Annotated in this window: 45 protein-coding genes and 3 tRNA genes (1 of these 48 cut by a window edge); 31 read left to right on the top strand and 17 right to left on the bottom strand. The window is 58.6% G+C overall.

What is annotated here, in order from left to right; all coding sequences use genetic code 11:
* A protein-coding gene (gene acnB / locus BW686_RS06890; RefSeq protein WP_084915593.1) for a bifunctional aconitate hydratase 2/2-methylisocitrate dehydratase crosses the window boundary here: on the bottom strand, window positions 1-1,246 show its beginning. The gene continues 1,355 nt to the left of window position 1, outside the view; the window shows 1,246 of its 2,601 coding nt (coding positions 1-1,246); it begins with the start codon at window positions 1,244-1,246; its stop codon lies off the left edge, out of view.
* Window positions 1,247-1,648: 402 nt separating this feature from the next.
* Between acnB and BW686_RS06885 the strand changes: the two genes are divergently transcribed.
* The 5 genes from BW686_RS06885 to BW686_RS06865 all read left to right on the top strand — a co-directional run bounded on the left by BW686_RS06885 (window position 1,649) and on the right by BW686_RS06865 (window position 6,353).
* Entirely contained in the window at window positions 1,649-2,119 is a 471-nt protein-coding gene (locus BW686_RS06885; RefSeq protein ID WP_084915592.1) for a DUF1289 domain-containing protein, read from the top strand.
* An 84-nt stretch (window positions 2,120-2,203) separates the two neighbouring features.
* Complete coding sequence (locus tag BW686_RS06880; RefSeq protein ID WP_003390687.1) at window positions 2,204-2,815, top strand: tRNA-(ms[2]io[6]A)-hydroxylase; 612 nt, start codon at window positions 2,204-2,206, stop codon at window positions 2,813-2,815.
* A gap of 148 nt (window positions 2,816-2,963) precedes the next feature.
* On the top strand, window positions 2,964-3,452 hold the full coding sequence (locus BW686_RS06875) for a MarR family winged helix-turn-helix transcriptional regulator (protein WP_084915591.1): 489 nt from the start codon (window positions 2,964-2,966) through the stop codon (window positions 3,450-3,452).
* Between the two features lie 90 nt (window positions 3,453-3,542).
* On the top strand, window positions 3,543-4,751 hold the full coding sequence (locus BW686_RS06870; protein ID WP_084915590.1) for an HlyD family efflux transporter periplasmic adaptor subunit: 1,209 nt from the start codon (window positions 3,543-3,545) through the stop codon (window positions 4,749-4,751).
* A 63-nt stretch (window positions 4,752-4,814) separates the two neighbouring features.
* Window positions 4,815-6,353, top strand: a complete 1,539-nt coding sequence (locus BW686_RS06865; protein WP_084915589.1) for a DHA2 family efflux MFS transporter permease subunit — start codon at window positions 4,815-4,817, stop codon at window positions 6,351-6,353.
* A gap of 614 nt (window positions 6,354-6,967) precedes the next feature.
* Here BW686_RS06865 and lpxH read toward each other — a convergent pair.
* A complete protein-coding gene (gene lpxH / locus BW686_RS06855) occupies window positions 6,968-7,714 on the bottom strand; it encodes a UDP-2,3-diacylglucosamine diphosphatase (protein WP_084915588.1) in 747 nt (248 codons plus the stop codon).
* The gene (locus BW686_RS06850) at window positions 7,711-8,214 is read right to left on the bottom strand and encodes a peptidylprolyl isomerase (protein ID WP_084915587.1); all 504 of its coding nucleotides are present in this window, start codon (window positions 8,212-8,214) and stop codon (window positions 7,711-7,713) included. The genes lpxH and BW686_RS06850 overlap by 4 nt, the downstream gene beginning before the upstream one ends.
* A gap of 207 nt (window positions 8,215-8,421) precedes the next feature.
* Between BW686_RS06850 and BW686_RS06845 the strand changes: the two genes are divergently transcribed.
* Together BW686_RS06845 and cysS are read left to right on the top strand one after the other, a co-directional pair.
* Window positions 8,422-10,116, top strand: a complete 1,695-nt coding sequence (locus tag BW686_RS06845; RefSeq protein WP_084915586.1) for a glutamine--tRNA ligase/YqeY domain fusion protein — start codon at window positions 8,422-8,424, stop codon at window positions 10,114-10,116.
* Window positions 10,117-10,140: 24 nt separating this feature from the next.
* Window positions 10,141-11,523 carry a cysteine--tRNA ligase gene (cysS, locus tag BW686_RS06840; protein WP_084915585.1) on the top strand — a complete coding sequence of 461 codons (1,383 nt, stop codon included), beginning with the start codon at window positions 10,141-10,143 and terminating at the stop codon, window positions 11,521-11,523.
* 179 nt (window positions 11,524-11,702) lie between these two features.
* Here the strand turns inward: cysS and BW686_RS06835 are convergent, their stop codons facing one another.
* Window positions 11,703-13,553 (bottom strand): sigma-54-dependent Fis family transcriptional regulator, encoded by a 1,851-nt coding sequence (locus tag BW686_RS06835; RefSeq protein WP_084915584.1) that lies wholly within the window; start codon window positions 13,551-13,553, stop codon window positions 11,703-11,705.
* 311 nt (window positions 13,554-13,864) lie between these two features.
* On the opposite strand from BW686_RS06835, the gene BW686_RS06830 reads away from it, so the two are divergent.
* From BW686_RS06830 to BW686_RS06805, 6 genes are all read left to right on the top strand, one after another.
* Window positions 13,865-14,959, top strand: coding sequence for an ABC transporter ATP-binding protein (locus tag BW686_RS06830; protein WP_084915583.1), 1,095 nt, complete (start codon window positions 13,865-13,867; stop codon window positions 14,957-14,959).
* Entirely contained in the window at window positions 14,959-16,074 is a 1,116-nt protein-coding gene (locus BW686_RS06825) for an ABC transporter ATP-binding protein (protein WP_084915582.1), read from the top strand. The genes BW686_RS06830 and BW686_RS06825 overlap by 1 nt, the downstream gene beginning before the upstream one ends.
* Entirely contained in the window at window positions 16,067-16,933 is an 867-nt protein-coding gene (locus BW686_RS06820; RefSeq protein ID WP_084915581.1) for a carbohydrate ABC transporter permease, read from the top strand. Before BW686_RS06825 ends, BW686_RS06820 begins: the two co-directional genes overlap by 8 nt.
* 10 nt (window positions 16,934-16,943) lie before the next feature.
* Entirely contained in the window at window positions 16,944-17,744 is an 801-nt protein-coding gene (locus BW686_RS06815; protein WP_003376266.1) for a carbohydrate ABC transporter permease, read from the top strand.
* Between the two features lie 12 nt (window positions 17,745-17,756).
* Window positions 17,757-18,029: a DUF2160 domain-containing protein gene (locus BW686_RS06810; protein WP_084915580.1), complete on the top strand. Its 273-nt coding sequence runs from the start codon at window positions 17,757-17,759 to the stop codon at window positions 18,027-18,029.
* Between the two features lie 85 nt (window positions 18,030-18,114).
* Window positions 18,115-19,887 carry an ABC transporter substrate-binding protein gene (locus tag BW686_RS06805; RefSeq protein ID WP_084915579.1) on the top strand — a complete coding sequence of 591 codons (1,773 nt, stop codon included), beginning with the start codon at window positions 18,115-18,117 and terminating at the stop codon, window positions 19,885-19,887.
* A 75-nt stretch (window positions 19,888-19,962) separates the two neighbouring features.
* Here the strand turns inward: BW686_RS06805 and folD are convergent, their stop codons facing one another.
* On the bottom strand, window positions 19,963-20,817 hold the full coding sequence (gene folD / locus BW686_RS06800; RefSeq protein ID WP_084915578.1) for a bifunctional methylenetetrahydrofolate dehydrogenase/methenyltetrahydrofolate cyclohydrolase FolD: 855 nt from the start codon (window positions 20,815-20,817) through the stop codon (window positions 19,963-19,965).
* A 293-nt stretch (window positions 20,818-21,110) separates the two neighbouring features.
* On the opposite strand from folD, the gene BW686_RS06795 reads away from it, so the two are divergent.
* The 3 genes from BW686_RS06795 to BW686_RS06785 all read left to right on the top strand — a co-directional run bounded on the left by BW686_RS06795 (window position 21,111) and on the right by BW686_RS06785 (window position 21,456).
* Window positions 21,111-21,187, top strand: a tRNA-Arg gene (locus BW686_RS06795).
* 51 nt (window positions 21,188-21,238) lie between these two features.
* Window positions 21,239-21,314: transfer RNA gene (locus tag BW686_RS06790), tRNA-His, on the top strand.
* A 57-nt stretch (window positions 21,315-21,371) separates the two neighbouring features.
* Window positions 21,372-21,456 (top strand) — tRNA-Leu (locus BW686_RS06785).
* Between the two features lie 190 nt (window positions 21,457-21,646).
* On the opposite strand, the gene BW686_RS06780 is transcribed toward BW686_RS06785, so the two are convergent.
* The gene (locus BW686_RS06780) at window positions 21,647-22,126 is read right to left on the bottom strand and encodes a hypothetical protein (RefSeq protein ID WP_084915577.1); all 480 of its coding nucleotides are present in this window, start codon (window positions 22,124-22,126) and stop codon (window positions 21,647-21,649) included.
* A gap of 1,222 nt (window positions 22,127-23,348) precedes the next feature.
* Here BW686_RS06780 and tig point away from each other — a divergent pair.
* The 6 genes from tig (at window position 23,349) to BW686_RS06750 (ending at window position 31,898) form a co-directional block, all read left to right on the top strand.
* Window positions 23,349-24,659, top strand: coding sequence for a trigger factor (tig, locus tag BW686_RS06775; RefSeq protein WP_084915576.1), 1,311 nt, complete (start codon window positions 23,349-23,351; stop codon window positions 24,657-24,659).
* Between the two features lie 91 nt (window positions 24,660-24,750).
* The gene (gene clpP, locus BW686_RS06770; protein WP_002552734.1) at window positions 24,751-25,392 is read left to right on the top strand and encodes an ATP-dependent Clp endopeptidase proteolytic subunit ClpP; all 642 of its coding nucleotides are present in this window, start codon (window positions 24,751-24,753) and stop codon (window positions 25,390-25,392) included.
* Window positions 25,393-25,498: 106 nt separating this feature from the next.
* Window positions 25,499-26,782, top strand: a complete 1,284-nt coding sequence (gene clpX, locus BW686_RS06765) for an ATP-dependent Clp protease ATP-binding subunit ClpX (protein WP_002552735.1) — start codon at window positions 25,499-25,501, stop codon at window positions 26,780-26,782.
* Window positions 26,783-26,992: 210 nt separating this feature from the next.
* Window positions 26,993-29,389, top strand: a complete 2,397-nt coding sequence (lon, locus tag BW686_RS06760) for an endopeptidase La (RefSeq protein ID WP_084915575.1) — start codon at window positions 26,993-26,995, stop codon at window positions 29,387-29,389.
* 147 nt (window positions 29,390-29,536) lie between these two features.
* Window positions 29,537-29,809 (top strand): HU family DNA-binding protein, encoded by a 273-nt coding sequence (locus tag BW686_RS06755; RefSeq protein WP_084915574.1) that lies wholly within the window; start codon window positions 29,537-29,539, stop codon window positions 29,807-29,809.
* Between the two features lie 205 nt (window positions 29,810-30,014).
* Window positions 30,015-31,898 carry a SurA N-terminal domain-containing protein gene (locus BW686_RS06750; RefSeq protein WP_084915573.1) on the top strand — a complete coding sequence of 628 codons (1,884 nt, stop codon included), beginning with the start codon at window positions 30,015-30,017 and terminating at the stop codon, window positions 31,896-31,898.
* Window positions 31,899-31,990: 92 nt separating this feature from the next.
* Here BW686_RS06750 and fabI read toward each other — a convergent pair whose 3' ends face one another.
* The 8 genes from fabI to gloB all read right to left on the bottom strand — a co-directional run bounded on the left by fabI (window position 31,991) and on the right by gloB (window position 42,815).
* Window positions 31,991-32,785 carry an enoyl-ACP reductase FabI gene (gene fabI / locus BW686_RS06745; protein WP_084915572.1) on the bottom strand — a complete coding sequence of 265 codons (795 nt, stop codon included), beginning with the start codon at window positions 32,783-32,785 and terminating at the stop codon, window positions 31,991-31,993.
* An 18-nt stretch (window positions 32,786-32,803) separates the two neighbouring features.
* Window positions 32,804-34,414 (bottom strand): ABC transporter ATP-binding protein, encoded by a 1,611-nt coding sequence (locus BW686_RS06740; protein ID WP_084915571.1) that lies wholly within the window; start codon window positions 34,412-34,414, stop codon window positions 32,804-32,806.
* A 1-nt stretch (window position 34,415) separates the two neighbouring features.
* Window positions 34,416-35,435, bottom strand: a complete 1,020-nt coding sequence (locus tag BW686_RS06735; protein WP_084915570.1) for an ABC transporter permease — start codon at window positions 35,433-35,435, stop codon at window positions 34,416-34,418.
* A 1-nt stretch (window position 35,436) separates the two neighbouring features.
* Window positions 35,437-36,510, bottom strand: a complete 1,074-nt coding sequence (locus BW686_RS06730) for a microcin C ABC transporter permease YejB (RefSeq protein ID WP_084915569.1) — start codon at window positions 36,508-36,510, stop codon at window positions 35,437-35,439.
* Window position 36,511: 1 nt separating this feature from the next.
* Window positions 36,512-38,368 carry an extracellular solute-binding protein gene (locus BW686_RS06725; RefSeq protein WP_084915568.1) on the bottom strand — a complete coding sequence of 619 codons (1,857 nt, stop codon included), beginning with the start codon at window positions 38,366-38,368 and terminating at the stop codon, window positions 36,512-36,514.
* Window positions 38,365-40,194: an extracellular solute-binding protein gene (locus BW686_RS06720; RefSeq protein WP_084915649.1), complete on the bottom strand. Its 1,830-nt coding sequence runs from the start codon at window positions 40,192-40,194 to the stop codon at window positions 38,365-38,367. The genes BW686_RS06725 and BW686_RS06720 overlap by 4 nt, the downstream gene beginning before the upstream one ends.
* Before the next feature lie 137 nt (window positions 40,195-40,331).
* On the bottom strand, window positions 40,332-41,936 hold the full coding sequence (locus tag BW686_RS06715) for a LysM peptidoglycan-binding domain-containing protein (protein ID WP_084915567.1): 1,605 nt from the start codon (window positions 41,934-41,936) through the stop codon (window positions 40,332-40,334).
* A gap of 99 nt (window positions 41,937-42,035) precedes the next feature.
* Window positions 42,036-42,815, bottom strand: coding sequence for a hydroxyacylglutathione hydrolase (gloB, locus tag BW686_RS06710; RefSeq protein WP_084915566.1), 780 nt, complete (start codon window positions 42,813-42,815; stop codon window positions 42,036-42,038).
* A gap of 81 nt (window positions 42,816-42,896) precedes the next feature.
* Between gloB and BW686_RS06705 the strand changes: the two genes are divergently transcribed.
* The 4 genes from BW686_RS06705 (at window position 42,897) to BW686_RS06690 (ending at window position 45,582) form a co-directional block, all read left to right on the top strand.
* Entirely contained in the window at window positions 42,897-43,655 is a 759-nt protein-coding gene (locus BW686_RS06705; protein WP_084915565.1) for a class I SAM-dependent methyltransferase, read from the top strand.
* A 46-nt stretch (window positions 43,656-43,701) separates the two neighbouring features.
* Window positions 43,702-44,154, top strand: a complete 453-nt coding sequence (rnhA, locus tag BW686_RS06700; RefSeq protein ID WP_084915564.1) for a ribonuclease HI — start codon at window positions 43,702-43,704, stop codon at window positions 44,152-44,154.
* Window positions 44,155-44,232: 78 nt separating this feature from the next.
* A complete protein-coding gene (dnaQ, locus tag BW686_RS06695; protein WP_084915563.1) occupies window positions 44,233-45,012 on the top strand; it encodes a DNA polymerase III subunit epsilon in 780 nt (259 codons plus the stop codon).
* A 21-nt stretch (window positions 45,013-45,033) separates the two neighbouring features.
* Window positions 45,034-45,582: a GNAT family N-acetyltransferase gene (locus BW686_RS06690; RefSeq protein ID WP_084915562.1), complete on the top strand. Its 549-nt coding sequence runs from the start codon at window positions 45,034-45,036 to the stop codon at window positions 45,580-45,582.
* A 52-nt stretch (window positions 45,583-45,634) separates the two neighbouring features.
* Here the strand turns inward: BW686_RS06690 and BW686_RS06685 are convergent, their stop codons facing one another.
* A complete protein-coding gene (locus tag BW686_RS06685; protein WP_084915561.1) occupies window positions 45,635-45,850 on the bottom strand; it encodes a hypothetical protein in 216 nt (71 codons plus the stop codon).
* Window positions 45,851-46,060: 210 nt separating this feature from the next.
* On the opposite strand from BW686_RS06685, the gene BW686_RS06680 reads away from it, so the two are divergent.
* Both BW686_RS06680 and BW686_RS06675 read left to right on the top strand, forming a co-directional pair.
* Window positions 46,061-46,627 carry an NADPH-dependent FMN reductase gene (locus tag BW686_RS06680; protein ID WP_084915560.1) on the top strand — a complete coding sequence of 189 codons (567 nt, stop codon included), beginning with the start codon at window positions 46,061-46,063 and terminating at the stop codon, window positions 46,625-46,627.
* A gap of 136 nt (window positions 46,628-46,763) precedes the next feature.
* Window positions 46,764-51,965, top strand: coding sequence for a dermonecrotic toxin domain-containing protein (locus BW686_RS06675; RefSeq protein ID WP_084915559.1), 5,202 nt, complete (start codon window positions 46,764-46,766; stop codon window positions 51,963-51,965).
* 45 nt (window positions 51,966-52,010) lie between these two features.
* On the opposite strand, the gene BW686_RS06670 is transcribed toward BW686_RS06675, so the two are convergent.
* Both BW686_RS06670 and BW686_RS06665 read right to left on the bottom strand, forming a co-directional pair.
* Window positions 52,011-53,162 carry an acyl-CoA dehydrogenase family protein gene (locus BW686_RS06670; protein ID WP_084915558.1) on the bottom strand — a complete coding sequence of 384 codons (1,152 nt, stop codon included), beginning with the start codon at window positions 53,160-53,162 and terminating at the stop codon, window positions 52,011-52,013.
* 3 nt (window positions 53,163-53,165) lie between these two features.
* Window positions 53,166-54,263 carry an enoyl-CoA hydratase/isomerase family protein gene (locus BW686_RS06665; RefSeq protein ID WP_084915557.1) on the bottom strand — a complete coding sequence of 366 codons (1,098 nt, stop codon included), beginning with the start codon at window positions 54,261-54,263 and terminating at the stop codon, window positions 53,166-53,168.
* Window positions 54,264-54,536: 273 nt separating this feature from the next.
* Here BW686_RS06665 and BW686_RS06655 point away from each other — a divergent pair, with 273 nt between their 5' ends.
* The 3 genes from BW686_RS06655 (at window position 54,537) to BW686_RS26770 (ending at window position 57,629) form a co-directional block, all read left to right on the top strand.
* Entirely contained in the window at window positions 54,537-56,216 is a 1,680-nt protein-coding gene (locus BW686_RS06655) for an MFS transporter (protein ID WP_084915556.1), read from the top strand.
* Window positions 56,213-57,376, top strand: a complete 1,164-nt coding sequence (locus tag BW686_RS06650; protein ID WP_084915555.1) for an HlyD family secretion protein — start codon at window positions 56,213-56,215, stop codon at window positions 57,374-57,376. Before BW686_RS06655 ends, BW686_RS06650 begins: the two co-directional genes overlap by 4 nt.
* 97 nt (window positions 57,377-57,473) lie before the next feature.
* Window positions 57,474-57,629 (top strand): hypothetical protein, encoded by a 156-nt coding sequence (locus BW686_RS26770; protein ID WP_179149190.1) that lies wholly within the window; start codon window positions 57,474-57,476, stop codon window positions 57,627-57,629.
* Window positions 57,630-57,671 lie beyond the last annotated feature (42 nt).

Below are 57,671 nucleotides of genomic sequence, written 5' to 3'. Positions count from 1 at the left end.
TGTCCTGGGAACCGACGGTGGTCATTTTCGGCTCGCAGTAGGTGCCCGGACGGATACCTGCTACGCCGCAGGCCTTGCCGACCATCTTCTGCGCCAGGGTGAAACCCTTGGTGCTTTCGGCTGGCTGGTCTGGCGTCTTGAACAGGTCAAAGGCAGGCAGGCCCAGCTCGGCGCGAGCCTTGCTGGTCAGGCCACGGCCGATGATCAACGGAATACGGCCGCCAGCGCGGACTTCGTCGAGCAGCACCGGAGTCTTCATTTCGAAGGTGGTGATGACTTCGTCGCTGTCGTGCTTGCAGACCTTGCCTTCGTACGGGTAGACGTCGATCACGTCGCCCATGTTGATGTTCGAGACATCGAATTCGATTGGCAGAGCGCCAGCATCTTCCATAGTGTTATAGAAGATCGGAGCGATCTTGGTGCCGAAGCAGAAACCACCGGCACGCTTGTTCGGCACGTAAGGAACGTCGTCGCCGAAGAACCACAATACCGAGTTGGTGGCCGATTTACGCGACGAACCTGTACCGACCACGTCACCGACGTAGGCGATAGGGAAGCCCTGGCCGCGCATTTCTTCGATCTGCTTCATTGGGCCGATGGAGCCCTGTACGTCCGGAACGATGCCGTCACGGGCCATTTTCAGCATGGCGAGGGCGTGCAGCGGGATGTCGGGACGCGACCAGGCATCAGGTGCCGGGGACAGGTCATCGGTGTTGGTTTCGCCAGTGACCTTGAAGACACGCAGGCTGATCTTGTCGGCCAGGGTCGGGCGCTTCTTGAACCACTCGCCGTCAGCCCAGGACTGAACGACAGCCTTGGCGTGAGCGTTGCCGTTTTTGGCTTTTTCGGCGACATCGTGGAATGCGTCGAACATCAGCAAGGTGTGCTTGAGTTGTTCGGCCGCGACCGGGGCCAGCGTAGCGTCATCCAGCAGCTCGACCAGCGTGACGATGTTGTAGCCGCCCTGCATGGTGCCCAACAGCTCGGTTGCACGCTTCTTGTCGATCAGGGGAGAAGTGGCTTCGCCCTTGGCCAGGGCAGACAGGAAACCGGCTTTGACGTAGGCCGCTTCGTCAACGCCCGGTGGAATGCGATTGGTGATCAGGTCGACAAGGAAAGCTTCTTCGCCCGCCGGGGGATTTTTCAGCAGCTCGACCAGGCCTGCGGTTTGCTCGGCGTTAAGCGGCTGGGGCACGATGCCCTGGGCGGCACGCTCTTCGATGTGTTTACGGTAGGCTTCAAGCACAGTATTAACCCTCATCAGTGGTCCCAAATGGGTGTCCGGGACGCTCATCCAGAAATCGTCCGCGCCCACGCAAGGCTTATTGAACCTTGTTGGCAGGGTGTCGGCGATTCCTAACAGAAGCTGTTTTCAAAGTTTTACGCCTGCAGGACGGGGGGATGAGCGGTCGACACGGCCATTCGTGATGAGGGAATTGCCTGTCGACGCCGCGCTGCGGGGTTAACCTGACTGTGCTCGTGACGCTTTGAAAACAGCTTCCAACGGACATTGGCGCCTTAAAAGGCTCGCTGATTCTACGCCAAAACTTCGTTAAAGGTAAGTTAACCCCTACATCTTCGAGGGTGAACTTGCTTAGACAAAGGGCTAACATACGCGTCTGTTTCGCCTTCCCCAGTCCTGCCTGCCATGCCCGATTACATCATCAAAACCCCCTGCGTCGGCCTTTGCTCCACTGTTTACGGGGATCTGGTGTGCCGTGGCTGCAAGCGGTTCCATCACGAGGTCATCCACTGGAACGGCTATAACGAAGACGAAAAAAGAGCCGTCTGGCTGCGCCTGGAGCAATTGCTGGTCCAGGTCATGACCGCCAAGCTTGAAGTCTTCGATGTCGACAAGCTGCGCATGCAGCTCACCCAGCGCAAGATCCGTTTCGTGCCGCATCAGTCCGAGTACTGCTGGGCCTACCAGTTGATCGCGCGCGGTGCGCGGGTCATCAGTCAGGTCGAGGCCTACGGCTTTGTGCTGTTGCCCGAGTTCCGCGACTGGACGTTGCCCGAGCTGCGCGACGCGATTGATCGCGAATTCTTCTTGCTGTCCGAGGCGCATTATCAGCGCTACATCGCGCCGGGTTTTCTAAAGGATGCTTTCGGCGCCTGACAGTGCGGCCCTGTATTTGTGTCGCGAGCCTTCGGTGCTGCTCGTATAATGCCGGGCCTTGTCTCTCCGTCACCTTGTGAGCTTATGTACCCGATCCCTGAAATCGAAGCCTTTCTGCTCTGCCGCACGCCCGACAGCTGGGTTCAGGCTGCGTTGCGCAACCTGGATATCCTGTTGATCGACCATGCGAACAACGAAAAGAAGGCGGCCGGTGCAGCGTTTCAGTTCATGTTCCAGTACAACGACAAATTCGACCTGCTGAGCAAGATGTCGCGTCTGGCCCGTGAAGAACTGCGCCATTTCGAACAGGTGATCAGCATCATCCGCAAGCGCCAGATTCCCATGGCCAACATCAGTTCGGCGCGCTATGCCGGAGCGCTGCGCAAGTTGGTGCGCAATCACAACCCGTACCGGTTGACCGACGCCTTGATTGTCGGTGCCATCGTCGAGGCCCGTTCCTGCGAACGCTTTGCCGCGCTGGTGCCGCACCTGGACGAAGAGCTGGCCAAATTCTACGGCGGCCTGTTGAAGTCAGAAGCACGGCATTTTCAGGATTACCTGAAGCTTGCTTACAGCTACGGTGACAAGGCCGATGTCGATGCCAAGATCGAGGAGATCCGTCTGGCCGAGCGCGAGCTGATCGAAAGCCCGGACGAGGAGTTCCGCTTTCACAGTGGCGTGCCTGCTGCCGCCTGAGGCTTTTAACGCTTCCAAAAAACGACCGCCTCACCAGCGGTCGTTTTTTTATGGGCTTTTAGTAAGCAAGCTAATAAATGCTTTGACAACGGCTGCCTAGGCAGTAATATTTTGTAATCACTGCCTAGGCAGCTATCTCGGTGAGCCCTTGAAACATTTTAGCCCCGAAAATATTGATTCCAGCCTGATCGGGCTGCTGGTCGGCCGCACCAATGCGCTGAAAGACCGCATGCTGGACAAGTACCTGCTGCCTTATGACGTGACATTTGCGCAGTTCAAGGTGCTGATCATCATTTCCCAGTTCTCCAGCGATACGCCGGTGGAGTTGTGTCGGCACCTGTCGCTGGACAGCGGTTCGATGACCCGCATGCTGGATCGTCTGGAGCAGAAGGGGCTGGTCGTGCGCGCGCGGTCGGCCACGGACCGTCGTCAGGTTCGTCTCGCGCTGACCGCGCAAGGGCAGAAGCTGTCCGACCTGTTGCCGCAGATCGGTGCCGATGCCATGAACGACACCTTCGCCGCACTGGATGCGGAGGAGGTTGCGACCCTGCAACGGATTCTCACCAAGGTGCTGGTGGCCGCTGATGATCACATCACGCTCACTCGTTTGAGTTTCAATCCCAAAGCCAACAGCTGAACGTTACGACAGGGTGAGCCTGCTCACCGCCTGCGGTCCTGAACAGGCCCTGGCAACTGCCCCGCCGTCGCTGACTACAAGGTAATCGTCATGGCCACTGCCGCCACCGAAAACACATCCGAACCGTCGCAAAAGAAAGACGCGAGCCCTGGCAAACGCAAGTTTCTGCTGATCGGGCTTGCGATCATTGTCGTGCTTTGCGGGCTTGGCATCTGGGCCTGGTACGAGATCTACGGCCAATGGAGCGAAGAGACCGACGACGCTTACGTCAACGGTAATGTGGTCGAGATCACGCCGCTGGTTACCGGGACCGTCATCAGTATTGGTGCCGATGATGGCGATCTGGTGCAGGAAGGGCAGGTGCTGCTCAAGTTCGACCCTAGCGACGCCGAGGTGTCGCTGCAGAGCGCCGAGGCCAATCTGGGCAAGGTCGTGCGTCAGGTGCGTGGTCTTTACAGCAACGTCGACGGGCTGAAAGCACAGATCGCCGCGCAACGCGCTGCTGTGCAAACCGCCCAGGACAACTACAACCGTCGCCGCGGCCTGGCAGCAGGGGGCGCGATTTCTCAGGAAGAGCTGTCCCATGCCAGAGACAGCCTGACCAGCGCGCAGAGTGCCTTGAACAACCTTCAGCAACAGCTGAGCACCAGCGTGGCACTGGTCGACGATACCGTTGTTTCCTCGCACCCGGACGTCAAGGCCGCTGCTGCCCAATTGCGTCAGGCCTTTCTGGCCAACGCGCGCTCCACGCTGGTGGCGCCGGTGACCGGTTACGTGGCCAAGCGCACCGTGCAATTGGGGCAGCGTATTCAGCCAGGCACTGCGACGATGGCGGTCATCCCGCTGGATCAGTTGTGGATCGATGCCAACTTCAAGGAAACCCAACTGGGCAAGATGCGCATCGGTCAGCCGGTGGAAATCAGCTCTGACCTGTACGGCAGCGATGTGAAGTACAGCGGCACCATCGACAGCCTGGGCGCCGGCACCGGCAGTGCCTTCGCGCTGTTGCCGGCTCAGAACGCAACCGGTAACTGGATCAAGATCGTCCAGCGTGTGCCGGTGCGGGTACACATCAACCCTGAAGAGCTGGCGCGGCATCCGTTGCGCATCGGTCTGTCGACCACGGTCGAGGTCAATCTGCACGATCAGAGCGGCCCGGTGCTGGCGCAGCAACCGCGCAAACAGGCCGCGTTCAGCACTCAGGTGTATGCCGAGCAACTGGCCGACGCCGACGCGCTGATCACTCGCCTGATTCACGAGAACAGTGCTTCCGGCGGCAAGACTGCCGCGCAGCGCTGAACCGCCAATCCGTGAACCCCGACCCGTTGGTCGGGGTGCCGCACTTGTTTTCAGGGATTTGCGATGAGCAACAATGCCCCCGCTTCTTTTACGCCGCCCAGCTTGCTGCTGTGTACCATCGGCCTGTCGCTGGCAACGTTCATGCAGGTGCTCGACACCACCATTGCCAACGTGGCGCTGCCGACCATCGCCGGCAACCTGGGGGTGAGTTCGGAGCAGAGTACCTGGGTCATTACCTCGTTCGCCGTCAGTAACGCGATTGCCTTGCCGCTGACCGGTTGGCTGAGCCGCCGCTTCGGTGAGGTCAAGCTGTTCCTGTGGGCCACCATTCTGTTCGTGATGGCGTCGTTTCTTTGCGGCATTTCCCAATCGATGCCGGAGCTCGTAGGTTTCCGGGCGTTGCAGGGCATGGTAGCCGGGCCGCTTTATCCGATGAGCCAGACCCTGCTGATCGCGGTTTATCCGCCTGCGAAGAGGGGGATGGCACTGGCATTGCTGGCGATGGTGACGGTGGTTGCGCCTATTGCCGGGCCGATTCTGGGCGGCTGGATCACTGACAGTTACAGTTGGCCGTGGATCTTCTTCATCAATATCCCCATCGGTCTGTTCGCGGTGCTGGTGGTGCGTACGCAGATGGCCAAGCGGCCGGTCAGCACGGCACGTCAGCCGCTGGACTACATCGGCCTGCTGGCGTTGATTGTGGGCGTAGGTGCGCTGCAGATCGTGCTCGACAAGGGCAATGACCTGGACTGGTTCGAGTCCAACTTCATCCTGTTCGGCTCAATGATTTCGCTGGTCGCGCTGACCATCTTCGTGATCTGGGAAATGACCGACAAGCATCCCATCGTCAACCTGAGGCTGTTTGCCTACCGTAACTTCCGTGTTGGTACGCTGGTCATGATCGGCGGCTATTCCGGTTTCTTCGGCATCAACCTGATATTGCCGCAATGGCTGCAGACCCAGATGGGCTACACCGCCACCTGGGCCGGCCTGGCGGTGGCGCCCATCGGCATCCTGCCGGTGCTGATGTCGCCCTTTGTCGGCAAATACGCGCACAAATTCGACCTGCGCCTGCTGGCGGGGCTGGCGTTTCTGGCCATGGGGCTGAGTTGCTTCATGCGTGCCGGCTTCAACACCGACGTGGATTTCGAGCATGTGGCGATGGTGCAACTGTTCATGGGCATCGGTGTGGCACTGTTCTTCATGCCGACCCTGACCATCCTGTTGTCGGACCTGCCACCTGACCAGATTGCCGACGGCTCGGGGCTGGCGACCTTCCTGCGGACCCTGGGCGGAAGCTTCGCGGCGTCGCTGACCACCTGGATCTGGATCCGCCGCGCCAACCAGCACCATGCCTACCTGAGTGAAAACATCAGCACCTTCGACCCGGCCACCCGCCACGCCCTCGACAGCCTGGGCGGTGCCAGCCCGCAGGCGTACGCGCAACTGGAACAGACCCTCAACGCCCAGGCTTACATGATGTCCACGGTGGATTACTTCTATCTGCTGGGCTGGGTGTTCGCAGGCCTGATCCTGCTGGTCTGGCTGGCCAAACCCCCGTTCGCCGCCAAGGCTGGGCCAGCGGCGGGGGGAGGGCATTGATGTGTGTCTTTCGTATCACTGCGCTGGCATGCAGTTTGTGACTGCTCTAACTGCTCTAACTGCTTTAGATGTGTTTTTTCGCGATAGCACTGACGACACAGATTGCGACGTCAGTGACGGCTGAGTCCTGGCGCTGATCCGGGGGGAACTCGGTAGGACGCCGAGTTAGCTGCACCGGGCCATGGATGGCCCGTTGCAGCGACCCCCGGATCAGTGTCAGGACGAAGGAACCCGACGAAGTCGGGCCGGAAACGGAGCCAGGGGCTTTGCTCACTTTGGCCCCTTCAAAGTGAGTCGCCGAGGGGCGAAAAGGTGCCTTGAGCCGTAAACAACCATCACTGTCATCGCAGAACCGCTGTGCGACGCTGAGCGCCACAAAAGAGGACGCAGAGCGTCCAGAACGGCATGCCGACGCGGAGCATCGGCACGATAGTCAAACCGTAAACAACCATCACTGCCATCGCAGAACCGCTGTGCGACGCGCAGCGCCACAAAAGAAGACGCAGAGCGTCCAGAACGGCATGCCGACGCGGAGCATCGGCACGATAGTCAGTCAGATTTGTGTCTAACGCGGAGCGAAGGACGATAATCATCAAAGCCCGGTTTTCGAGCCATCAGTTAAGCAACGCTACCTTCTCCGGCACAAAATCGAATGAACTCAGACTCATGCCCTGTTCGTCGACCTGCAACGTCCAGCCCTGACGGTCCCAGTCACCCAGCACGATACGTTTGGCCGACTGGTCGCCAATCTGCAATTTGTGGATCGCCGGGCGGTGAGTATGCCCGTGGATCAGCGTGCGAACGCCGAACTGCTGCATGATTCTCGGCACTTCCTCCGGGGTCACGTCAACGATGTCATTGGCTTTCATGCTGGTTTTGGCACGGCTTTCGTTGCGCAGCTTGCGCGCCAGCTTGTGGCGAGTGCTCAACGGCAGGTGACGCAGTATGAACAGCGTCAACGGATGGCGCAGGTAACGGCGCATCCGGATATAGCCTTCGTCACGGGTACACAGGCTGTCGCCGTGCATCAGCAGCACAGGCTCTCCGTTCAACGACACGACGCTGGGGTCGCTCAGCAGGGTGCAGCCCGCTGCTTTGCAGAAACCCTTGCCGATCATGAAGTCACGGTTGCCGTGCATCAGAAAAATTCGTGTGCCGCTGTCGCTCAAGTCGCGCAGGGCTTTGCAGATCGAAAGCTGGAACGGCGACATTGCATCGTCACCGATCCAGACTTCAAAAAAATCCCCGAGGATGTACAGCGCCTCGGCCGTGCGGGCGCGACCCGCAAGGAGATCAAGAAACGCCCGGGTAATGTCCGGGCGCTCCTGTTCAAGGTGCAGATCGGAGATCAGCAGTATCACTCAATGATCTCGGCTTTCTCGATGATCACGTCTTCGCTCGGAACGTCCTGGTGACCCGCTTTGCTGGTGGTCGCGACGCCCTTGATCTTGTCGACAAACTCGGTGCCTTCGATCACTTCCGCGAACACTGCGTAGCCCCAGCCCTGAGTGGTCTTGGCAGAGTGGTTCAGGAAGGAGTTGTCAGCCACGTTGATGAAGAACTGCGCAGAGGCCGAATGCGGCTCCATGGTACGGGCCATGGCAACGCTGTACTTATTGTTCGGCAAGCCGTTGTCGGCTTCGTTCTGAATGCTCGGACGCTTGTCTTTCTTTTCTTTCATGCCAGGCTCGAAACCGCCGCCCTGAACCATGAAGTTACCGATGACACGGTGGAAAATCGTGTTGTCGTAGTGGCCAGCTTTAACGTACTCGATGAAGTTGGCTACAGTCAGTGGCGCCTTTTCTGCGTTCAGTTGCAGAACGATGTCGCCGTGGTTGGTGGTCAGCTTTACTTTGGACATGTGGAAAGTCGCTCTCTAGTCATGCATGAGTGGGCACAGTATGACCCTGACGCGCAGTTTACAGACGAGGTTACATTTTTCAGCGCTTTTGCAGCTTTTATGGCTTCAAATGCGCAGTCTGTTGTCAGGGACTTGACAGCTTCGGCTATGATAAGCGCTTTGATTTAGTCGGCCTACCCTGGCCGCGCACGTATGCCCAAGGATCTTATGAGCAAGCCCACTCTAGAACCCGCTGCCCATTCAAAGGCAGGCCCAGCCGTACCGACCAATTTTCTGCGTCCGATCGTGCAGGCCGACCTGGATTCGGGCAAGCACAGCAAAATCATCACGCGCTTCCCGCCGGAGCCCAACGGTTACCTGCACATTGGCCACGCCAAGTCGATCTGCGTGAATTTCGGTCTGGCCCAGGAGTTTGGTGGCGATACGCACCTGCGTTTCGACGACACCAACCCGGCCAAGGAAGACCAGGAATACATCGATGCCATCATGAGTGACGTCAAATGGCTGGGCTTCGAGTGGGCCGGTGAAGTGCGCTACGCCTCTCAGTATTTCGATCAATTGCACGACTGGGCGGTTGAGCTGATCAAGGCGGGCAAGGCCTATGTGGATGACCTGACCCCCGAGCAGGCACGTGAATACCGCGGCACCCTGACCGAGCCGGGCAAGAACAGCCCGTTTCGCGAGCGCAGCGTCGAGGAAAACATCGACCTGTTCGCCCGCATGAAAGCGGGTGAGTTCGAAGACGGTGCTCGTGTACTGCGCGCCAAAATCGACATGGCCTCGCCGAACATGAACCTGCGTGACCCGATCATCTACCGCATTCGCCATGCACATCACCACCAGACCGGTGACAAATGGTGCATCTACCCGATCTATGACTTTACCCACGGTCAGTCGGATGCCATCGAAGGGATCACCCATTCGATCTGCACCCTCGAGTTCGAAAGCCATCGTCCGCTGTATGACTGGTTCCTCGACAACCTGCCGGTGCCGTGCAAACCGCGCCAGTACGAGTTCTCGCGGCTGAACCTCAACTACACCATCACCAGCAAGCGCAAGCTCAAGCAACTGGTTGACGAGAAACACGTCAACGGTTGGGATGATCCGCGCATGTCGACGCTGTCGGGCTTTCGCCGCCGTGGCTACACGCCCAAATCGATTCGCAACTTCTGCGAAATGATCGGCACCAACCGCTCCGACGGCGTGGTCGATTTCGGCATGCTCGAATTCAGCATTCGTGATGACCTGGACCACAGCGCGCCGCGTGCCATGTGCGTGCTGCGACCGCTGAAAGTCGTGATCACCAATTACCCGGAAGGTCAGGTCGAGAAGCTGGAATTGCCACGTCATCCGAAGGAAGACCTGGGCATGCGCGAGCTGCCGTTTTCGCGGGAAATCTACATCGACCGCGACGATTACATGGAAGAGCCACCGAAGGGTTACAAGCGTCTGGAGCCGAACGGCGAAGTGCGCTTGCGTGGCAGCTACGTGATTCGTGCCGACGAGGCGATCAAGGATGCGGATGGCAACATCGTCGAGCTGCGCTGCTCGTATGACCCGGACACGCTGGGCAAGAACCCGGAAGGCCGTAAGGTCAAGGGTGTCGTGCATTGGGTGCCAGCGGCAGAAAGCGTTGAATGCGAAGTGCGTCTGTATGATCGCCTGTTCCGTTCCCCTAACCCTGAAAAGGCCGAAGACAGTGCGAGTTTCCTGGACAACATCAATCCGGATTCCCTGCAAGTACTGACCGGTTGTCGTGCCGAGCCTTCATTGGGGCAAGCGCAACCGGAAGACCGTTTCCAGTTCGAACGCGAAGGTTATTTCTGCGCGGACATCAAAGACTCGAAACCCGGTCAACCAGTCTTCAACCGCACGGTAACGCTGCGGGATTCCTGGACCTGATGCTGTACGTTTGAGGGGGAGCCAGTGCTTTCTATCTACAACACGCTCACCAAGAGCAAAGAAGTCTTCAAGCCGCTGGATGGCAACAAGGTGCGCATGTACGTCTGCGGGATGACCGTGTACGACTACTGCCACCTTGGGCATGGCCGCAGCATGGTCGCGTTCGATCTCGTGACCCGCTGGTTGCGTTTCAGCGGCTATGAACTGACCTATGTGCGCAACATCACCGACATTGACGACAAAATCATCAATCGTGCGCGGGATAACGGCGAGTCGTTTGACGCGCTGACCGCACGCATGATCGACGCCATGCACGAGGACGAGGCTCGCCTCAACATCCTCAAGCCGGACATGGAACCGCGCGCCACTGACCATATTCCTGGCATGCACGCGATGATCCAGACCCTGATCGACAAAGGCTATGCCTATGCGCCGGGTAACGGCGACGTGTACTACCGGGTCGGCAAGTTTCAGGGTTACGGCAAGCTGTCGCGCAAGAAGATCGAAGACCTGCGCATCGGCGCGCGTATCGAAGTGGACGAGTCCAAGGAAGATCCTCTGGACTTCGTGCTCTGGAAGGGCGTCAAGCCCGGCGAGCCGAGCTGGGAGTCTCCGTGGGGCGCCGGCCGGCCAGGCTGGCATATCGAATGCTCGGTGATGTCCACCTGCTGCCTGGGTGACACCTTCGATATTCATGGCGGCGGCAGCGACCTCGAGTTCCCGCACCATGAAAACGAAATCGCCCAGAGCGAGGCGGCCACCGGCAAGACCTACGCCAATGCCTGGTTGCACTGCGGCATGATTCGCATCAATGGCGAGAAGATGTCCAAGTCCCTGAACAACTTCTTCACCATTCGCGACGTGCTGGAAAAATACCACCCGGAAGTGGTGCGTTACCTGTTGGTGTCGAGCCACTACCGCAGCGCGATCAACTATTCCGAAGACAGCCTGCGCGAGTCGAAGGCGGCACTGGAGCGCTTCTATCACGCGCTCAAAGGCCTGCCGGTTGCAGAGCCAGCAGGGGGCGAAGCGTTTGTCGAGCGTTTCAGCACCGCCATGAATGACGACTTCGGTACGCCTGAAGCCTGCGCGGTGCTGTTCGAGATGGTGCGCGAAATCAACCGCCTGCGCGATTCGGATGTTGCGGCAGCGGCGGGTCTGGCGGCGCGTTTGAAGGAACTGGCCAGCGTGCTGGGTGTTCTGCAGCTTGAAGCCGATGACTTTTTGCGCGCAGGCGCCGAAGGGCGGGTCGATGCGGCTGAAGTGGAAGCGCTGATTCAGGCGCGTCTGGCAGCGCGTGCAGCCAAAGACTGGGCCGAATCCGACCGGATCCGTGACCAGATCACGGCGATGGGCGTGCTGCTGGAAGACGGCAAGGGCTGTACGACCTGGCGTCTGGCGGACTGATCAAGTCAGGCAGCCTGGGCTCCGCATTGGCTTGCATGGGGTGACGCGGAACGTCACGAAATGCATGCCCACGCGGAGCGCGGGAACTGGAAGACTATTGTGCCCATGCTCCGCGTGGGCATGCTGTTCTGGACGCTCTGCGTCCGATCCTCGATGTCCGGTCTGGCGAGCGTCAACAACTAAACAATCCGCTGCTCCCTCAACCGTTTGTACAGCGTATTGCGGCTGACCCCAAGGCGTTTTGCCAGTTGTGAAATATTCCCGCCCGCTGCTTGAAACAATTGGTTCAGGTCTTCCTTCGAGGCGAGGCGCATGGGTTCTTGTGTTTTTGCAGGCTCCCGGTATTCCTCATCCATGCTCGCATCAAGCAAAAAGTCTTCCGGCAGGTGCTCGGCGCTGATCGGCTGCTCATCCGCCAGCGCCAGTGCCACCTGAATCACGCTGTTGAGCTGACGAAGGTTGCCTGGCCAGGCGTGGTGCTCAAACAGCTCAAGCACCTCTCTGGAGAACCCCGCACGCTGATGAGTTTCACGGTGCCGCTCCCAGATGCGCTGGATCAAGGCGTGTTTGTCAGTGCGTTCGCGCAGCGGCGGCAGCTCGATGCTCAGGCCGCTGATCCGGTAATAAAGATCCTGACGAAAATGCCCCGCCTGGACCTGCTCGCGCAGGCTGCGATGGGTGGCGGAAATCAGCCGTATGTCCACCGGGTACAGCTCGCTGCTGCCCAGCGGTTGAACGCAGCGTTCTTGCAGCACACGCAGCAGGCGCGCTTGCACCGGCATGGGCATGTCGCCGACCTCGTCGAGAAACAAGGTGCCTTTGTCGGCCTTGCGAATCAGGCCGATGCTGCCTTTCTGGTTGGCACCGGTGAACGCGCCTTTCTCATAACCGAACAGCTCGGCCTCGACCAGATCGGCCGGGATCGCCGCGCAATTGACCGCAATAAACGGCTGACCTGTCCTGGAGCTGGCTTGGTGCAGCGCTTTGACGAATACTTCTTTGCCGACGCCGGTTTCACCGTGTATCAACAGCGGAATGTCTTTTTCCAGCAGGCGTTGCGCCTGAAGCACGGCTTTCTCGACTTTCGCATCGCCCAGGCTGATCGCATCAAGGTCAAGGTTTCGCGGAGCTGTCGGCGCCTGGACAGGCTGGACGCTGTGCAGCTTCAAGGGCTTGCGGGTCGGCCGCTTGAGCAAACATTGAAAGCGGTTATTGCCGAGCGCATGCAACGCAAACGGGCGCGCCTCGGTTTCACTGAGCAATTGCAGGATCGGGCATTTGAACAGCGTTTCGATATTGACCCCCGACAACCTGACGCCCAGCAAATTGTCGGCACGCCGGTTGGCGCAAAGAATCCGGCCACTCTCATCAAAAATCAGCAGACCCGCCCACTGGCTGTCGAGGTTGTTCAGGCCGGTGTTGAAAATCAGCTGGAAATGCGTATCGCGAAACTGATCCAGGATCAGGCGGTTCTCTACGGACTGACTCATCATCTTGACCATGCCAAGCGTGTGCGAGGGCGGCAGGAAGCTGTCGCTGGACACATCCAGCACGGCAATGATGCGCCGGTCGGCATCGAAGATCGGCGACGCAGAACCGGTCATGAAGCGATTGGCCTTGAGGAAGTGTTCATCCGGCTCGATGTGAATCGCCTGCTCGCAGGCCAGCGCAGTGCCGATGGCATTGGTGCCGGTGCCGCGTTCGCTCCAGCTGGCTCCGGCCATGAAGCCTTGGGTCTGTGAAGGCTCGACGAAGCGTTGAGTGCCCCAGGACTTGAGCAATTGGCTATGAGTGTCTGCCAGCATGATCAGGCAATTCGAATTGCTGAGAATGTTTTCGTAGACCGGCAGCACCTCTTGGTGAGTGGTCTGCACCAGGGCGTGATGGCGCTCCAGCAGACGGGATACCTCGGCGCCCGGCAGTTGGCCGAACGATGGGCGCGTCTGATGGCTGAGACCGAAGTCCCGGCAGCGGGTCCATGAATCCTGAATGATGAGATCGTGAGCAAGCGAAACGCTGGATTGAGACATGAGGATGCCTGCGAATGTGACATGTTGTTTTTGTTTTTAGGTCCCGTCGGCGTGACCATCCTTGCCCGCAACGTTTGTCCAGTGTCGTTCAGAACTGTTCAAAGTCAATGTTCATTTTGTTCAGTTGTTCATTATTTACCGTTCATTTTTGTTCAGCTACGAAGTGGCCGGCGTCCCGTACATCCCCTGTAAATGCGGGCGAAGGCTCTGCTTCGGGCTTCGTCACGCGTTTCGCTGACCTGGCACGAATGTCGCTATCTCCAATCAGTCACGCATTCACCCTTACGAAAAAAACAACAAAAGGGCACGCCATGTCACTCACGCTGGAGCATGTCAGTCGCGCGGTCGACGGCCAGATCTGGATCGACGACGCTTCCCTGAGCTTTGAGCCGGGATCATTCAACGTTTTGCTGGGGCGAACCTTGTCCGGCAAGACCAGCCTGATGCGCCTCATGGCCGGGCTGGACAAGCCTGACAGCGGGCGCGTGCTGATGAACGGGGTCGATGTCACGCAGCGGCCGGTTCGCCTGCGCAACGTTTCGATGGTTTATCAGCAGTTCATCAACTACCCCAGCATGACGGTGTTCGAAAACATCGCATCGCCCCTGCGTCAGGCGGGCCTTTCCAAAGAGGTGATCCACAGCCGCGTGCAGGAAACCGCGAAGATGCTGCGCATCGAGAAGTTTCTGCAACGCCACCCCCTTGAGTTGTCCGGCGGACAGCAGCAGCGCACCGCGATGGCCAGAGCGCTGGTCAAGGATGCCGAGCTGATCCTGTTCGACGAGCCTCTGGTGAACCTCGATTACAAATTGCGTGAAGAGCTGCGTCAGGAAATGCGCGAGCTGTTCGCGGCCCGCCACACCATCGCGATCTACGCCACCACTGAACCCAATGAGGCGCTGGCGCTGGGTGGCACCACCACCATTTTGCATGAAGGACGAGTGGTGCAGAGCGGCAAGACCCCTGAGGTCTACCACCAGCCCGCCACGGTGCTGGCCGCCGAATTGTTCTCCGAGCCGCCCATCAACCTGATGCCGGGGCGCATCGAGGGCAATGAAGTCAGCTTTGCCAACTTCGTGCATTTTCCGCTTAACGCCGATCTGCGCGCAGTCGGCGATGGCGAATACCGCTTCGGGGTGCGCCCCAGCCATCTGAGTCTGGTGCCTTCCAACGATGACGATCTGGAACTGGCCGTGACGGTCGAACTGGCTGAAATCAGTGGCTCGGAAACCTTCCTGCACGTGCGCAACGAGCTGTTTTCGCTGGTCCTGCATCTGCCAGGCGTGCATGCCTACGACGTTGACGCGTCGATTCGCGTGTACATCCCGACCCATAAACTATTTGTATTCGATCAGCAGGGCGGCCTGATTCAGGCGCCGGGCCTGCGTATGGCGAGGGTTGCCTGATGGCCGAGATCCGCTTGCAGAACCTGGCGCACAGTTACAGCGCCAAACCCGGTCCGGACGATTATGCGATTCGGGAAATGAGCCACATCTGGGAGCAGGGCGGGGCGTATGCGCTGCTCGGCCCGTCCGGGTGTGGCAAGTCTACGCTGCTCAATATCATTTCGGGTTTGCTCAGCCCGTCTCAGGGGCAGGTGCTGTTCGACTCCAAGGTCGTCAACGAGCTGCCCCCGGAACGTCGCAACATCGCCCAGGTTTTCCAGTTTCCAGTGATCTACGACACCATGACGGTGTTCGATAATCTGGCCTTCCCATTGCGCAATCAGGGCATGGACGAGGCGAGAATTCTCACCAAGGTCAACGAAATTGCCGATGTACTGGACCTGCAACCGCTGCTGAAAAAGAAGGCGCGCAACCTGAGCGCCGACGAAAAACAGAAAGTTTCGATGGGTCGCGGCCTGGTACGCGATGACGTTTCGGCGATTCTCTTTGATGAGCCCCTGACTGTCATCGACCCGCACTTGAAGTGGAAGCTGCGCCGCAAGCTCAAGCAGATTCACGAGCAATTCAACATCACGATGGTCTACGTCACCCACGATCAGTTGGAGGCATCAACCTTCGCTGACAAGATTGCGGTGATGTACGGCGGTCAGATTGTGCAGTTCGGTACGCCTCGGGAGCTGTTCGAAAAGCCTTCCCACACCTTTGTCGGTTATTTCATCGGCAGCCCGGGCATGAACCTCATCGATGTCACGCCTCAGCCGGGCGGTGTCGGTTTTGCCGACATTCACCTGCCGCTGCCTGAGTCATTGCAGCAAAAGCTCGCCGACACCGCGTGGAAAAGCCTGAAAGTCGGCATTCGCCCCGAGTTCGTTCACGTCTGGGACGGGCCTTACGAAGAGGCAATGTGCGCTGACGTGACCTACGTCGAAGACCTGGGCACCTACAAGATCATTACCCTGAAACTGGCCGGACAACTGCTGAAAGTTCGCCTGCAGGAAGACAAGCCAGTGCCGCAAGGTCAGGCCTGGATCAGCTTTCCGGGGCAATGGCTGATGCTGTATGCCGACGATTACCTGCTTGAAGCCGGCCCGACCAGTGAGGTGCCCCATGCGTAAGGTGCAGAGCAACAAGGCCTGGTGGCTGGTGATGCCGGTATTTCTGCTGGTGGCATTCAGCGCCATCATCCCGATGATGACGGTGGTCAACTATTCGGTGCAGGACATTTTCGATCAGTCCAGCCGTTACTTCGTCGGCACCGACTGGTTCAGGCAGGTGCTGCAGGACCCGCGACTGCACGATTCGCTGCTGCGCCAGTTCATTTATTCGGGCTGCGTACTGCTGATCGAGATTCCACTGGGTATCGCCATCGCCCTGACCATGCCCACCAAAGGTCGCTGGTCGTCGTTGTGCCTGATCGTGATGACCATTCCGCTGCTGATTCCATGGAACGTGGTCGGCACCATCTGGCAGATATTCGGCCGTGGTGACATCGGTCTGCTGGGCTACACGCTCAACAACGTGCTGGGCATCAATTACAACTACGCAGCCAACGCGTCAGATGCCTGGGTGACGGTACTGGTCATCGATGTCTGGCACTGGACCTCGCTGGTGGCGTTGCTCTGCTATTCGGGGCTGCGAGCCATTCCGGATGTGTACTACCAGGCAGCGCGCATCGATCGTGCGTCTGGATGGGCCATCTTCCGACACATTCAGTTGCCGAAGATGAAGAGTGTGCTGCTGATCGCCGTGATGCTGCGCTTCATGGACAGCTTCATGATCTACACCGAGCCGTTCGTGCTGACCGGTGGCGGTCCGGGCAACTCCACCACGTTCCTCAGTCAGACCCTGACCACGATGGCGCTCGGTCAGTTCGACCTGGGGCCTGCGGCGGCGTTCTCGCTGGTGTACTTCCTGATCATTCTGTTGGTGTCATGGGTGTTCTACACCGCCATGACTCACAGCGAAAAGAACTGAGGGGCTGGCCATGAGTCTGCGAAAAATCATACCGCTGTGGATTTACCTGCTGTTCCTGCTGGTGCCGATCTACTGGCTGGTCAACATGTCGTTTAAAACCAACACCGAGATTCTGGGTGGCCTGACGCTCTGGCCGCAGGATTTCACGCTGGCCAACTACAAGGTGATCTTCACCGACGAGAGCTGGTACAGCGGCTACCTCAACTCGCTGTATTACGTGTGCCTGAACACGGTGATTTCGCTGAGTGTCGCATTGCCGGCAGCTTATGCGTTTTCACGCTATCGTTTCCTCGGCGACAAACACCTGTTCTTCTGGTTGTTGACCAACCGCATGGCGCCACCGGCGGTGTTCCTGCTGCCGTTTTTCCAGCTGTACTCGTCCATCGGGCTGTTTGATACGCACATCGCCGTGGCATTGGCGCATTGTCTGTTCAACGTTCCGCTGGCGGTGTGGATTCTGGAGGGCTTCATGTCCGGGGTTCCCAAGGAAATCGACGAAACCGCCTACATCGACGGTTACAGTTTTCCCAAGTTCTTCGTGAAGATTTTCATCCCGCTGATTGGCTCGGGAATCGGTGTAACGGCATTTTTCTGCTTCATGTTCTCGTGGGTCGAGCTGCTGCTGGCGCGCACCCTGACATCGGTCAACGCCAAGCCGATTGCCGCCGTGATGACGCGCACAGTGTCGGCATCGGGCATCGATTGGGGGGTGCTGGCGGCGGCAGGGGTGTTGACCATCCTGCCAGGCATGCTGGTGATCTGGTTCGTTCGCAATCATGTGGTCAAGGGCTTTGCTCTTGGTCGTGTCTGAGGAGTCGAGAAAATGGAGTGGATGTCCTGGACACTGCCGACTGCAGCTTTTTTCATCAGTATCGGGTTGTTACTGGTGGGTATGACCGTGTGGGAATTGCGCTCGGCGAGCATTGAGCGCAGAGGTTTTCTACCGATTGCCACAACGCGTGGCGACCGTTTGTTCATTGGGCTTCTGGGAAGCGCCTACCTGCATTTGCTGGTGATCGGCGCGACTGACTGGAGTATCTGGATCGCTTCAGGGATTTCCCTGGTGTGGCTGTTGGTGGTGATGCGTTGGGGTTAGCGAGCGGCCGGGCGCGATTGCCGGGGTGATCCGGTCGGCAGTATTCGAAAAGCGGGACTACATAAAAGCAACATTGGAGATGACTATGTTCAATAAGAAAAACAAGCTGCAACATAGCGTGACGCTGGCAACCATGATCATGCTCAGCGGGTTGAGTGTGTCGGCATGGGCGGATCAATACGAGGACGCGGCGAAGAAGTGGGCGGCCAGCGAGTTCAAGCCGAGCACGCTTTCCGATGCCGAGCAGTTGAAAGAGCTGGAGTGGTTCATCAAGGCCGCCGAACCGTTCCGTGGCATGGACATCAAGGTGGTGTCGGAAACCCTGACCACTCACGAATATGAATCGAAAACCCTGGCCAAGGCGTTCACTGAGATCACCGGCATCAAGGTCACTCACGACCTGCTGCAGGAGGGTGATGTCATCGAGAAGCTGCAAACCGCCATGCAGTCGGATAAAAGCATTTACGACGGCTGGGTGAACGATTCGGACCTGATCGGTACGCACTTCCGCTACGGCAAGGCGCTTTCTCTGACCGACCTGATGGCCAGTCCGGAAGGCAGCAAAGTCACTTCGCCTACGCTGGACCTGAAAGACTTCATTGGCACCTCGTTCACCACCGCGCCCGACGGCAAGCTCTATCAATTGCCCGATCAGCAGTTCGCCAACCTGTACTGGTTCCGTGCCGACTGGTTCGAACGTCCTGACCTGAAAAAGAAGTTCAAAGACAAATACGGCTACGAGCTGGGCGTTCCGGTCAACTGGTCGGCTTATGAAGACATTGCCAAGTTCTTCAGTGAAGACGTCAAGGAGATCGACGGCAAGAAAGTCTTCGGTCACATGGACTACGGCAAAAAAGACCCGTCACTGGGCTGGCGTTTCACCGATGCCTGGTTCTCGATGGCGGGCAGTGGCGACAAGGGCCTGCCTAATGGCCTGCCGGTGGACGAGTGGGGCATCCGTGTCGAGGACTGCCATCCGGTCGGTTCCAGCATCACCCGCGGCGGCGACACCAACGGCCCGGCGGCGGTCTTTGCCACCCAGAAATACATTGACTGGCTGAAGGCCTATGCACCGCCAGAGGCGGCAGGCATGACCTTCTCCGAGTCCGGTCCGGTGCCTTCGCAGGGTAACGTTGCGCAGCAGATTTTCTGGTACACCGCGTTCACCGCCGACATGACCAAGCCAGGTCTGCCGGTCATGAACGCTGACGGCACGCCGAAATGGCGCATGGCACCGTCGCCCAAAGGGCCATACTGGAAAGAAGGCATGAAGCTCGGTTATCAGGACGTGGGTTCGTGGACTTTCCTGAAATCTTCCGACGAGAAAAAACGTCTGGCGGCCTGGCTGTATGCGCAATTCGTGACCTCGAAAAGCGTTTCGCTGAAGAAAACCATCGTTGGCCTGACACCGATTCGCGAGTCGGACATCAACTCCAAAGAGATGACCGCACTGGCACCTAAACTCGGTGGTCTGGTGGAGTTCTATCGCAGCCCGGCTCGCGTGCAATGGTCACCTACCGGTACCAACGTGCCTGACTATCCGAAGCTGGCGCAGTTGTGGTGGAGCCATGTTGCCGAGGCGGTCACCGGTGAGAAGACGGCGCAGCAGGCGCTGGACGGTCTGGCCAAGGATCAGGATGCAATCATGACGCGCATCGAGCGTTCCAAGGTTCAGGAAGCCAGCAAGTGTGCGCCGAAGATGAACCCGGAAACCACGGCGGAAGCCTGGTACAAAAAAGCTGAAGAGAGCGGTGGCAAATTCCTGGCGCCGCAACGCAAGCTGGCCAACGAGAAGCCGAAGGGTGAAACCATTGCCTACGCTGACCTGCTGAAAAGCTGGGAGGCTGGCAAGAAGTAAGGTTTTGTCGAGATAAAAAAACGGCACCCTTGAGGTGCCGTTTTTTATTGGGGCGCATTTATGGGGTCGCGATGATCAATCGTGCAGGGTTTCTGCTGCGTACAGCGTGTTTTCCAGCAGGCACGCGCGGGTCATCGGGCCTACGCCGCCTGGAACGGGTGTGATCCAGCCGGCACGAGGCAGGGCAGTGTCGTAGACCACATCGCCTACCAGCTTGCCATCATCCTGACGGTTGATGCCGACGTCGATCACGATGGCGCCGGGTTTGATCCATTCGCCCTTGACCAGGCCGGGCTTGCCAGCGGCAACCACCACCAGATCGGCACGGCTCACATGGCCTGCCAGATCTTTGGTGAAGCGGTGAGTGACGGTGACGGTGCAGCCAGCGAGCAACAGCTCCATCGCCATCGGGCGTCCGACGATGTTCGACGCGCCAACCACCACAGCATCCAGGCCGTACAGGTCGACACCGGTGCTTTCCAGCAAGGCAATGATGCCTTTTGGCGTACAGGGACGAAGCAACGGAATGCGCTGAGCCAGGCGGCCGACGTTATAAGGGTGGAAGCCGTCCACGTCCTTGTCCGGGCGGATGCGTTCCAGCAGCAGCGAGGCGTCCAGGTGCGCAGGTAAAGGCAGCTGCAGCAGGATACCGTCGACAGCGGCGTCTTCGTTGAGACGGTCGATCAGATCCGTCAGCGCCACCTGAGTGGTCTCGGCAGGCAAATCATAGGCCTGGGAGATAAAGCCGACTTCTTCGCAGTCTTTGCGCTTGTGAGAGACATAGACCTGGGAGGCAGGATCGCTGCCCACCAGAATCACCGCGAGGCCCGGCGTGCGCAGACCTTGCTGGCTACGTTCGGCGACACGTTTGGCGATCTGCTGGCGCAGGCTGGCGGCGATCGCCTTGCCGTCGATTAGTTTTGCAGTCATGACGCGTGATTAACCATCGAGAGGAAATAAAATGAGCGCGCATTCTCGCATGACATGGCGCGAGGGCAAAGGCGCATGCGCTGCAGATTCAGCTAACTCCTTTATCTAGCTGAATTTTTTCAAAAAAAAGGTTGACGACCCCAGGGGCCATCTATAAGATTCGTCGCACTTGCCGGGCAGAGTCCAGCACTGGTTAAGCTAGCACTGGTTGATTAGGTCAGGCAGAGTTGCAAATCAGCTCGGTGTGATTGAAAGCCTTTTAGTTTGTTATCGCAAGAATACAAATTATATAAGTGCCCGTAGCTCAGCTGGATAGAGCATCCGCCTTCTAAGCGGATGGTCGCAGGTTCGAGTCCTGCCGGGTGCGCCATTCAAGGCAGCTTTGGCACAGCAAGTAAGTTTCACCGTCACATGCAATATGGTGGGCGTAGCTCAGTTGGTAGAGCACAGGATTGTGACTCCTGCGGTCGTGGGTTCGAACCCCATCGTCCACCCCATATTCGAGAAGGGCGCCAGATTCATAGTCTGGCGCCTTTGCTTTAAACGTTTGAAATGCGGATGTGGTGGAATTGGTAGACACACTGGATTTAGGTTCCAGCGCCGCAAGGTGTGAGAGTTCGAGTCTCTCCGTCCGCACCAAGATATATTTCACCGGTCTCTACTGAGAGCAGTGAAAGCAAAAAGAGCCCGCCTAGTGCGGGCTTTTTGTTGCGTCGAGTTTCGCAACCGTTTCACCGGTTAGTAAGCCGTACTGGCTTGGCGTGTCAGTGGTGCCAAGTCCTGTGTGATAGCAGAGCGCTTGTCACCGCGTCCTGCTGAGGGTACATGCTTATTCGATAACAAGTAAAACCTTGGATTGGCACAAAAGGGATGAGTTATCGCCCGGGATCTCAGTGACCACGCTGTAGCCGCCGGACTCCAGTGAGGATAGATCTGCCGTGAATGAAAAGCCTGATTTCAGGAATTTTTCATTGCCGAATGCTTTTATCAGGTCTGGGCGATCAACGATGTCGGGGTCCTTGAATGTCACAGGGACACCCTTATAGCCTGTCAGGCGAAGCCTGATTTCTTTTGGCGCATCCTGATGGGCGCTATCGATTGCCCATCCGTTGAATTTGACCACGCCTTTAGCTATATAAACAGTCGCCCCTGTCTTTCCACCAATGGAGTCGATGGCGCATTTGTCTGACGAGTAGTGAGTGGTTTTTATACTGGCTGCGCTTTCTTTACTTCCTTCTTTTTCATTGCATCCCGTCATGGTTGCTGAAGCTATAGCGAGAACACTCATTGCAGCAATCATTTTGTACATGATTTTTCCTGGTGGCGTCACTGTTGTGGGGGCTTGATTTTTGAATATTTCAACGGCTCAGCAACGCATTGGTGCAGCGCGAAAATGGTGTGATCCATCGTCGTCGCAGCTTCCGCTCCTGCTGTTGGAGCGGCAAATTCAGCGGTCGGATTATGGAGAGGTTGGCCGTGCAGTACAAGGGTGTAGCAGGGCGGAGAGGTCCAGGCTTTCTGTCGGAAAATGCTGTCGTTGAGGTGGTGAGCGGAGGCTATGGCAATGAGGGCTGTTGAGGGCATTGGCTATGGTTTCTCTTCATGGTGGCTGGTTTTGGAGGTCGCGCGCTGTCTTGCATTTCTGAAATTAAAGTGTCTTGACTGGGTGAAAGAAAGTCTTCGTTGCCGTCTCGCTACGCTGACACAGGCATGACGCTTTTTTTGTTTTTCGACCGGTAATGTTTTGGGGGCAGGTGGTCCCAAGGCGTCTCAGGTCTTTCTGTTTTCTGCGCTTGAAGTTGCTTTGCAATGGTTGACAGCACGGCTTTTTGAAATATCAGAACGTTTGAAGCGAGTTTGACATCCGGCACTGTCGGCAGGCGACGGTTTCTAAATCCGGTTTTCAATTTATTTCCGACGCCTGCGCCTGTCGGGAGTCAGTGTCAGTGCTTGCCTGAGGGGGAATTTTCAGTCTGATCAATTGCTTGCAATGGGTGGCGTGTCATGGCTACGTTGTGTACGATGCGCGCCGGGTTGAATCAGTCTGGAAGCGGCCTTGTGCATTGAGTCAGTACCGCAAAAAGGTTATTGATTTGATGCATTGAAGGTGGCGGTTCGTGCCTCAGGCATCGGGTTGATGCTCGAATTGTCCGGCTGCCCGAACACAGGTGGCTTGAGTGAAAACGCTTCAGCTGCAAGAAAAAAGCCGCCTTGAGCGGTTTTTTTGTTTCAACGTATTCGTTTACCGTCTCGATGGTCCGGTGGTTATCCACCGTCGGTCGACTGGGGCGTGCAGCACAGAAGGAATTGGTCATTGTCAGGTGCAGATGCTTCCTTATATAGAAGCCGTGCCAGAGACGTCGCCGGTGGTGCGAGGTGTATTTCTTTCTCCTCCGGCTGTAGGCCGATTCCTTCTTCTTAACCCGCCCTTTTTCAGTAGGGTGACTTCTTGAGTTTGACCCACTAGAATGCATGCCCTTGATTCTGGGGTCGGAAACGGCCGGCTAACGTCTGTGCAACGAGGAATATCCATGCAAGTTTCTGTTGAAAATACTTCCGCTCTTGAGCGCCGCATGACCATTGGCGTGCCTGCCGAACGCATCGAGACTGAAGTCAACAAGCGTCTGCAGCAGACCGCACGCAAAGCCAAGATCCCGGGCTTCCGCCCTGGCAAGGTGCCAATGAGCGTGATCCGTCAGCGTTACGAGGACGGCGCGCGCCAGGAAGCACTGGGCGATCTGATTCAGGCTACTTTTTACGAAGCTGTGGTTGAGCAGAAGCTGAACCCGGCTGGCGCTCCTGCTGTAGAGCCAAAATCGTTCGAAAAAGGCAAAGACCTGGAATACGTGGCTACGTTTGAAGTATTCCCGGAATTCACCGTTGCCGGTTTCGACACCATCGCGGTAGAGCGTCTGTCTGCCGACGTGGCTGACAGTGATCTGGACAACATGCTGGAAGTGCTGCGCAAGCAGAACGTCCGTTTTGAAGTGGTTGATCGTGCTGCTCAGAACGAAGATCAGCTGAACATCGATTTTGTGGGCAAGGTCGACGGCGAAGTGTTCGCTGGCGGTTCTGCCACCGCTACCCAGCTGGTGCTGGGTTCCGGTCGCATGATCCCTGGTTTTGAAGACGGTCTGGTGGGTGCCAAGGCTGGCGAAGAGCGCGTACTGAACGTGACCTTCCCAGAGGACTATCAGAACCTCGAGCTGGCCGGCAAGGCTGCCGAGTTCACCGTGACGGTCAACACCGTTTCCGAGCCAAAGCTGCCTGAGCTGAACGAAGAGTTCTTCAAGCAGTTCGGCATCAAGGAAACCGGTATCGACGGCTTCCGCACCGAAGTTCGCAAGAACATGGAGCGCGAGCTGCGTCAGGCGATCAAATCCAAGGTCAAGAACCAGGTCATGGACGGTCTGCTGGCCGCCAACCCGATCGAAGTGCCTAAAGCGCTGCTGGAAAACGAAGTCAACCGTCTGCGCGTTCAGGCTGTTCAGCAGTTTGGTGGCAACATCAAGCCTGACCAGTTGCCGGCCGAGCTGTTCGAAGAGCAGGCCAAGCGCCGCGTCGAGCTGGGCCTGATCGTTGCCGAGGTGGTCAAGCAGTTCGACCTCAAGCCTGATGACGCCCGTGTTCGCGAAATGATTCAGGAAATGGCTTCCGCTTACCAGGAGCCAGAGCAGGTCGTGGCCTGGTACTACAAGAACGAACAGCAAATGAACGAAGTACGTTCTGTTGTGCTTGAAGAGCAAGTTGTAGATACTGTTTTGCAGAAAGCTAGCGTGACCGACAAATCGGTCTCCTACGAAGAAGCTGTCAAGCCGGTGGAAGCTCCAAAAGCCGACTGATTTCTCTTTTCGTGCGAAAACACCCACAAGCCAGCCTTCGCGCTGGCTTGTGCGTATTCAAGACTCGACTATTTGGGAGTGAATGCAGGACATGTCCCGCAATTCTTATATTCAGCAGAACTCTGACATCCAGGCCGCTGGCGGCCTGGTCCCGATGGTTATCGAGCAGTCCGCCCGTGGCGAACGCGCCTATGACATCTATTCGCGCCTTCTCAAGGAGCGAGTCATCTTTATGGTTGGTCCGGTAGAGGACTACATGGCCAACCTTATCGCGGCGCAACTGCTTTTCCTTGAAGCGGAAAACCCGGACAAGGATATCCATCTCTACATCAACTCGCCGGGCGGTTCGGTGACTGCAGGCATGTCGATCTACGACACCATGCAGTTCATCAAGCCTGACGTTTCGACCATCTGTATCGGTCAGGCCTGCAGCATGGGTGCATTCCTGCTGGCCGGCGGTGCAGAAGGCAAACGTCATTGCCTGCCAAACTCGCGGATGATGATTCACCAGCCGTTGGGCGGTTTCCAGGGTCAGGCGTCGGATATCGACATCCATGCCAAGGAAATCCTGCACATTCGTCATCGCCTCAACTCATTGTTGGCGCATCACACCGGCCAGAGCCTCGAAACCATCGAGCGCGACACCGAGCGTGACAACTTCATGAGCGCAGAGCGTGCGGCTGAATACGGCCTGATCGACTCCGTGATCAACAAGCGTCAAATGCCTGCCTAAGCGGCTCAAAATGTAGGGGGTCGGGACAACCGACCGCCTGTGGGCTTGAAAAAGCCCGCAATAGCCTTCATCTTGTGTTGCAAGCCTACCGGATTGGATCGATCGAATGACTGACACCCGCAACGGCGAGGACAACGGCAAATTGCTCTATTGCTCCTTCTGTGGCAAAAGCCAGCATGAAGTGCGCAAATTGATTGCCGGCCCCTCGGTCTTTATTTGCGACGAGTGCGTCGACCTGTGCAATGACATCATCCGCGAGGAGGTGCAGGAAGCACAGGCCGAAAGCAGCGCGCATAAATTGCCTTCGCCTAAAGAAATCAGCGGCATCCTTGACCAGTATGTAATCGGTCAGGAACGTGCCAAAAAGGTTCTCGCAGTAGCGGTGTACAACCACTACAAGCGCCTGAACCAGCGTGACAAGAAGAACGACGATGTCGAGCTGGGCAAGAGCAACATCCTGCTGATCGGCCCTACGGGCTCTGGCAAGACGCTGTTGGCCGAAACACTGGCTCGCCTGCTCAATGTGCCGTTCACCATTGCTGACGCCACCACCCTGACCGAAGCTGGTTATGTGGGTGAGGACGTCGAAAACATTATCCAGAAGCTGTTGCAGAAATGTGATTACGATGTCGAGAAGGCCCAGATGGGCATTGTCTACATCGATGAAATCGACAAGATTTCGCGCAAATCCGACAACCCTTCGATCACTCGTGACGTGTCCGGCGAAGGCGTGCAACAAGCCCTGCTGAAGCTGATCGAGGGCACCGTGGCCTCCGTGCCTCCCCAGGGCGGACGCAAGCATCCACAGCAGGAATTCCTGCAAGTGGACACGCGCAATATCCTCTTCATTTGCGGTGGCGCCTTCTCGGGCCTGGAAAAGGTTATTCAGAACCGTTCCACCCGTGGCGGCATTGGCTTCAACGCCGAAGTTCGCAGCAAGGAAGAGGGTAAGAAGGTTGGCGAGTCCCTGCGTGAAGTCGAGCCTGACGATCTGGTCAAGTTCGGTCTGATCCCGGAATTCGTGGGCCGTCTGCCGGTGCTGGCAACGCTGGACGAACTGGATGAAGCTGCGCTTATCCAGATCCTCACCGAGCCAAAGAATGCGCTGACCAAGCAGTACGCCAAGCTGTTCGAAATGGAAGGTGTGGACCTCGAGTTCCGCACCGACGCGCTGAAATCGGTCGCCCGTCGCGCGCTTGAGCGCAAGACCGGTGCCCGTGGCCTGCGCTCCATCCTCGAAGGCGTCCTGCTCGACACCATGTACGAGATCCCGTCGCAAAGCGATGTGAGCAAGGTGGTGATCGATGAGAGCGTGATCGATGGCACGTCCAAGCCGTTACTGATCTACGAAAACAGCGAGCCGCCCGCCAAGGTTGCTCCTGACGCGTAAAGCATTAATGTGTATTTGCGCGTGAAATGACACAAAAGGGGGCCTTTGCGGTCCCCTTTTGCATTTTTGGCCAGTCCACTCGTTCTATATGAAGAAACTGATCTTGGCGCGGCGTTCCTCTAGAGCTTGTTTTTTTTGGACGCTACCCCCATCTTGGCTTCAAGCTAATTCCATCTGTCCCGGCCGATTGGCCGCCGTAGAGGCGAAATCATGAAGACCACAATCGAATTGCCTCTCTTGCCATTGCGTGATGTCGTGGTTTATCCGCACATGGTTATCCCGCTGTTCGTGGGGCGCGAGAAGTCTATCGAAGCCCTTGAAGCGGCAATGACAGGCGACAAGCAGATTCTGCTGCTCGCGCAAAGAAACCCGGCTGACGACGACCCTGATGAACAGGCGCTCTACAGCGTCGGCACCATTGCCACCGTCCTGCAGTTGCTCAAGTTGCCTGACGGAACCGTCAAGGTGCTGGTTGAAGGCGAGCAGCGTGGCTCGGTGGAGCGCTTCATCGAAGTCGACGGCCATTACCGTGCCGATGTCGCCCTGATCGATGAGGTCGACGCGCCGGATCGTGAATCCGAAGTGTTCGTGCGCAGCCTGCTGGCTCAGTTCGAGCAGTATGTGCAACTGGGCAAGAAAGTCCCTGCAGAAGTCCTCTCGTCGCTCAACAGCATTGACGAGCCCGGTCGCCTGGTCGATACGATGGCGGCGCACATGGCGCTCAAGATCGAGCAGAAGCAGGAAATCCTCGAAATCATCGACCTGTCTGCCCGTGTCGAACACGTGCTGGCCTTGCTGGATGCCGAAATAGACCTGCTGCAGGTTGAAAAGCGTATTCGCGGTCGCGTGAAGAAACAAATGGAGCGCAGCCAGCGCGAGTACTACCTGAATGAGCAGATGAAGGCCATTCAGAAAGAGCTGGGCGATGGCGATGAAGGCCACAACGAAATCGAAGAGCTGAAAAAGCGTATCGACGCTGCCGGCCTGCCAAAGGACGCTCTGACCAAAGCGACTGCCGAGCTGAACAAGCTCAAGCAGATGTCGCCGATGTCGGCCGAGGCGACCGTTGTGCGCTCTTATATCGACTGGCTGGTTCAGGTGCCGTGGAAGGCTCAGAGCAAGGTGCGTCTGGACCTGGCCCGGGCCGAAGCGATTCTCGATGCCGACCACTACGGTCTGGACGAGGTCAAGGAACGCATTCTCGAATACCTCGCCGTGCAGAAACGCGTGAAGAAGATTCGCGGCCCTGTGCTGTGCCTGGTAGGGCCTCCAGGTGTCGGTAAAACGTCCCTGGCCGAGTCCATTGCCAACGCGACTAACCGCAAATTCGTGCGCATGGCACTCGGTGGCGTGCGTGACGAGGCTGAAATTCGTGGTCATCGCCGGACGTATATCGGTTCGATGCCAGGAAGATTGATACAAAAGATGACAAAAGTGGGTGTTCGCAATCCGCTGTTCCTGCTCGATGAAATCGACAAGATGGGCAGCGATATGCGTGGCGATCCTGCGTCGGCATTGCTGGAGGTTCTGGACCCCGAGCAGAATCACAATTTCAACGATCATTACCTTGAGGTCGATTACGATCTTTCGGACGTGATGTTCCTGTGTACCTCGAACTCGATGAACATCCCGCCAGCGTTGCTGGACCGGATGGAAGTCATTCGCCTGCCGGGCTACACCGAAGACGAAAAGATCAACATCGCCGTCAAGTACCTCTCGCCCAAGCAGATTCAGGCCAATGGCTTGAAGAAAGGCGAGATTCAATTCGACGAGGAAGCGATCCGCGACATCATCCGTTACTACACCCGTGAAGCGGGCGTGCGCGGTCTTGAGCGTCAGATTGCCAAGGTCTGCCGCAAGGCGGTCAAAGAGCATGCCACCGAAAAACGCTTTGCTGTGCAGGTCACGGCCGACATGCTTGAGCACTTCCTGGGCGTGCGCAAATTCCGTTACGGGCTTGCCGAGCAGCAGGACCAGATCGGTCAGGTGACGGGGCTGGCGTGGACGCAGGTGGGTGGCGAATTGCTGACCATCGAAGCGGCGGTCATCTCGGGCAAAGGGCAGTTGATCAAGACCGGCTCGCTGGGCGATGTCATGGTCGAATCCATCACTGCCGCTCAGACCGTGGTGCGCAGCCGCGCCCGTAGCCTGGGCATTCCGGCCGACTTCCACGAGAAGCACGACACGCACATTCACATGCCTGAAGGTGCGACGCCGAAGGACGGGCCAAGCGCTGGCGTGGGCATGTGTACAGCGCTGGTATCGGCATTGACTCAGATTCCGGTGCGGGCCGACGTGGCCATGACGGGTGAAATTACCTTGCGTGGACAGGTGCTGGCGATTGGCGGTCTGAAGGAAAAACTTCTGGCCGCGCACCGTGGCGGAATCAAGACGGTGATCATTCCGGAAGAAAACGTGCGAGATTTGAAGGAAATTCCTGACAATATAAAGCAGGATCTGCAGATCAAGCCTGTTAAATGGATTGACGAAGTCCTGCAAATTGCGCTGCAATACGCGCCGGAGCCGTTGCCGGATGTAGCTACCGATCTGGTCGCAAAGGATGAAAAACGCGAGTCTGACTCTAAGGACAGAATTAGCACGCATTAAGACTGGGCAGGCTTCCTTGACAGCTTTTTAGAGCCCTTGTTATAAAGCGGCTCTTTAAAGCAAGCACCTGCAAGCCTTCCAGCGCTCGTTTTGCTTAACACCTAAAACTTAGAAACGTACTCAAAAATAGAGATAAGGGGACTTAGAGTGAACAAGTCGGAACTGATTGATGCTATCGCTGCATCTGCTGATATCCCGAAAGCTGCTGCTGGCCGTGCGCTGGACGCAGTGATCGACTCCGTCACTGGCGCTCTGAAGGCTGGCGACTCGGTTGTTTTGGTTGGCTTTGGTACGTTCTCCGTTACTGATCGTCCAGCTCGCATCGGTCGCAATCCTCAGACCGGTAAGACGCTGGAAATCGCTGCTGCTAAAAAACCAGGTTTCAAAGCCGGTAAAGCACTCAAAGAAGCTGTCAACTAAGCCTCTCGATGCCTTTGCCCACTGGTTCGGGCTTGTCCTGATCCAGTAGCGGAGCGGTGGTGCATTCGGTTGCGACACCGAAGGGTTCGAGCCCTCCCGCTCCGTCAGTTACGAGAAGGCGCATCCTCGGATGCGCCTTTCTTCTATCCGCTTTCTACCCACGCTCCGCGGTTGGTTAGTCAGTACAACCGTTTTGGGGGACGCAATGCTGCAGAACATCAGGGACAATTCACAAGGCTGGATTGCCAAGACAATTATCGGAATCATCATCGCGCTGATGGCCTTCACCGGCATCGAAGCAATGTTTACCGCGACCAGCAACAAGCAGAACGCAGCTGAAGTGAACGGTGAGGACATCACTCAGAATGAGTTGAGTCAGGCCGTGGACATGCAGCGTCGTCAGTTGGCTCAGCAGCTCTCGCAGCAGTTGGGCAAGGATTTCGATCCTGCACTGCTGGATGAAAAGCTGTTGCGTGAGTCAGCCCTCAAAGGTCTGATCGATCGCAAGCTGCTGTTGCAAGGCGCGGCCAGTGCCGGGTTCACGTTCACTGACGCCGCACTCGATCAGCAGATTTTGCAGACGCCCGAGTTTCAGGTTGACGGTAAATTCAGTGCTGACCGTTTCGATCAGGTGATTCGTCAGCTGGGTTACAGCCGTATGCAGTTCCGTCAGATGCTTGGCCAGGAAATGCTTATCGGGCAGGTACGTGCCGGTGTGGCGGGCAGTGCTTTCGTGACCGACACCCAGGTTGAAGCCTTCGCCCGTCTGGAAAAGCAGACGCGTGATTTCGCTTCGCTGACCCTGCCGGCCGATACGTCTGCGGTCAAGGTGACCGATGACGAGGTCAAGGCTCACTACGACCAGCACGCCAAGGAGTTCATGAGTCCTGAGCAGGTTGTGCTTGATTACATCGAGTTGAAGAAGTCTTCTTTCTTCGACAAGGTGCAGGTCAAGGACGAGGACTTGCAGGCGGCTTATCAGAAAGAGATCGCCAATCTGGCCGAACAGCGCCGTGCTGCGCACATTCTGATCGAAGTGAATGACAAGCTCAGTGATGAGCAGGCCAAGGCGAAGATCGAAGAGATTCAGCAGCGTCTGGCCAAAGGTGAAGATTTCGCGGCGCTCGCCAAGGAGTTTTCTCAGGACCCGGGTTCGTCTGGCAAGGGCGGTGATCTGGGGTACGCTGGCAAGGGCGTCTATGATCCGGCCTTCGAAGACGCGCTGTATGCATTGAACAAGGACCAGGTTTCGCAGCCCGTGCGTACCGACTTCGGCTGGCACCTGATCAAGCTGCTGGGCGTTGAGGCGCCTTCGGTGCCTACGTTCGCCAGCCTGAAGGACAAGCTGACCAACGAGCTGAAATCTCAGCTGGTCGAGCAGAAGTTCGTCGAAGTGACCAAGCAGCTGGAAGACTCCGCTTTCGAATCATCTGACCTCAGCCAGCCTGCACAGGACCTGGGTCTGAAGGTTCAGACGACGGCGCCGTTTGGCCGTGAAGGTGGCGAAGGCCTGACGGCCAACCGTGCTGTCATCCAGGCCGCGTTCAGCCCTGAAGTGCTGGAAGAAGGTTCCAACAGCAGCACGCTGGAACTGGACCCGGAAACGGTGGTAGTGGTGCGCTCCAAAGAGCACCTGCAACCGCAACAACTGCCGCTTGAAAGCGTTGCCGACAAGATTCGTGCTCAACTGGTCAAGGAGCACGCCACAGCGGCTGTGAAAGCCAAGGGCGAGGCCCTGCTGGCCGGTCTGCGTGATGGCAAGATTCCTTTGGCCGCCAAGCAGGACGGTCGTGAGTGGAAGGTCATGGAGGCGGTCACTCGCAGCCAGGAAGGCGTGGACCCTGAGGTTCTGCAGACGCTGTTCCGCATGCCCAAGCCGGATGGCAAGGACAAGCCGGAGTTTGCCAGCATCACTGCATCCGACGGCAGCTTCGTGATCGTGCGTCTCAACGGTGTGAATCAGGCGGCAGTGCCGACTGACGCGGAAAAGGCGCAATACCGCCGCTTCCTCGCATCGCGTGCCGGGCAGCAGGATTTTGCAGCGTACCGGGCACAGTTGGAAAGCAAGGCGAAGATCGAGAAGTTCTAAGCTCGAAACGCGCAAATAAAGAAGGCCGCTCAATGAGCGGCCTTCTTTTTTGCTTCGGAAAAGTGCTGCTCGCGAGGAGCAGCTTTACCGATTTACTCTTCCATGCTGCCCATCGCGGTGGTGTTGAAACCGCCGTCGACGTACATGATTTCACCGCTGATACCCGACGCCAGGTCCGAGCACAGGAACGCGCCGGCATTGCCGACTTCGTCGATGGTCACGTTGCGGCGCAGAGGGGTTTGCGCTTCGTTGGCGGCCAGCATCTTGCGGAAGTTCTTGATGCCCGACGCCGCCAGGGTGCGGATCGGACCAGCCGATACTGCGTTGACGCGTGTGCCTTCCGGGCCGAGGCTGCCGGCCAGGTAACGAACGCCGGCTTCCAGGCTGGCCTTGGCCATGCCCATGACGTTGTAGTTCGGCATGGTGCGCTCTGCACCCAGGTACGACAGAGTCAGCAGGCTGCCATTGCGGCCTTTCATCATGTCGCGACCGGCTTTGGCCAGGGCCACGAAGCTGTAGGCGCTGATGTCGTGAGCAATGCGGAAACCCTCGCGGGTGGTCGCGTTGGTGAAGTCGCCGTCCAGTTGGTCGCCCGGCGCGAAGCCGACCGAGTGAACGATGACGTCCAGACCGTCCCACTTCTTGCTCAGCTCTTCAAAGACCTTGTTGATCTCTTCGTCGCTGGCCACGTCGCAAGGGAAGCACAGGTCAGGACCCGAGCCCCAGCCTGCGGCGAATTCTTCGACACGACCTTTGAGTTTGTCGTTCTGGTAGGTGAAAGCAAGCTCCGCACCTTCACGATGCATGGCGGCGGCAATGCCGGATGCGATGGACAGTTTACTGGCGACACCGACGATCAGGACGCGCTTACCGGCGAGAAAACCCATGTGTTGTTCCTCTTCAGGTTAATCGACAGCTACCGGCGCCAAAAAGGCGGCCTCCAGCAGCTGCTGTGTATAAGGATGTTGCGGTGCGGCGAAGATTTCCTGCGCTGCACCCTGTTCGACCACTTGGCCTTGCTTGACCACCATCAACTGGTGGCTCAGCGCTTTGACGACAGCCAGGTCATGGCTGATGAACAAATACGTCAGGTTGTACTTGGTTTGCAGCGAGCGAAGCAGCTCGACCACCTGGCGCTGCACCGTCCGGTCGAGGGCCGAAGTCGGCTCGTCCAGCAGGATCAATGCCGGTTTCAGCACCAGCGCGCGGGCAATGGCGATTCGCTGACGTTGACCGCCGGAGAATTCATGGGGGTAGCGATGCCGCGTATCCGGGTCAAGGCCCACCTCCCTGAGTGCTTCGATGATCGCCGTCTGTTGCTCGGCTGCCGTACCCATGCTGTGGATCCGCAGGCCTTCGCCGACGATTTCTCCCACCGACATGCGGGGGCTCAAACTGCCGAACGGGTCCTGGAAAACCACCTGCATCTGTCTTCGCAGCGGACGAATCTGCTGTTGCGACAGTGATTCTAACGCGTTGCCTTTGAAACGTATGGTGCCCTGGCTGCCGATCAGACGAAGAATCGCCAGCCCCAGTGTCGATTTGCCGGACCCGCTTTCACCGACAATGCCCAGCGTTTGCCCTTCAGGCAGGCTGAAACGGATGCCGTCCACTGCCTTGACGTGATCGACAGTCCGTTTGAGCAGGCCTTTCTTGATCGGGAACCAGACTTTCAGGTCCTCGACTTCAAGCAGCGGCGCTCCGGCAGGATTGGTCGACGGACCGCCGCTGGGCTCTGCGCTGAGCAAGACTTTGGTGTACGGGTGTTGCGGTGAACGAAACAATTCTTCGCACGATGCCTGTTCGACGATGCAACCGCGCTGCATGACACATACTCGATTGGCTATTTGCCTCACCACGTTCAGGTCGTGGCTGATGAGCAGCAATGCCATGCCCAGCCGAGCCTGCAATTGCTTGAGCCGTTCCAGAATTTTCAACTGCACCGTCACGTCCAGTGCCGTGGTCGGTTCATCGGCGATCAACAGCTCGGGCTCGTTGGCCAGGGCCATCGCAATCATGACACGCTGACGCTGGCCACCTGACAGCTCGTGTGGCAGCGCTTTGAGCCGTCTGCGTGGCTCAGGGATGCCGACCAGCTCCAGAAGCTCCAGCGTGCGCTCAGTGGCCGCCTTGCCGGTCAGGCCCTTGTGCAGGCCCAGTACTTCGTTGATCTGTTTTTCGACCGAGTGCAACGGGTTCAACGACGTCATCGGCTCCTGGAAAATCATGGCAATGCGGTTGCCACGGATCGAGCGCAGCTTTTTCTCTTCGACTTTCAGCAGGTCTTCGCCCGCATAGTGAATAGTGCCACTCGGGTGGCTGGCAATCGGGTAGGGCAGCAGACGCAGGATCGAATGCGCTGTGACCGACTTGCCAGAGCCGCTTTCGCCGACCAGCGCCAGCGTTTCGCCACGGCGAATGTCGAAACTGATGTTCTCGACCACGCGCTGTCGCGATTCGCCCGTCACGAACTCGACCGCCAGATCGCGGATTTCGATCAGATTGTCATTGTTCATCTTATTTCCTTGGGTCGAATGCGTCGCGGGCGGATTCGCCGATGAACACCAGCAGGCTCAGCATGATCGCCAGCACGGCGAAGGCGCTGATGCCCAGCCAGGGCGCTTGCAAGTTGGATTTACCCTGCGCGACCAGTTCGCCCAGTGACGGCGAACCTGCGGGCAGGCCGAAGCCGAGGAAGTCCAGGGCGGTCAGCGTGCCGATGGCGCCGGTGAGGATGAACGGCAGGAAGGTCATGGTCGAGACCATCGCGTTGGGCAGAATATGGCGGAACATGATTGCCCCGTTTTCCATGCCCAACGCCCGGGCGGCGCGCACATACTCCAGGTTGCGACCGCGCAGGAACTCGGCACGCACCACGTCGACCAGGCTCATCCAGGAAAACAGCAGCATGATACCCAGCAGCCACCAGAAATTGGGCTGTACGAAGCTGGCGAGAATGATCAACAGGTACAGCACCGGCAGGCCCGACCAGACTTCGAGAAAGCGCTGCCCCAGCAAGTCCACCCAGCCGCCATAAAACCCCTGCAAGGCGCCAGCGATAACGCCGATGATCGAGCTGAGGATGGTCAGGGTCAGGGCGAACAGCACAGAAATCCTGAAGCCGTAGATCACCCGTGCCAGCACGTCACGGCCCTGATCGTCGGTGCCCAGCAGGTTGTCTCGCGAGGGCGGGGCGGGGGCGGGGACTTTCAGGTCGTAGTTGATGCTTTGGTAGCTGAACGGGATCGGAGCCCATAACGTCCAGCCGTCCTTCGCGGCGAGCAGTTCTTTGATGTAAGGGCTCTTGTAGTTGGCTTCCAGCGGGAATTCGCCGCCGAAGGTGGTTTCCGGGTAGCGCTCCAGCACCGGGAAGTACCAACTGCCGTCGTAGCGCACGGCCAGTGGCTTGTCGTTGGCGATCAGCTCGGCGCCCAGGCTCAGGCCGAACAGAATGAGGAACAACCACATTGACCACCAGCCGCGCCGGTTGGCCTTGAAGCGTTCGAAGCGACGGCGATTGAGAGGAGAGAGCTTCATATCAATGCTTCCTGCTTTCGAAGTCGATGCGCGGGTCCACCAGGGTGTAGGTGATGTCACCGATCAGTTTCACCACCAGCCCCAGCAGGGTAAAGATGAACAGCGTGCCGAACACCACCGGGTAATCGCGGTTGATGGCGGCTTCGAAGCTCATCAGCCCCAGACCATCCAGCGAGAAGATGACTTCCACCAGCAGCGAGCCGGTGAAGAAAATACCGATGAATGCCGACGGGAAACCGGCGATCACCAGCAGCATTGCGTTGCGGAACACGTGGCCGTAGAGCACCTTGTGATTGCTCAGGCCCTTGGCTTTGGCCGTGGTTACATACTGCTTGCTGATCTCGTCCAGAAAGCTGTTCTTGGTCAGCAGGGTCATGGTGGCGAAGTTGCCGATTACCAGTGCAGTCACCGGCAGCACCAGGTGCCAGAAGTAATCGAAAATCTTGCCCATCGTGCTCAGTTCGTCGTAGTTGTTCGACGTCAGCCCGCGCAACGGAAACCAGTTGAAATAGCTGCCCCCGGCGAACACCACGATCAACAGAATCGCGAACAGGAACGCCGGAATGGCATAACCGACGATGATGGCCGAGCTGGTCCAGACGTCGAACTGGCTGCCGTGGCGTGTGGCCTTGGCGATCCCCAGCGGGATCGACACCAGGTACATGATCAGCGTGCTCCATAACCCGAGGGAGATGGACACCGGCATCTTCTCGACAATCAGGTCAATCACCTTGGCATCACGAAAGAAACTGTCGCCGAAGTCCAGCGTGGCGTAGTTCTTGATCATGATCCACAGGCGCTCCGGTGCCGACTTGTCGAAACCGTACATGCGTTCGATTTCCTTGATCAGCGCCGGGTCCAGGCCTTGTGCTCCACGGTAGTTGGAGCCCGCCACCGCCACCTCGGCACCGCCACCGGCGATCCGGCTGGTGGCGCCATCGAAGCCTTCGATCTTGGCGATCATCTGTTCGACCGGGCCGCCGGGGGCCGCCTGGATGATGACGAAGTTGATCACCAGAATGCCCAGCAAGGTCGGGATGATCAGCAGCAGCCGTCGCAGAATATAAGCCAGCATATTATTGCTCCGCGTTCGCAGGCCCGGCCTGATCAGGGGCCGGTGGGGTCGCCGTCACGGGTTTGACATCCGGCTTGACCCACCAGGTGGTCAGGCCGATATCGGACAGCGCCTTGGCTTTGGGGTGGTCGAGGTGATTCCAGTACGCAACCCGCCAGGTCTTGATATGCCAGTTCGGGACCACATAGAAGCCCCACAGCAATACCCGGTCCATCGCCTTGGCGTGAGTGATCAGGTCCTTGCGCGAGTCTGCGTTGATCAGACCGTCCACCAGCGTGTCCACGGCAGGGTCCTTCAGGCTCATCACGTTGCGGCTGCCTGGATTGTCGGCGCTGGACGAGTCGAAATACACACGCTGCTCGTTGCCGGGCGAGCTGGATTGCGGAAAGCTGCTGACAATCATGTCGTAGTCCCGCGAGCGCAGGCGGTTGATGTATTGCGACACGTCCGCCCGGCGAATCACCAGCTCGATACCCAGGTCACTCAGGTTGCGCTTGTAGGGCAGCAAAATGCGCTCGAACTCGGTCTGGGCAATCAGGAATTCCAGTTTTACCGGGTTGCCCTGGGTGTCCACCATCTTGTCATCGACGATTTTCCAGCCGGCTTCCTGCAACAGCTGAAAGGCACGACGCTGCTGCGGGCGAATCATGCCGCTGCCATCGGTGACCGGCAACTGGAAGGGTTCAGTGAACACGCGATCCGGAATCTTGCCGCGCAACGGTTCGAGGATTTTCAGTTCTTCGGCGGAGGGCAGGCCGCTTGAAGCCATTTCCGAATTGTCGAAATAGCTCTTGGTGCGGCTGTAGGCGCCGTTGAACAGCTGCTTGTTGGTCCATTCGAAATCCAGCAGCAAGGTGAGCGCCTCGCGCACTCGTACGTCTTGAAACACCGGCTTGCGCAGGTTGAAAACAAAACCCTGCATGCCCGTCGGATTGCCGTTTGGCAGCTCCTCCTTGATCAGCCGGCCGTCTCTGACGGCAGGCGTGTCGTAAGCCGTTGCCCAGTTCTTGGCGCTGATTTCGGTCCAGTAGTCGAACTGTCCGGCCTTGCCCGCTTCCAGCGCGACGGTGTTGTCGCGATAGTAGTCGGTTGTCAACACGTCGAAGTTGTAAAAGCCCTTGTTGATCGGCAGGTCTTTGCCCCAATAGTCCTTGACCCGTTCGTAGCGCACCGAACGCCCGGCTTTTACATCGACCACCTTGTAAGGCCCGCTGCCCAGTGGAAAGTCCAGGTTGCCCTTGCTGAAGTCGCGGTCAGCCCAGAAATGTTTGGGCAGCACGGGCAACTGGCCAATGATCAACGGCATTTCGCGGTTGTTCGAGTGCTTGAACTTGAACATCACCCGCAAAGGGTCTTCGACAACCACCTGCTCGACATCGGCGTAGTAGCCCTTGTACATGGGCGAGCCATGCGCCATCAGGGTCTTGAAGCTGAATTCCACGTCTTCGGCCCGAATCGGATGGCCGTCGTGAAAGCGTGCTTCCGGGCGCAGGTAGAAACGGACCCAGCTGTTGTCAGGCGCTTTCTCGATTTTGCCTGCAATCAGTCCGTACTCGGTAAAAGGTTCATCCAGGCTTGCGCGGGCCAGGGTGTCGTAGATCAGGCCGATGTCATCGGCCGGCACGCCCTTGTTGATGAACGGGTTGAGGCTGTCAAAGCCGCCAAAACCAGCCTGGCGAAACGTGCCGCCTTTGGGCGCGTTCGGGTTCACATAGTCGAAATGCTTGAAGTCGGCCGGGTATTTGGGCGCTTCGTCATACAGCGTCACGGCATGTTGGGGAGCCGCCTGGACCGTGCAGGCAAGACTGACCAACAGCAGGCCGGCTGCCCGTGAGCGCAGTGAAAACGATGGGTTCATCGGGGCTTCTCCAGAGTCTTGAGCCACCACGCGCGCAGCCCCAGTGTGTAGGGCGGGGTGGTGATCATGGCGAATCGATTGCGATAGGCAAGGCGATGATTGTTCAGATACCAATTGGGAATGCTGTAGTGCTGGGACAGCAGTACGCGGTCCAGCGCACGTGCCGCGGCGACCTGTTCATCGCGGGTCTGCGCGGCCAATAGCCTGTTCAACAGTGCATCGACCACCGGATTGGCGACGCCTGCATAGTTTTTGCTGCCGTTTACCGATGCCTGACTGGAGTGAAAGTACTGCCACTGTTCCAGGCCTGGGCTCAATGTCTGCGGCAGCGTCATGAGGATCATGTCGAAGTCGAAACGGTCCAGCCGTTGCTTGTACTGGGCACGGTCAACCGTGCGCAGCCCTGCATGGATGCCCAGGCGTCGCAGGTCTTCGATGTAGGGTTGCAGGATGCGTTCAAGGTTGGGGTTGACCAGCAGAATCTCGAAGCGCAGCGGTTGTTTGGCGGTGTTGAGCAAACCCTGATCGGTCAGTGACCAGCCTGCATCGCCCAGCAGCTTGAGGGCCTTGCGCAAGGTGTCACGCGGGATGCCGCCGCCATCGGTTTTGGACGGCGCAAACGGCTGGGTGAACAGGCTGGATGGCAGTTGATCGCGGTAGGGCGTCAGCAAGAGCCATTCAGCGCCGGTCGGCAGGCCGGTCGCGGAAAACTCGCTATTGGGGTAATAGCTGGTCGAGCGGTCGTAGGCGTCACTGAACAGCGTACGGTTGGTCCACTCGAAATTGAACAGCAGCCCCAGCGCTTCACGTACCCGGATATCGGCGAACGCAGCGCGCCGGGTGTTCATGAACAGGCCCTGGGTCTGGGTCGGTATCCGGTGCGGGATCTGAGCCTTGATGACCTGGCCGTTGGCAACCGCCGGGAAGTTGTAACCGGTTGACCAGTTTTTGGCCTGGTGCTCGATGTAGATATCGAACTCGCCAGCCTTGAACGCTTCAAAGGCCACGTCACTGTCGCGGTAGAACTCGACCTCGACCCGGTCGAAATTGTATTTGCCGCGATTGACCGGCAGGTCTTTGCCCCAGTAATCCTTGACCCGCTCGAAGACCAGCTGACGCCCCGGTTGAACGCGGGTGATGCGATACGGACCGCTGCCCAGTGGTGGCTCAAAGGTTGTGGCCTTGAAGTCCCGGTCTTTCCAGTAGTGTTGAGGCAGCACCGGCAACTCGCCCAGGCGCAGGATCAGCAGCGGATTGCCGGAGCGTTTGAAGACAAAGCGGATACGGTGCCTGTTGAGGATGTCGACACGCTGCACTTCCTGCAGGGCGGTGCGGTATTGCGGATGACCGTCCTTGAGCAGCGTTCGATAGGAAAACGCCACGTCGTAGGCTGTGACTGGCTTGCCGTCGTGAAAACGCGCTTGCGTGCGGAGGTTGAACACCACCCAGCTGCGGTCTTCGCTGTACTCCACCGATTGCGCAATCAGCCCGTAGCTTGAAGCCGGTTCGTCGCCGGAGGGGTCGTACTGGCCGGTGCCCGCCATCAACGGCTCATTGAGCTCGTTGACACCGTATTGCAGGAAATTCCCTGTCGAAACCGGGCTGGTGCCCTTGAAGGTATAAGGGTTGAGTGTATCGAACGTGCCAAACGCCATCATTCTCAAGGTGCCACCCTTCGGCGCCTCGGGATTGACCCAGTCGAAATGAGTGAAACTGGCTGGGTACTTGAGAACGCCAAACTGCGCATAACCATGACTTTCGGTAATGGCTGCGTTGGCACAGAAGCTCAAGGCCAGACTGACTATTAGCAGGAAGGGACGTATCACGATCCAGGCGACTTGGGCTTTCGGGTCGCTAACAGTAACAGCTTGTCCCTGCTGGAAAAAGACTGCGGATGACACCGGCATGGGGACTGCACCGGCCACTCGCCCCAAGGTCATTCCCGGGCAAGTGGCCGGCGTCATCAATGCGGCAGGTAGACGGTCAGCGTCTGGCCGGGTTTGAGGGCCTGGCCGCTACGTGGATTCCAGCGCTTGAGATGTTGCATCTCGACGTTGAAGCGCTTGGCGACCAGGTACATCGAGTCGCCTTTCTGGATCTTGTACTGCATGGCTTTCTTTTCGCCGTCTTTGGCACTGGCGCTGGCGACCGACTTGCTGCTGCCTTTGCTGCCAGCCTTGGCGGTGTCCTGCATGACCAGCGCCTGTCCGACCTTGAGCTTCTTGCCGGTCAGCTTGTTCCAGCGCTGCAGGTCTTCGACGTCCACCTTGTTGGCCTGGGCGATGGTGGTCAGGTTATCGCCGCTCTTGACCTTGTAGGTGCGAGTGCGCGCGGGTTTTTCGTTACTGGCCAGTTCTTCGAATACCGGCTGTGAAGACCTCACGCCCGGCTTCACCGGAACACTGAGCGACTGACCGATTTTCAAGCGGTTGCCGGCCAGGGTGTTGTTGCTCTTGAGCGAGCTGACCGTCACTTGATAACGGCTTGCCAGGCTTTCAAGCGTGTCGCCTTTGCGCACCCGGTAAGGCTGCCAGGCCACCAGTTCTTCCTGCTTCATGGTCAGCAGGCTGGCGGTCAGCAGTTGTGCCTTGGACGTGGGCACCAGCAGGTGCTGGGGGCCATCGATGGTCAGGCGCTTCTTGTAGGCCGGGTTGAGCTGGATGAGCTCGTCTTCGTCGATGTCGGCCGCGCTGGCCACTTTGGACAGGTCGACACGCTTGTTGAGTTCGACCACTTCAAAGTAGGGCTGATTGGCGATCGGGTTCAGGTTGACGCCGTAGGCCTCGGGCGACAGGACGACCTGGGACAGCGCCAGCAGCTTGGGCACGTAGTCACGGGTTTCCTGCGGGAGCGGCAGGTTCCAGTAATCGGTCGGCAGGTTGAGCTTGTCATTTCGTTCGATGGCACGGCTGACCGTGCCTTCGCCGGCGTTGTACGCGGCCAGGGCCAGCAACCAGTCACCGTTGAACATGTCGTGCAGACGGGTCAGGTAATCCAGTGCGGCGACGGTGGAGGCCTGAATGTCGCGGCGCCCGTCATAAAAGCTGGTCTGGCGCAGGTTGAAGTAGCGCCCGGTGGACGGGATGAACTGCCATAGCCCCACCGCCTGACTGCGCGAGACGGCCATCGGGTTGTACGCACTCTCGATGACCGGGAGCAGGGCCAGCTCCAGCGGCATGTTGCGCTCTTCGAGGCGTTCGACGATGTAATGCATGTACAGACTGCCACGCTCGCCAGCGTTTTCCAGAAAGGACGGGTTGTTGGCGAACCACAGGCGCTGCTGATCAATTCGGGGGTTCTGGTCGTTGCCTTGCTGCAACTGGAAGCCCTGACGCATGCGCTCCCATACATCCTGGGGCGGTGCGAGAGGGGTGGCAGGCTTGTGGGTCAGAAAAATCGGTTTTTGCTTGATGCCGGCGGCCAGATTTGGCGCTCGGTGGCTGTTGACGGTGTCGACGCTTGCAGTGCTCTGGCAACCGGCCAGTAGGGCACTCGCGGTTACGGCCACGGCCTGAGCCAACCGAGTCAATGCGTCCGAATGTAACGGCTTGCTGGTAGATGACGACATTGTTCGGGGGGTACATCCAGACGAAAATGTCGGGCGATTCTAGGAAGCAGCCTGCCGTCGGTCAACCTTTCAGAATTTTATTGCGGTTTGAGGGTCGCCTCAGAACTTATCTTTCCAGGCCCTCAACTGAGCAAAGACCTCACTTTGCGAGGTGTTTTGGCCTCCGCTCCGTTCGTCCGCTTTTTCTTTAACAGATGTTTCGCGGGTACGAAGAAACGGGTTGGTGCGCTTTTCCAGTGCCATACTGGACGGCACGCTGATGCGACCTTCGTTGCGCCACTGGGTCACTTGGGCCAGTCGCTCGGCGATGTCCTGGTTGTCGGGTTCGACAGCCTGGGCAAAGCGCAGATTGCTCAGCGTGTATTCATGGGCGCAGTAGATCAGTGTGCTGTCCGGAAGGGCGGCGAGGCGTTCGAGCGAGGTGTGCATCTGTTCGGGTGTGCCTTCGAACAGGCGTCCGCAGCCAGCCGCGAACAGTGTGTCGCCACTGAACAGCAAGGGCTGCGCAGCGTCTTCATGATAGAAGGCGATGTGGCCCAATGTATGGCCGGGGACCGCATGCACCACGAAGTCGAGACCAAGCACGGTGAGCCGGTCATGGTCGGCCAGTGCGATATCGCGCGCCGGAATCTTCTCGGTTGCCGGCCCCAGTACGCGTGCCTGGGTGGCCTGCTTGAGTTCGACCACGCCGCCAACATGATCATTGTGGTGGTGGGTGATCAGGATATCGGTCAGCCGGCAGTCGGGATTTTGCGCCAGCCATTCCAGCACCGGCGCAGAATCGCCCGGATCGACGACAGCACACCGCTGGTTCGAAAGGTCTTGTAACAACCATATGTAGTTGTCACTGAAAGCGGGGAGGGCGTGGATCTGTATCATGGCGCAGTTCGCATAGCGGCAGACAATGGTGCATCTTAGAGTCTGTTGCCGCTGTTAGCGAGCACCTCTGGAGGAGAACTCATGACCGATGAAGCGTTCGCTCAGGCTGATCCTGAGTGGCTTGCATTGATCCGCGATGCTCGTGAATGGCTTTCAGGGCCACTCGGGCAGCTTCTGCTCGAAGAGGAACGGCGGGTGCTCGATGAAGAACTGGGGCGCTATTTCGGCGGTTATCTGGTGCATTACGGGCCGTCGGCAGAAAGCCCGCCGGTTGCACCGCAGGTGCGGCGCAATGTGCGGCTTGGCGCGCCCTTGCCAGGCGTCGAGATTGTCTGTGAAGAACAGGCCTGGCCCTTGAGCGAACACGCGGCCGATGTCGTGGTGCTGCAACACGGTCTGGATTTTTGCCTGTCGCCCCACGGGCTGCTGCGCGAAGCGGCCAGCAGTGTGCGTCCGGGCGGACATTTGCTGATCATCGGTATCAACCCCTGGAGCACCTGGGGGATAAGGCATGCCTTTGCTCGCGATGCCTTGCGCAAGGCGCGTTGCATTTCTTCTTCGCGGGTCGCCGACTGGCTCACCCTGCTGGGCTTCGCGCTGGAGAAACGGCGCTTCGGGTGCTATCGTCCGCCCCTTGCTTCTGCGGGATGGCAGCAACGCCTGATGGGGCTCGAAAGCCTCGGCGAGGGACGACAGAGCCCCGGTGGCGGCTTTTATCTTCTGGTTGCACGCAAGCTGGTGGTAGGCCTCAGACCCGTGCGTCAGGTGCGTCGCGACCCTATCGGCAAGCTGATTCCCATGCCGATGGCCAAGGTCAGCCGCAAGGCCCAGGACTCCTGAGCCATGCCATGCCGCACACGAAGCCCATCATTCTGGAAAGGTCGTAATGAGCGATAGCGTTGAACTCTTCACCGACGGTGCCTGCAAGGGCAATCCTGGTCCGGGCGGGTGGGGCGCCTTGCTGATATGCAAGGGGGTAGAAAAAGAGCTGTGGGGCGGCGAAGCCAACACCACTAATAACCGCATGGAGCTTACCGGCGCCATCCGCGGGCTTGAAGAACTCAAGCGCCCCTGCGAAGTCACGCTGGTCACCGACTCGCAATACGTGATGAAGGGCATCACCGAGTGGATGGTCAACTGGAAGAAGCGCGGCTGGAAAACCGCGGCCAAGGAACCGGTCAAGAACGCCGACCTGTGGCAGCTGCTGGACGAACAGGTCAGCCGTCATACCGTGAAATGGCAGTGGGTGCGCGGCCATATCGGCCACCCCGGCAACGAGCGTGCCGATCAACTGGCCAACCGGGGTGTCGACGAGGTTCGTGGCATCAAGCACCGATAGCGGTGGCCGGCCAGCGGTGGCCGGCTCGCGACGGCTCCGTCATGTTAGTATCGCCGCCTGTAGATGAGGCAAGAGTCAATGTCAGTGCAAAACCTGGATAACAGATCGATCGTTCTCGACACCGAAACCACCGGTATGCCAGTGACCGATGGTCACCGCGTCATCGAGATTGGTTGCGTCGAACTGATTGGCCGTCGCCTGACCGGGCGGCATTTTCACGTGTACCTTCAACCCGACCGCGAAAGTGATGAAGGGGCGATTGGCGTTCACGGTATCACCAACGAGTTTCTGGTCGGCAAGCCCCGCTTTGCCGAAGTCGCCGATGAGTTTTTCGAGTTCATCAAAGGCGCGCAACTGATCATCCACAACGCAGCGTTCGACGTGGGCTTCATCAACAACGAATTTGCGTTGATGGGCGATCAGGACAGGTCAGACATCACTCGGCACTGTTCGATTCTCGACACCCTGATGATGGCCCGCGAGCGCCATCCGGGGCAGCGCAACAGCCTGGATGCCCTGTGCAAGCGTTACGGCGTCGACAACTCCGGTCGTGAGCTGCATGGCGCATTGCTTGACTCCGAGATTCTGGCTGACGTCTATCTGGCGATGACCGGCGGGCAGACCAGCCTGTCACTGGCCGGTAACGCCTCAGACGGCAATGGTTCCGGTGAAGGCTCCGGCAATCGCGGCAGCGAAATTCGCCGCCTGCCCGCCGACCGCAAGCCATGCCGCATCATTCGTGCATCGGAAAGTGAACTGGCCGAGCATGAGGTGCGTATGGGCACCATCGCCAAAGCCTCCGGCGCGCCTGCGCTGTGGGTACAGATGCTGGAAGCCAGGGCGCAGGCCTCTTCCTGACAGTAACCGGCGAAGGGTGACATGACTGTGGCACATCCTGTCTTGAGCATTCGGGTTGCAGACGAATGCTTCGAGGACTACATCCTCAACAGTGACTTCACATTCACGGTACTGGGTTATGCCAGGCCGGTCATTGGTGAGCGCGTCGAGGCGTGGCAGGTCGAACTGGTCGAGCCTTACAGCAAGAATTACGGCATCGACTCTCAGGAGTTCGCCGACCACCGTGACGCCGCCACGAGTTCGGTGATGGTTGCATGGCTGGATGATCAGCCCGTCGGGCATATCGTGATGAGCACGCACTGGAGCGGGTTTGCCTACATCGACGAACTGGCCGTTGATGACGCGGCGCGTCGTCACGGTGTCGCCAGATCACTGCTCGACGCAGCACGGTTCTGGGCGCTCAAACGCGATTTGCCTGGCATCGTTCTGGAAACCCAGAACAACAACCTCGGCGCCTGCAGGTTGTATGAGCGATGCGGCTATGTCGTGGGCGGCGTGGATCACATGCGCTACAGAGGTATCGATCCGAACACTCGCGAGACCGCGATTTTCTGGTATCTGATTTTCTAAAATCGACAGCGCCCCGCTTGCGCCGGCCAGTCAGGCGGGGCTTATCGCTGCCTCAACTGGAGGTGCGGGTCATATGCACGCCGGACTGCACGAGTTCAAAATCGTCCCCGCCAAGATGCTTGACCCGGTCACCGATTGCCAATCGATAGGTAATGACCGGTTGCCCGCCTTGCGCCTCATCAGGCTGTGATTCCTGGAACTCATGCACCGGATACACGCGACCTTCGGCGTCTCTGGCATGAAATTGTCTGACGAGAACTGAAGCCATTTGCTTTGTAACCTCTGAAACTGAATATACCTGCTGGTTTGGAAAAACCATCGAGGCTTGTAGACCACTGATCTATAGGGGAGTTTGCCTGCCATAAAAAAATAATCCGCGCTGTTTGACGGTGCCAGGGAATTGAAGGCTGTGCAGGTCGTCTAAAGCTCGCTTTCATTCTATACCTAACCCACCTCCTATCAGATGACGGATATTTTCATGAGCCAGGTTCATACCATTGCCGTATTGGTCGGCAGTCTTCGAAAAGACTCCATCAACCGTAAAATCGCTCTCGCGCTGGCAGAATTGGCACCTGCCAGTCTGAAGCTGAACATTGTCGAAATCGGTGATCTCCCGCTGTACAACGAAGACATTGATGGTGCTTCACCGCCGCCGGCTTATGCCGCCTTTCGCGAACAGCTTGGCGCTGCCCACGGCGTGTTGTTTGTCACACCGGAATACAATCGCTCAGTGCCGGGTGCCTTGAAAAATGCCATCGATGTCGGCTCGCGCCCTTACGGCAAGAGCGCGTTCAGTGGCAAGCCAGGCGCAGTGATCAGCGCTTCGCCGGGCGCAGTGGGTGGCTTCGGTGCCAATCATCACTTGCGTCAGTCGCTGGTGTTTCTGGATGTCCTTTGCCTCCAGCAGCCGGAAGCGTATCTGGGCGGTGCCGGAAGCTTTTTCGATGAAGCCGGCGTGTTGTCCGAGAAAACCCGACCGTTTCTGCAGACGTTCATCAACGCGTTCGCTGCCTGGGTTGATAAGAACGTCAAGGTGTCGAACTGACCTGCCTGCAGCCTTTCTTCTGACGAGTTGCTTTATGTAACGCAGCCGTCGCATGCCCTCTGAATAAGCTGTTTCCTTTTTCCTTGCCCATGCTCCTCCTTGGAGGGTGGGCCGGGGTGGACAGGGGAAACAGCCGATGTCAGATACACCTCCATACTTTTTCAGCGAGTCCCTTCGTGCGCAATTTGCGCAGGATATCCGGCACGCCGCTGCCCAGGCGCGCATCAGCAGCCATGAAAGTCTGTGGCTACAGACGCTGGTTCTCGATAATCATGAGGCAGGTCACGAAGCCCCTGCGCCCAGAGTCGACAGGCTGATCATGGACGACGGCTCGGCCGCCCATCCCGAACTGGCGGGTGCGTTGCTCATCAGCGATCCGGTCGGGTACCAGACGCCGGTCTTTCTGAGTACGCTGTTGTCAGGCCTCGAACGTTTCGAGCATCGCACTGCGCTGCTCGACGCACTGCGAAGGCGTTTCGATGAGTTCGGTGATCTGGTAGCGGTCGAAGCAGAGCGCGTCGAGAACTCGTTGTTTGAAACACGCACGCTGGCGGTGATCCGGCAACAGGCGCGGTACCTGGGGGACCTGGCGGTGCAACTGGACAGCCTGCCGGACCTGCGCACCGCGGCAGGTAAAGCCCTGCAAGTCGGGTTGCTGGAGCGTGATCCGATGAACGATGTTGATGTGTTCACTCACCTCGCACAGATCGTTGACACGATGCCCGCCTCAGATAACGGCCTGACGTCGGTAGTCGGTACCCAGACGCTGGTCGAGGCGGCCGTAGATGAAGTCGCTGCCCAGTCACTGCCGTCCGGCCTGGCGCGGGTGTTTCTGGATGCTCAGGGGCATGTGCTGGCCGGGGCTGAGCGGGATGTCTACAGTGAGGCGCTGGCTGCTACGGCCTCAGCCGTCCCGACGGTTTACGAGCAATTACTGGCGGATTACTGGACCGCGCCACGGCTTGATGGCCGGACCGGACGCGAGGTGGCAGTGCTTGCGCTGGCCGAATCGTTTCGTCGGCACTTGCTGGCGGGGCGGGCGGCCGGCGCGCTGAATGACGCTGATTATCATCGTCTGCGTGTCCTGCTGCCTGCCCATGACGCTGCACTCGACCCGCAGTCGATCAGGGTGTGCAGGTTGTCAGTCTCCGTGGCCGGGCAGGAGCCTGTGAAACTGGTCGGGCGGTTTCTGATTGATTTCCCGGCCAGCGGCACAGCCGGTGTTTACCTTTATTCCTCGTTGGCCGGTTTCAAGCACTTCGACAACATGGCCCGGATGACCACACACCTGGTGGGCGATCCTGCGCGCGCCCGATTGTTGGCCAGCGCGTCCTTGAACGATCACCCGGCCCTCTGTGCCCAAGGCCATGTCGAATTGCAGTTCGAGCCGGTCACGACTGCGTTCTTCAGTGAGTTCGTGGAAGGCGTCATCGCGCTGCAAAAGCGCAACCTGCGCCATGTGCTGGGATTGCCGCCCATTGCCTTTGAAAAGATTCCGGCGCGTATCGATGACGCGCTCGACATCCGTGCATTGCTGGACGGGCGACTGCTGAATTTACCCGCCTCTGCGCGCTGGCGTTCCGATCTGCTGCCGTTTGATCAGGTCTGGGGTTCATCTGCCTCTGCGACCAGCGAACCACACGCTCGCTTCGAAACTGCCGACAACTGGGTCGGCAAGCTGAGAAAGGTCGAACGGCTGCTTGAGCGCGTGGACTCGCTGCATCATGGCGTTGAAGGCTGCATGCGTGATGCATTGAACCGTTACCTGGCGCTGCTCGATTTACCGTCCCTGGACGCCAGGACGCTGTGGGTCTCGGCCGGTACAGGTGACGGCCCGCCCGAGTATCTGCTGTCGCTGGCGTTGGAGCGTGCTTGCGGTCACCCCCGGGTAGCGCATTCAAACGGAGCGGTTCTTGAGGGGCTGGTGGCGCCTCGCCTGGTCCGCAGTCTGCCATTGGCGCTGCTCGAGCACATGCTTGATTGCGTGCTGGCAGATTTCCCTCGCCGGTTCGAACAGCAGGTTGTCGAGTTGTATTCCCGCTCGATCCGCCATCTGGATTCACAGGTACAGCCCGGTATTCTGTCCGCGTTGGTCCGTGAATACGCCTTGCGCCTTGAGCTGTTCATCGAGAAACGGACTGCCACGCTTCCTGAATCCGTTCTGCGCAACGTTCAGCAGGTATTGGACAGGCCACTGGCTGTCTTGAGAGCTACGTTGGGGGATGAGCGCGTGGACGCTTTCACGCTGTCGTTCCAGTACGACCCGTTGGCACCCGCTGTCGCGTTGCCCAATGCATTCGTCATAAGCAACCGGCTTCGCCCCGAAAAACCTGCCCTGTGGCTGATTGGCAAAGGGCTTCTGGTGTTCGAAACCCGGCATGCGCTCACGCAATACGTTGCTTCCCGGCTGGCGGGTGCCGAATCGACCGTGAGCATTACCAACCTTTTGGCCGAGCCCGACAGGCAAACGCTGTTGAGCTGCCTTGCTCAGCCTGAACCGCCGGACATCAACGTGACGCTGCACCTTGTCGAGGGGCATTTCATTGCAGCGTTGCAGGGCGATGAAATCGAGCGCCAGCGGCGCACGGCAGCGTATCTCTACAGGCAGGCCGCTGAATGGGAATTGCCATCCGGGCTCTTCAGCCATTTGCTTGAGGCTGCCGAGCGCGATGATCGCAATCGTCAGGTGTTGAGCAACCTGGGTTCCGCTATTCAGTTCGTGATTTACCGGGCCATTGTTCCCGTCTGGATCATTCAGGCATCAATGAATGAGCAGATCATTCTGGTCGAGGCTTTGCGCAGGTTTTACGTGAACTGTGTCGGGCTCAGGGATTTTCTGTTCGACGTCCCCGATCTTTATCAATATTCACAGGAACAGCTGACAAAAAGCCTTGCGCGCGACTTCCCCGATCAGTCACTGGATCCGGAAGATATCCTGGTCACGCTGACGCACTACGTGGCTGTGCCCGTGCCCGCCGGGCAAACGCCGCAATCGATACCGGCTGCTACCGGGGTCATTCGCGAGAGCCTTGTGGAGTTTGCTGCCAACCGGTTCATGTCTCGTCTGGACGGGGCGATTTCAATCACGCTCAAGGAAGGCCGGACGACACCTGCAGCGCTGACCCCGGCCTATGTTCGTCATCTGGTGGAGTCGCTCGACATCGCGACACGCTACCGGAGTGTGCTGGACAGGCTGTTTGCCGACACTGACCCCGACTATGCCGAGCGGCGATCGCTGTTCACTCAGCAGATGCCTTCACTGGATCTGTTGCGCGCCTTTTCCATGAAGCTGAAGAATGACATTTCCGGCGACGCTTACCGCTTTGTCGAAGGCGTGCTGAACATGCCTGATGCGATAGCGCGGCTGCCGGTTGACGGGAAATACGTGCAATTCTGCCGGTTGCAATTGCTTCCGGCCAGCGAAGGCTGGGCCCCGACCATTGTGCTCAATGCCTACCTGATAGGGCCTTCGAAGCCGCAATCCGGGCCTTGGGTTTTGTATGTATTGACGTACGACGATTTCGTCTTCAAAGAGTATCCGTCCCAGGCCGCTGTGCTGGAGGACATTCGTACCTCCCGCTCACTTCAGCAGTTCATCCTCGATCACATCGACCCCGGCATGCGCAAGGTCTATGACAACGGTGGCTTCATGGAGCCGCACCTGCCTTTCAGTGTGGAGTCCGACTTCGATGTGCCTTGGCGCTCCAGTCAGCCGGTAACCCTGAAAATCGAACCGTACGAGGGCAACGCGCTGCAATTGATGTTCGAAGATGCGCTGGACATCCTCAAGTTGCAGGTGCAGCAGCAGAGCGTTACCAATGCAGAACATCGCCGCAACCGGTTGCAATACCTCTTTACGCTGGGTGCCGAGCAGGTCATGGCCCTCATGCCGGGGCGGCTGGGCGCGCTGATTGGCATATGGCAGAGCCAGACGTTGTTCAACTCGTCTGTCGTGTCGGCTGGCAGGCGGCGCTGGGGCAAGGCGTTCTCCGAGTTCATGGCTGCGGTGAGTGTGATGATTTCTTCACGGCAGAACCCGCAGTCGGGTGAAGAAGTCGGCCCGCAATGGGAGGGGGACGAGTCGCAGGAGGTTTCGGAGCTGCCTGAAGATGCGGCGGATGTGCCGGTTTTTTCCTGGGGCAACAGCTCCCTGACACAACAGATGCGCGCCCGCCTGCTCGAGTTCGAAGTACACGACGTGGCGCTGAACACGCTGCAGAAGGACGAGTTGCTCAACACCTTCAAGAACCCCGTTACAGGCGGGGTGTACGCCGCCGTTGACGGCAAGGCCTATCAGTTGCAGCGCGACCGGGATGGCTGGTTCATCGTCGCCGGGGACAAGACCGGGCCGTCGGTCAAACTCGATATCAACCAGCGATGGACACTGGACATCCAGGGCGGCCTGAGAGGCGGGGGCGGCATCGTCACCCGCATGGAAAGCAGCCTCATCGACGAGGAGGTCGAGGAAATTATCGTCATCAGCGCCAGTGGCATGCCCGCCATTCGTCAGGCTCACCATGAAATGGCGCTTTCTATCGAGGAAGGTCATGCCCAGGCGCAGCGCTATCTGGAGAACTGCCTGGCCAATCTCACGCCGAGGCCGCCGGATGAAAAAGTCGATGTGCGTACGGAGAAAATCCTCGCCGACTTTTTTGACCACAAGACTCCGGATGCCCCATTGCACAGTGCTGTTAAAAAGGCGGTTACAGGCGTCTATCAGGCGCTGATGGACCCTTCGCTGTCACCGATCGACTCTCCGCGTTATGTGGTTGGGATCAACCGGATCGGGAACGAGGCGTCCAGTGCCTTTGTATTCGAAGCCGACCCCTCAAAGCGGATTTTTCTGACCGAGCAATTCTTCCGACTGCCCAGTTACCGTTTCAAAGTCAGCGCCATGCGTTCGGGCGACTTCAGGTATGGCCCCCACTATCGCGCGGCGATCCTGATTCATGAGTTGTCGCATCTGGTGCTTCGAACGGATGACATCGCTTATGTCGATTCACAAGCGCCTTACGCCGATCTGCTGGAAGACGCGCCCAGTTACCGTTTGCGCATTCGAAACGAACAGATTGTCGCTCAACAGAAGACCTTGTCTTTCCAGACGGACCGCAGCGTGCTGTTCAAACAGATGGAAGACGGAGTGATGCGAGATTTGCGCCGGATCGACGGTAACGGCAAAGCCACTATTCTGCGCCTCTCCGGCAAGTCAACGCTGGATGAGGCCCGTGATGTGTTTTACGCCGATGTTCACAAGCGCGCCGATATCATGCTCAAAAACGCCGATACCGTTGCGTTGCTGGTGACCTTGCTGGGGCGCGAGCGATTCGTGAAGCGTTGATGCAGTGTTCCGGCAACGGGTGTTGCCGGGGCGGCAGGCGGTCTTTCAGACCAGATAGTGGCGCAGCTCGCGGGCGATCACCAAGCGCTGGATTTCGCTGGACCCTTCGTAGATCTGCGTGATGCGTGCATCGCGGTAGTAACGCTCCACAGGGTAGTCCTCCAGATAGCCGTAGCCGCCATGAATCTGGATCGCTTTAGAACACACCCACTCAGCCATTTCGGACGCAAACAGCTTGGCCTGGGAGGCCTCCGACAGGCAGGGTTGCCCGGCGCTGCGCAGACGTGCGGCGTGCAGGGTCAGCAGGCGGGCGGCGTTGATCCGGGTGTGCATGTCGGCCAGCAGGTTGGCGATGCTCTGGTGTTCGATGATCGGTTTGTCGAACTGCACCCGCTCCCGCGCGTACGCCAGCGCAGCCTCGAAAGCGGCGCGGGCGATCCCGAGGGCCTGGGCGGCGATGCCGATCCGGCCACCCTCCAGGTTCGACAGGGCGATTGCCAGCCCTTTGCCACGTTCGCCCAACAGATTGGCTGCCGGAATGCGGCAGTTATCCAGCGTTACCGCGCAGGTGTCGGAGGCCCGGATTCCCATTTTGTGCTCACTTCGGTCGACCACAAAACCGGGATTCACCGTCGGCACCAGAAATGCGGACAACCCTTTTTTGCCGAGTTCAGGGTCGGTGACGGCAAACACGATGGCCAGCTCTGCGCGTTTGCCGTTGCTGACAAACTGCTTGGCGCCATTGATGACCCACTCGTCACCCTGCAACTCGGCGCGGGTGCGCAGGTTGTGGGCTTCGGAGCCTGCATGCGGTTCGGTCAGGCAGAAACAGCCGATAGACCGTCCGCTGGCAAGTTTCTCTAGCCAGGTGTGTTTTTGCTCGTCGGTACCGAAATTGAGAACCGGCCCGCAGCCCACCGAGCTGTGAACACTCATCAGCGTGCCGGTGGCCGCGTCGGCGGCGGAGATTTCTTCGACCGCCAGTGCATACGCGACATAGTCGATGTAAGTGCCACCCCATTGCTCCGGGACCACCATGCCCAGCAGGCCCAGATCCCCCAGTTTGCTGACCAGCGCATCATCGATCCAGCCAGCCTTTTCCCAGGCCTGGGCGTGTGGGGCAATTTCGTTGCGGGCAAAGTCGCGCGCCATGTCGCGAATCATCACCTGCTCTTCACTCAACTCAAGGTCGTTCACGGCTCAGTGCTCCAGACCGCTGAAGAAACTCTGCACATGCGAGGCACTGACGTCCTGCACGTTGCCGTGTTTCCATTGCGGCTTCTTGTCTTTATCGATGATCAGGGCGCGTATGCCTTCGATCAGGTCTCCGCGTTCGAACCATTGCCGGTCCAGGTGAAGCTCCATCGCGAAGCAGGCCGCCAGCGGCAAATGACGCCCGCGGCGCAGCATTTCCAGTGTCACGGCCATCGCCAGCGGCGAGTGGTGCTGCATCCGGTTGGCCGTGTCGAGTGCCCATTGGCGGGTATCGGCTATTGCCACTTCCTGCAACTGCTCGATCATGCTCGGGATGTCCTGGCGGCCAAAGAAGTAATCGATGGCCGGGCGCAAAGCTTCCAGTGGCGGAGTGGGCAAGCGCTGGGTCGCGAGCTTGGCCAGCGCACCTTGCAGGTCCTTGAGCGGTGTCGATTTCCATTTCAGGTGGTCGAGCATATGGTCGAGGCGTGGCAGCATTTCGCTGTTCATCGACCAGTTGGCGAGGCCGCAGTACAGCGCGTCGGCGGCACCGATCTGCGACCCGGTGACGCCCAGCCATGTGCCGATTTCACCAGGCAGCCGCGAGAGAAAGTAACTGCCTCCCACATCCGGAAAATAACCGATGGCGACTTCCGGCATGCCCAGCCGGCTGCGTTCGGTCACCACCCGCAGGTCAGCGCCTTGAACCAGGCCCATGCCGCCGCCCAGTACCAGGCCGTCCATAATGGCCAGTACGGGTTTGCGGTAGCGGTGAATAGTCAGGTCCAGCTCGTATTCTTCGGCGAAAAAGGTGTAGTGCAGGTCCAGACCGTTCTGATGGCTTTCATACAGCGAGCGGATGTCGCCCCCGGCGCAGAATGCTTTCTCGCCAGCACCGCGCAGTACCACGGCGTGAATGGAGGCGTCATCGGCCCAGGTGTCCAGTTGACGCTTGAGGGTGCGGACCATGTCCAGATCGACTGCGTTCAGCCCTTCCGGACGATTGAGGGTCAAGTGGCCAATGTGGTTACGCACGTCGACAACAATCGCGTTGCGGCTGGCGGGTTGCCTGACCGGGCGGATGGACGAAACCTGTGAACTCATTCTGAACTCCTTGTTCGGTTGCGCTTTCTTCTTGTTAGAGCGTCGCAGAAGATCCTATCAGCGCAAATGTGCAAAGCAAAACTGCGTTTAAGCATAGCCGGAAGTTTCAAACAGCCACGCTTTACACGGTCTTCCGGTGTTTGAGCGTTATGGGGTCCGTTAGTTTGCACAAAACATGGCCAGCCTCTTGAGTATTCTGGCTGTCATTAATGTCACACAAGGGAATCCTCAAGTGGCGCTCATGAAAAGTCTGACCCATGCCAAACCTTTCCCATGACTGACAAGTATGCCCCGCGCGACTGGGCCGCCCACGAGCGCCCGACCATGCCGGGCTCGCCTTCGACGCCGCTGCATTCGGACGCCCGCCGCTGGGCGTTTGCGCTGGTGGGGGTGATCGTCGCCCTGACCGGCGGTCTCGGCAACGCGCTGGTGGTTGCCAACCTGCCTTATCTGCAAGGCGCCTTGGGCGCGACATCGCAGGACATCGCCTGGCTGCCGGCGGCCTACATCATGACCAACGTGTCGATGAACCTGCTGTTGGTGAAGTTTCGCCAGCAATTCGGCCTGCGGGCGTTTACCGAGCTGTTTCTGGTGCTTTACGCGCTGGTGACGTTGGCGCATCTGTTCGTCAACGATATCGATTCAGCCATTGCCGTGCGTGCTGCGCACGGCATGGTCGGTGCGGCGCTCAGCACCCTTGGCCTGTATTACATGATTCAGGCGTTTCCGCAGAAGTGGCGGCTCAAGGCCCTGGTTCTGGGGATCGGCACCGCCCAGTTGGCCACGCCGCTGGCCAGGCTGGTGTCCGAAGACTTGTTGCAGATTGCCCAATGGCGCGGCTTGTACCTGTTCGAACTGGGCATGGCGCTGCTGTCGCTGGGGTGTGTACTGATGCTCAAACTGCCACCGGGTGATCGATTCAAGGCGTTCGAGAAGCTGGATTTCCTGACGTTCGGTCTGCTGGCGACCGGTTTCGCGCTGTTGTGCGCTGTCTTGTCGCTGGGAAGAATCGAATGGTGGCTGGAGGCGCCCTGGATCGGCTTCGCCTCGGCAGCGTCGATTGCGCTGATCTGCGCAGGCCTGGCCATTGAGCACAATCGCAGCAACCCGCTGCTGATCACTCGCTGGCTCGGCAGCGGGGCGATCTTGCGTCTCGGGCTGGCGGTCATCCTGTTTCGTGTCGTGCTGTCTGAGCAGTCCGTCGGCGCCGTCGGTTTTCTTCAAGCGCTGAACATGGGCAGTCAGCAACTGCACACGCTGTATCTGGTGATGCTGCTGGGCAGCGTGGCCGGGCTGGCGGTCAGTGCGCTGACCATCAACCCTGCGCATCTGATCAAGCCTTTGCTGATCTCTCTGGCGATGATGGCCGTGGGGGCCTGGATGGACAGTCACTCGACCAATCTGACCCGTCAATCGAACATGTACCTCAGTCAGTTTCTGCTGGCATTCGGTGGCACGTTCTTCCTCGGGCCGACCCTGGTGCTGGGCATCAGCGGGGTGCTGGCCAACCCACGCAATATGGTGAGCTTCTCGGTGCTGTTCGGGATCACCCAGAACATCGGCGGCCTGATCGGGTCTGTTGCGCTGGGCACCTTTCAGGTCGTGCGCGAGAAGTTTCACTCCAGCCACATCGTCGAGCACCTGACCCTGATCGACCCGCTTGTCCAGGCGCGACTGCAAAGCTACAGCGCCAGTTACGGCTCGGTGATTACCGACCCCTCGTTGCGCAACACTCAGGGAATGCGCGCGATGGCCACGGCCGCAACGCGAGAAGCCAATGTGCTGGCCTACAACGATGTGTTCATGTTGATCGCACTGATTGCCGTGCTGACCATGATCTGGATTTCAGCCAGGGTTCTGTGGCTGAAAATGACCACGCAGCCCTTGGCGTTGGCGCCCGTTGCACCCGCCGCTTCGCCTTCCGTACCCCATTCCGGCGTTAAATCTTCATGACCGAATCCAATACCACCGATAACGAAACACCTCGCAGCCCGTCTTCTCCGGCCCCGGCACCGTTGAAGTCCCCCGTCACCAGCCGGCCGCGTTCGGCCCGCAAGCGCGTCGTGTCTTCCGTGATTTTCGGGGCTGTCGCGCTGGCCGGGGTGCTGGTGGTGTTATACGCCTGGCAGTTGCCGCCGTTCGGCAGCCCGATAGAAAGCACCGAGAATGCCCAAGTCAAAGGGCAGACCACCCTGATCGGGCCGCAACTGAGCGGTTATGTCTACGAAGTGCTCGTGCAGGACTTTCAGTTCGTCAAGGCGGGCGATCTGCTGGTTCGTCTGGACGACCGCATCTATCGTCAGCGCCTGGAACAAGCCGTTGCGCAACTGGCGATGCAGAAGGCTTCGCTGGCCAATAACCTGCAACAACGCCGCAGCGCTGAAGCCACTATCGGCCAGCGCGAGGCCGAGCTGCAGAACAGCATTGCGCAAGGCCGCAAGAGCGCTGCCGATCTGCGTCGCAATCAGGCGCTGGTGACTGACGGTTCGGTGTCGAAAAGCGAGCTGGACGTGACCCGGGCTGCCGACGCGCAGGCAAACGCTGCCGTTGCAGAAGCCAAGGCGGTATTGCAGATATCCCGCGAGGACCTGCAAACGGTGATCGTCAACCGGGGTTCGCTGGAGGCCTCGGTCGCCAATGCCCAGGCGGCGGTTGAACTGGCGCGCATTGATCTGGACAACACCCGCATCGTTGCCCCGCGTGACGGGCAATTGGGGCAAATCGGCGTGCGGCTGGGGGCTTATGTCAATTCGGGCGCGCAATTGATGGCACTGGTGCCGGAGCAGCGCTGGATCGTCGCCAACATGAAGGAAACCCAGATGGCCAACGTGCGCCTCGGTCAGCCGGTGAGCTTTACCGTCGATGCGCTGGATGGTCGCGAAATGCATGGCCATGTACAACGAATATCGCCGGCTGCTGGCTCGGAGTTCAGCCTGCTGCCTGCCGACAACGCGACCGGCAACTTCGTGAAGATATCTCAGCGTATTCCGGTGCGCATCGTCGTCGATGCCGACCAGCCGATGCTTGAGCATCTGCGGCCCGGCATGTCAGTGGTGGTGAGTATTGACACCAGCGTGGAGGGAGATACGCCGCAGGATCCTGCGGTACGATGATTTTCGTGCCACTGCGTTGGGGTGCAACGGTTTTGCGGTGCAACGGTCCTGCGGTGTCAGTGGAATATGCGTCCGACTCAAGGCACCTTTGATTCTCGTGCCGATGCTCAGCGTCGGCATGCGTCCTGTGGCGCTCTGCGTCAACTATGTGCTGCAGCTGGAGGTCATGCCTTGCGCGCAGTCACTGCACATAAAAGCGCTGTTTTATCACTATGGCACTGACGACGCCGATTGCGACGTAAGTGACGGCTGAGTCCTGGCGCTGATTCGGGGGTAACTCGGCAAGGACGCCGAG

The organism is Pseudomonas syringae (assembly GCF_002157375.1).
In the GTDB taxonomy this organism is placed as follows: Bacteria; Pseudomonadota; Gammaproteobacteria; order Pseudomonadales; family Pseudomonadaceae; genus Aquipseudomonas; species Aquipseudomonas syringae_T.
Note: the sequence above shows the minus strand (reverse complement) of the source record. Positions and strands in the feature narration are given on the sequence as shown.

What these genes read in the sequence shown, in the direction of transcription:
- BW686_RS06750 (WP_084915573.1), top strand. Translation starts at nt 30,015, where the DNA reads ATGCTGCAGAACATCAGGGACAATTCACAAGGCTGGATTGCCAAGACA.
- BW686_RS06830 (WP_084915583.1), top strand. Translation starts at nt 13,865, where the DNA reads ATGTCACTCACGCTGGAGCATGTCAGTCGCGCGGTCGACGGCCAGATC.
- BW686_RS06805 (WP_084915579.1), top strand. Translation starts at nt 18,115, where the DNA reads ATGTTCAATAAGAAAAACAAGCTGCAACATAGCGTGACGCTGGCAACC.
- BW686_RS06885 (WP_084915592.1), top strand. Translation starts at nt 1,649, where the DNA reads ATGCCCGATTACATCATCAAAACCCCCTGCGTCGGCCTTTGCTCCACT.
- lon (WP_084915575.1), top strand. Translation starts at nt 26,993, where the DNA reads ATGAAGACCACAATCGAATTGCCTCTCTTGCCATTGCGTGATGTCGTG.
- BW686_RS06780 (WP_084915577.1), bottom strand. Translation starts at nt 22,126, where the DNA reads ATGTACAAAATGATTGCTGCAATGAGTGTTCTCGCTATAGCTTCAGCA.
- BW686_RS06850 (WP_084915587.1), bottom strand. Translation starts at nt 8,214, where the DNA reads ATGTCCAAAGTAAAGCTGACCACCAACCACGGCGACATCGTTCTGCAA.
- BW686_RS06675 (WP_084915559.1), top strand. Translation starts at nt 46,764, where the DNA reads ATGTCAGATACACCTCCATACTTTTTCAGCGAGTCCCTTCGTGCGCAA.
- BW686_RS06845 (WP_084915586.1), top strand. Translation starts at nt 8,422, where the DNA reads ATGAGCAAGCCCACTCTAGAACCCGCTGCCCATTCAAAGGCAGGCCCA.
- BW686_RS06835 (WP_084915584.1), bottom strand. Translation starts at nt 13,553, where the DNA reads ATGTCTCAATCCAGCGTTTCGCTTGCTCACGATCTCATCATTCAGGAT.
- BW686_RS06880 (WP_003390687.1), top strand. Translation starts at nt 2,204, where the DNA reads ATGTACCCGATCCCTGAAATCGAAGCCTTTCTGCTCTGCCGCACGCCC.
- BW686_RS06735 (WP_084915570.1), bottom strand. Translation starts at nt 35,435, where the DNA reads ATGAAGCTCTCTCCTCTCAATCGCCGTCGCTTCGAACGCTTCAAGGCC.
- BW686_RS06685 (WP_084915561.1), bottom strand. Translation starts at nt 45,850, where the DNA reads ATGGCTTCAGTTCTCGTCAGACAATTTCATGCCAGAGACGCCGAAGGT.
- BW686_RS06815 (WP_003376266.1), top strand. Translation starts at nt 16,944, where the DNA reads ATGAGTCTGCGAAAAATCATACCGCTGTGGATTTACCTGCTGTTCCTG.
- BW686_RS06865 (WP_084915589.1), top strand. Translation starts at nt 4,815, where the DNA reads ATGAGCAACAATGCCCCCGCTTCTTTTACGCCGCCCAGCTTGCTGCTG.
- clpP (WP_002552734.1), top strand. Translation starts at nt 24,751, where the DNA reads ATGTCCCGCAATTCTTATATTCAGCAGAACTCTGACATCCAGGCCGCT.
- BW686_RS06705 (WP_084915565.1), top strand. Translation starts at nt 42,897, where the DNA reads ATGACCGATGAAGCGTTCGCTCAGGCTGATCCTGAGTGGCTTGCATTG.
- BW686_RS06820 (WP_084915581.1), top strand. Translation starts at nt 16,067, where the DNA reads ATGCGTAAGGTGCAGAGCAACAAGGCCTGGTGGCTGGTGATGCCGGTA.
- clpX (WP_002552735.1), top strand. Translation starts at nt 25,499, where the DNA reads ATGACTGACACCCGCAACGGCGAGGACAACGGCAAATTGCTCTATTGC.
- folD (WP_084915578.1), bottom strand. Translation starts at nt 20,817, where the DNA reads ATGACTGCAAAACTAATCGACGGCAAGGCGATCGCCGCCAGCCTGCGC.
- BW686_RS06810 (WP_084915580.1), top strand. Translation starts at nt 17,757, where the DNA reads ATGGAGTGGATGTCCTGGACACTGCCGACTGCAGCTTTTTTCATCAGT.
- tig (WP_084915576.1), top strand. Translation starts at nt 23,349, where the DNA reads ATGCAAGTTTCTGTTGAAAATACTTCCGCTCTTGAGCGCCGCATGACC.
- BW686_RS06665 (WP_084915557.1), bottom strand. Translation starts at nt 54,263, where the DNA reads ATGAGTTCACAGGTTTCGTCCATCCGCCCGGTCAGGCAACCCGCCAGC.
- BW686_RS06655 (WP_084915556.1), top strand. Translation starts at nt 54,537, where the DNA reads ATGACTGACAAGTATGCCCCGCGCGACTGGGCCGCCCACGAGCGCCCG.
- BW686_RS06740 (WP_084915571.1), bottom strand. Translation starts at nt 34,414, where the DNA reads ATGAACAATGACAATCTGATCGAAATCCGCGATCTGGCGGTCGAGTTC.
- fabI (WP_084915572.1), bottom strand. Translation starts at nt 32,785, where the DNA reads ATGGGTTTTCTCGCCGGTAAGCGCGTCCTGATCGTCGGTGTCGCCAGT.
- BW686_RS06715 (WP_084915567.1), bottom strand. Translation starts at nt 41,936, where the DNA reads ATGTCGTCATCTACCAGCAAGCCGTTACATTCGGACGCATTGACTCGG.
- BW686_RS06730 (WP_084915569.1), bottom strand. Translation starts at nt 36,510, where the DNA reads ATGCTGGCTTATATTCTGCGACGGCTGCTGCTGATCATCCCGACCTTG.
- BW686_RS06825 (WP_084915582.1), top strand. Translation starts at nt 14,959, where the DNA reads ATGGCCGAGATCCGCTTGCAGAACCTGGCGCACAGTTACAGCGCCAAA.
- gloB (WP_084915566.1), bottom strand. Translation starts at nt 42,815, where the DNA reads ATGATACAGATCCACGCCCTCCCCGCTTTCAGTGACAACTACATATGG.
- BW686_RS06680 (WP_084915560.1), top strand. Translation starts at nt 46,061, where the DNA reads ATGAGCCAGGTTCATACCATTGCCGTATTGGTCGGCAGTCTTCGAAAA.
- BW686_RS06690 (WP_084915562.1), top strand. Translation starts at nt 45,034, where the DNA reads ATGACTGTGGCACATCCTGTCTTGAGCATTCGGGTTGCAGACGAATGC.
- BW686_RS06870 (WP_084915590.1), top strand. Translation starts at nt 3,543, where the DNA reads ATGGCCACTGCCGCCACCGAAAACACATCCGAACCGTCGCAAAAGAAA.
- BW686_RS06725 (WP_084915568.1), bottom strand. Translation starts at nt 38,368, where the DNA reads ATGAACCCATCGTTTTCACTGCGCTCACGGGCAGCCGGCCTGCTGTTG.
- rnhA (WP_084915564.1), top strand. Translation starts at nt 43,702, where the DNA reads ATGAGCGATAGCGTTGAACTCTTCACCGACGGTGCCTGCAAGGGCAAT.
- BW686_RS06650 (WP_084915555.1), top strand. Translation starts at nt 56,213, where the DNA reads ATGACCGAATCCAATACCACCGATAACGAAACACCTCGCAGCCCGTCT.
- dnaQ (WP_084915563.1), top strand. Translation starts at nt 44,233, where the DNA reads ATGTCAGTGCAAAACCTGGATAACAGATCGATCGTTCTCGACACCGAA.